Source organism: Janthinobacterium sp. BJB426, from assembly GCF_002735705.1.
Taxonomy (GTDB): domain Bacteria; phylum Pseudomonadota; class Gammaproteobacteria; order Burkholderiales; family Burkholderiaceae_D; genus Janthinobacterium.
The window spans coordinates 517331-575001 of record NZ_PDZL01000002.1 but is presented as its reverse complement, the minus strand read 5'-3'; the positions used below and the strand labels follow the sequence as shown (position 1 = coordinate 575001).

Sequence of the window (57671 nt, the reverse complement as noted above, 5' to 3'; positions counted from 1 at the left end):
GGTGCGGCGAATATCGCCATCACGGCAAATACTGGGGATGTCGTGACGACCAAGGCCGTGATTTCCGCCAGCAACGTGCTGGCCATCACGGCCAACGCGAATAACGCCCAGTCACTGGTCAACAGCCAGGGCCAGCTGGTCGCGGGGCAGCTGCAGCTGAACGTGGCCAATCTGAACAACGCTAGCGGCGAGATCGTGCAGACGGACACCGGCGACACCGTCATCACCACAGGCAAGCTGGACAACACTGCCGGGCGCATCGCTGCCAACAGCCATAATCTTGCTTTGAACGCGACGGTGCTGACGAACGTCAATGGCAAGCTGGAACACGCCGGTGCCGGCATCCTGGCGATTAACGCAGGGCAATTCAACAACCAGTTCGGCAAGATCATAGGCAATGGCAAAGTCAATATCACGGCAGCCACCCTGGATCACCGCAATGCGACGACGGTGGCGAATCAGCTGACCATCAACGCCGGCAGCCTGGACAATCGTGCCGGCAGCCTGGCGCAGACGGGCACCGGACTGATGACGGTGAGCGCCACCGGCCAGCTGGACAACACGGGTGGCAAGATCGAGGGTAACGGCGATGCGCTGGTCAAAGCCCAGGTATTGCTGAACAACACGGGCCGCATCGTGGCGGCGCAGGATGTCGCGTTGAACCTGGGCAGCCTGGACAACACGGAAGGCACGGTAGCCGCGGGGCGTCATCTGGCGTTGACCGGTGGCGATATCGACAATACCAAAGGCCAGTTGCAGGCCGTGGCGGGCGATGCGACCTTGAACGTTGGCAAGCTGAACAACAACGCGGGCAACGTGTTTGCCAGCGGAAACCTGAACACGACGCTCGATACCCTGAACAACACCGGTAGCTTGTATGCGGCCGGCAACCAGACCTTGACCGTCAGCGGCGCCATTGTGAACACGGGTGTCATCGCGGCGCAGGGCAACAACAGCATCACGGCGAAGTCCATCGATAGCAGCGCAAGCAGCTTGATCGGCGCGGGCATGCAGTCCGATGGCAAGCTGGGCACGGCTGGCGACTTGACGATCGGCACTACACAAACGCTGGCTGCGCATGGCCAGAATCTGGCGGCGGGCAGCGCCAATCTCACCGGCGCCAATGTGGATCTGTCTGGCAGCCAGACCGGCGCCGCCAACATCGGCCTGACGGCAACCCAGGGCGATGTCAGCACGAATAAAGCGGTGGTGACGACGCCGGGCACATTGAATGTGACGACCACCACGACCCTGCATAACACGGACGGTACCTTGCAGGCGGGGCAACTCGACCTGCATGCGGCAAACCTGGACAACGCCAAAGGTACTGTCTTGCAGACAGGCACGGGCGACACGACCATCGTCACCGACAATCTGGACAACACGGCCGGGCGCATCGCGGTCAACAGCAGAAATCTGAGCATCGATGCCACCAAGGTCACGAACCAGGATGGCAAGATCGAGCATGCGGGAACGGGGATCCTGAATCTGCAAGCTGGCGTGCTGGACAACAGCAAGGGCCTTATCACGTCCGCCGCCTCGGCGGAGATCGTCAGCAAGGCGGCGCTGAACAATACGGATGGCGTGCTGGCGGCGGCCGCCGACTTGCACATCGGCGGCGTCACTCTCGACAACACACGCGGTGTATTGCAGGCGGATAATTTGGGTCTGGATGCGGCGACCTTGCAGAATCAGCAGGGGACAGTAAGCGCCGGCAAGGACCTGACGGCGCGCATCAGCGCAGACTTGAACAACGCGGGTCTGCTGTATGCGGGCCGCAATCAGCAACTGACGGTCGGCGGTTTGTTGAACAACAGCGGTTCGATTGCTTCCGTCAACAACACTCATATTACGGCTGGCAAAGTGACCAGCAGCGGCTTGCTGGGCGCCGGCGTGAAAGCGGACGGCAGCTTGGGCACGGCGGGCGATCTGACGATTAATGCCGATGGCGTGTTGCAAGCGAGCGGCCAGAACCTGGCGGCGGGCGGCGCCGTGCTGAAAGGAGATTCCATTGATTTGTCGGGCAGCCAGACGGGGGCTGCCAACATCGCCATCACCGCACGCAGCGGCGACGTACTGACGAACAAAGCCGTCATCTCGGCCAGCAATCTGCTGGCAATCACGGCCAATACGAATAATGGACAATCCCTGGTGAACAGCCAGGGCCAGCTGGTGGCCGGTCAGCTGCAGCTGAATGTCGCCAACCTGAACAACGCCAGCGGCGAGATCGTGCAGACGGGCACTGGCGACACCGTCATCGCCACAGGTAAACTCGACAACACGGCCGGCCGCATCGCCGTCAACAGCGCTAACCTGGCCCTGAATGCGACAGTCTTGACGAACGTCAATGGCAAGCTGGAACACGCGGGCGCCGGCATCTTGGCCATCAACGCGGGCCAGTTCAACAACCAGTTCGGCAAGATCACGGGCAATGGCAAGCTGGACATTACGGCAGCCACACTGGATCACCGCAATGCGACGACGGTGGCGAATCAGCTGACCATCAACGCCGGCAGCCTGGACAACCGTGCCGGCAGCCTGGCGCAGACGGGTAGCGGCCTGATGACGGTGAGCGCTACGGGCCAGCTGGACAATATGGACGGCAAGATCGAAGGTAATGGCGATGCGCTGGTCAAAGCCCAGGTATTGCTGAACAGCACAGGCCGCATCGTGGCGGCGCAGGACGCCACATTGAACTTGGGCAGCCTGGACAACACGGAAGGCACGGTGGCGGCAGGCCGCAATCTGGCATTGACCAGTGGCGATATCGACAATACCAAGGGCCAATTGCAGGCCGTGGCCGGCAACGCCACCCTGAACGTGGCGAACTTGAACAATACCGCTGGTAGCGTGTTTGCCGGCGGTAACCTGAACACCGCACTCGATACCTTGAGCAATACGGGCAGCCTGTATGCGGCCGGGAATCAAGCCCTGACCGCAACAGGCGTCATTGTGAACACGGGTGTCATCGCGGCGCAGGGCAACACCAGCATCACGGCAAAGACGCTCGACAGCAGCGCAAGCAGCTTGCTCGGTGCTGGCATGCAGGCTGATGGCAAGCTGGGTACGGCTGGCGACCTGACGATCAGCACTACACGAACGCTGGCTGCGCATGGCCAAAACCTGGCGGCAGGCAATGCCAAACTGACTGGCGGCACGCTCGATATCGGCGGCAGCCAGACCAGCGCGGCGAACATCGGCCTGACGGCAACAACGGGTGACGTCACCACGAACAAGGCGGTGGTCACGACGCCAGGCGCGCTCAACATCACGACGAACTCCACCTTGCACAACACGGAAGGCACGGTGCAGGCGGGCCAGCTGGATCTACATTTAGGCAATCTCGACAACGCCAAGGGTACGGTGTTGCAGACGGGCACGGGCGATACCAGCATCGTCACCGGCAATCTGGACAACACGGCCGGCCGCATTGCTGTCAACAGCACAAACTTGAACATCGATGCCGTCAGCGTCACCAACAAGGACGGCAAGATCGAACACGCGGGCACGGGCATCTTGAATCTGCAAGCAGGCGTGCTGGATAACAGCAAGGGCCGCATCACGTCCGCTGCATCGGCGAGCATTACCAGCAAGGGAGCGCTGAACAATACCGATGGCGTGATGGCAGCGACTGCCGATTTGCATGTGGGCGGCGTGAATATCGACAACACGCGCGGTGTATTGCAGGCGGACAATTTGCATCTGGATGCTGTGACCTTGCTGAACCAGCAGGGCACGGTGAGTGCCGGCACGGACCTGACGGCGAAAGTGACCGCTGACCTGAACAACGCGGGTCTGCTGTATGCGGGCCGCAACCAGCAACTGACGGTGGGCGGCCTGTTGAATAACACGGGATCGATTGCTTCCGTCAACAACACCCATATTACGGCTGGCAAAGTGACCAGCAGCGGCCTGCTGGGTGCTGGCGTGAAAGCGGACGGCAGCCTGGGTACGGCGGGCGATCTGACGATTAATGCCGATGGCGTGTTGCAAGCGAGCGGACAGAACCTGGCAGCAGGCAGTGCTCAGTTGACAGGTGCATCGGTCGATGTGTCGGGTAGCCAGACGGGCGCGGCAAACATCGCCATCACGGCAAATACTGGCGATGTACTGACGAATAAAGCCGTCATCTCGGCCAGCAATGTGCTGGCCATTACCGCCAACGCGAACAACGCCCAGTCACTGGTGAACAACCAGGGCCAGCTGGTGGCTGGTCAGTTGCAACTGAACGTGGCGAACCTGAACAACGCCAGCGGCGAAATCGTGCAGACGGGCACCGGCGACACCGTCATCACCACCGGCAAGTTGGACAACACGGCAGGCCGCATCGCCGTCAACAGCGCTAACCTGGCCTTGAACGCGACCGTGTTGACGAACGTCAATGGCAAGCTGGAACACGCGGGTGCCGGCATCCTGGCGATTAATGCAGCGCAATTCAACAACCAGCACGGCAAGATCACGGGCAATGGCAAGCTGGACATCACGGCAGCCACCCTGGACCACCGCAATGCAACGACGGTGGCCAATCAGCTGACCGTCAATGCCGGCAGCCTGGACAATCGTGCCGGCAGCCTGGCACAGACAGGTACCAGACTGATGACGGTGGCGGCTACCGGCCAGCTGGACAACACGGGCGGCAAGATCGAGAGCAATGGCGACGCACTGGTAAAAGCCGCAACCTTGCTGAACAGCACAGGCCGCATCGTGGCGGCGCAGGATGCCGCATTGAACTTCGGTAGCCTGGACAACACGGATGGTACGGTGGCAGCAGGACGTCATCTGGCATTGACCGGTGGCGATATCGACAATACCAAGGGCCAATTGCAGGCCGTGGCCGGCAACGCCACCCTGAACGTGGCGAACTTGAACAATACCGCTGGTAGCGTGTTTGCCGGCGGTAACCTGAACGCGACACTGGCCAGTCTGAACAACACGGGCAGCTTGTATACGGCCGGCAACCAGACCCTGACCGCCAGCGGCGCTATCGTGAACACGGGCGTGATCGCGGCGCAGGGCAATACCAGCGTCACGGCAAAGACGCTCGACAGCAGCGCAAGCAGCCTGCTTGGTGCCGGCATGCGGGCCGATGGCAGCCTGGGCACGGCTGGCGACCTGACGGTGAACACGATGCAAGCGTTGGGTGCGCATGGTCAAAACTTGGCGGCAGGCAGTGTCAAGCTGAGCGGCGCCACGCTCGATATCGGCGGCAGCCAGACGAGCGCCAGCAACATCGGCCTTACGGCAATACAGGGTGATGTCATGACCAGCAAGGCGATCGTCGCGACAACGGGTACATTGAACGTCACGACAAACGCCACCTTGCACAACACGGAAGGCAGCTTGCAGGCGGGCCAGCTCGACCTGCACGTAGGCAATCTGGACAACGCAAAAGGCACGGTGTTACAGACCGGCGCGGGCGATACCGTTATCCGGACGGGTAATCTGGACAATACTGGCGGGCGCATTGCCGTCAATAGCAGCAATCTGACCCTCGCAGCGAACGCACTCACGAACGCCGCTGGCAAGATCGAGCATGCGGGAGCGGGAACGCTGGCAATCACGACGCCAGCCTTCACTGGTGCCAGCGGGACGATTACGGGCAATGGCCTGGTCGATATCGTTGCCGGCACGTTCAACCACAGCATGGCGACCACCTCGGCCCAGCAATTGCGTATCGCGGCCGATGCGATGAGCAATCAGGGCGGCAAATTGCAGTCGACAACGGCGCTCACGGTGCAGGTGGCGCAGGAATTGGACAATCGCAGTGGCGTCATCGCAGCAAATGGTGTGCTGCAAATGACGACAGGCAGTCTGGAGAATGCAAAGGGCAATATTAGCGCACAAGGCGATGTCACAATATCGTCGCAGGGTGCACTGAACAACAAGGAAGGCACGATCGTTGGCAAGGAGAATGTGCAGGTACATGCCTTGGCCTTGGACAATATGCAGGGTGTAGTGCAAGCCGTGCGTGGTGCTCTGAGTGTGAAGGCTGCCAGCCTGGTCAATGCCACCGGCGAACTCAGTGCCGCCACCAATCTGACTTTGGCAGTCACCGGAGACATGCTGAACAGCGGCTTGCTGTATGCCGGCGCCCAGCAGTCGCTGGACGTAGCCGGCAGCTTGGTCAATACCGGTTCCATCGCTGCGCTGGGCAATACCAGTGTGACGGCGGGCAGCGTGTCCGGCAGTGGCTTGCTGGCGGCTGGCTTGACGACGAGTGGCGCGCTGGCACAGGTGGGCGACTTGACTGTGCGCAGCAATGGTGTTCTGCAGGCAGGCGGCAAGAATCTCGCGGCCGGCACTGTTGCGCTCAGTGGGGCATCGCTGGACCTGGCAGGTAGCCAGACCAGTGGCGGCAGTATTACCTTGAATGCTGGCAGCGGCAATATCACGACCGCCAATGCGGTGCTCGCTACGGCTGGTCTGCTGAGTATTACGGCCAGCGCGCAGAATGGCCAGGTGCTGCTCAATCAACATGGCCAGTTAAGCGCCGGGCAGCTTGATGTCAAGGTGGCTAACCTCAATAATACCGGCGGCAGCATCATCCAGACAGGGAGTGGCGATAGCGCCATCAACCTGGCTGGCGCGGGCCAGCTGGACAATACGGCCGGCCGTATCGCGGTCAACAGCCGCAATCTCCAGTTGGCGGCCGGCACACTGACCAATGTGGACGGCAAGATCGAGCACGCGGGTAGCGGCACCCTGGGCATCAGCGTGGCTAACCTGTATGGGCAACGCGGCCAGATTACGGGTAACGGCGCGCTCGACGTGCGCGCCACCTATATCGATCATCGTAACGCCAGCGCCATGGCGCAGCAACTGAGCGTTACCACCTCCATACTGGACAATCGCCAGGGTGAATTATTGCAGTTGGGCAAGGGCAACACATCGCTCACGGCCAGCGCCAGTCTCGACAACGCTGGCGGCCGGATTGAAAGCAATGGTGGCCTGGCGCTGCAAACGGCAGACTTGCGCAATCAGAGCGGTCGCGTGCTGTCTGGCGGCGTGCTGGACATAACCGCTAGTGCGAAACTCGACAACAGCGGCGGCACATTGGCTGGCGCTACCGGACTGGTCCTGACCGCAGGCGATGTCACCAACGCACGCGGTACCTTGCAGGCGGTTACCGGCGATGCCAGGTTGCAAGTGAAAGACCTGGACAATAACGGCGGCAGCGTCCTTGCCGGCGGACAATTGGTCACGCAGGCAGCCAATGTCAGCAATAGCGGCAGCATGTACGGCGCATCGCAAGTGCTGAATGCCACGGGACTGGTGAGCAACAGCGGTACGATTGCCGCGCTTGCCAATACCAGCATCACGGCCGCCAGCCTCGACAGCGGGGCGGGCGGCCTGCTGGCGGCGGGCATGCAGGCGGACGGCAAGCTGGCAGGCACAGGGAGTCTGCTGGTCACGACGGCGCAGCAATTGCGCGCAGCCGGGCAGAATCTGGCGGCAGGCAACATGAGCATGACGGGCAGCGGCGTCGATCTTGTTGGCAGCGTGAATAGCGCGGCGAACATTGCGTTGACGGCGACGCAGGGTAATGTCAGCACGGCCGGCGCCAGCATCGGCACGGTCGGTACGCTGAATGTGAACGCGCAAGCCGGCAATGGCCAGACGTGGGATAACAGCCGTGGCGATATCGTGGCCGGCCAACTGGTGGTGCAGACAGCTAACCTGAACAATAACAAGGGCAGCATCGTGCAGAGCGGCAGCGGCGATACGGCCATTGTCATGAGTACGCCAAATGGCGCACTCGACAATACCGATGGCCGGATTGCCGTCAATAGCGCCAACCTCACCCTGGGCGCTGGCACATTGAGCAACGCCGGGGGACGGATCGAACACGCAGGTCTGGGGCAATTGGCCGTCATTGCCGACGCCTTGAACGGGCAGGGCGGTCAAATCACCGCCAATGGCAGCCTGAAGATCACCGCTGGCAGTATCGATTTTCGCAAGGCCAGTACGCAGGCGGGGCAGTTGACTATCGATAGCGGCAGCCTGGATAACCGCCAGGGCGAGTTGGTGCAGCTGGGGCAGGGCGCCAGCAATATCCGCATCGCGCAAGTGCTGGACAATCAAGGTGGCCTGATCGCAAGCAATGGCAATACCACCGTCAGCGCGCAGGTCATCAACAACCAGGGTGGTACGGTACAGGCGGCGGGCAGCGCCACACTGGAACTGAGCGCCGGCACTTCTTTGAGTAATGATAACGGCGGTAAGATCGCAGCGGGAGGCAACGCGACGCTCCAGGCCGGCAGTATGTCGAACCGCGGCGGCAACCTGACGACGGGCGGAAACCTTGCACTGACGCTGAACCAGGCGCTGGATAATAAGGACGGCCTGGTGGCCGCGAATGGCAATCTCGGCATCCAGGCTGCCAGTATCGATAATACAGGCGGCAAACTGGCCAGCGTCACGGGCAATCTGCGCGCGACCACGGGCCAGTTGCGCAACGACAGCGGGCAAATCCAGGCCGGCGCGGACGTTGTTTTGCAAAGCACCAGCCTTGGCAATACGCTGGCTTCCGGTTATGCCTCTGCAGGCAGCATCGTGGGCCGCAACGTCAGCATCGATACGGCGGGACAGGGCTTGAACAATGGCCAGGGAACCATCGCCGCCACGCAAGTACTGAATCTGCAAACTGGAGAGCTGAGCAATCGTGGCGGTTTGCTGCAAGCAGGCAACGCGATCGTCATCAACACCCATGGCCAGGCGCTCGATAACCGCGATGCCGCAGCGTATGCGGCTAGCCATGCCGGCAGCAATGGCGGCATCAGCAGCGGCGGGACGCTGACGCTGGCGACTGGCGCCTGGAACAACGCGGCTGGTTTCCTGGGCGCGGCGGGGCAGGTAGGCGGCAGCAGCGGTTATATCAATAATCTGGGCGGAAAAATTGTCTCCAGCGGCGGCCTGGAACTGGCCATCGGCGGGCTGGCCAATCAGGGCGGCCAAGTGCAAGTGGTGGGCAATCTGGGCTTGCAGGCGGGGGCCGGCACGATCGACAACACGTCCGGCCTGATACGTGGCGGCGCCGTCGTCACGCTGGGTGCTGGCGCCATCGTCAACCAGGCAACGCAGGGGGCTGACAAGGGAATCGAAGGCCGCGACGTCAACCTGTCCGCAGGCACGATCAATAATAGCCAGGGTGGATTGCGTGCAGACAATAACCTGAGCATCAGCAGCAACGGCAGCGTGAACAATACATCCGGGCTGATCAGCGCGAACAATGCCGTCAGTGTCAAGGACGAGGGCGCGAGCCGCGGCCTGAGCATCAGTAATGGCGGCGGCACCATCATTGGCGGCGAACTGGCGGCGATCAAGGCTGCAGGCCTGAGCGGTAGTGGCAACGTGATGTCCAGGGGGGATCTGAGCCTGGATCTGAGCGGCAATCATGTTGTCGAAGCGGGGGCGCAGGTGATTGCCAACCGCAATGCTAGCCTCAGCGTGGGTGGCAGCCTTGTCAACGCGGGCAAGGTGCAGGCAGGCCAGATACTGGCGCTCAATGCCTACAGTCTCGACAACACCAGCAGCGGCGACATCAATGCCGGCACCACCAGGGTGAATGTCGGAGCGATCCTGACTAACCGCGGCGTGATCGATGGCGTGAATACGCAGATTGATGCGGGCACGCTCACCAATATCGGCAGCGGGCGCATCTATGGCACCGCGCTCAGCATCGGGGCGGGCACGTTGAACAATGCTGTCGAGGGCGGCGTGGCGGCGACGATAGCGTCGCGCGGCAGCCTCGATATCGGTGCCACTACCATCAACAACAGGGAACATGCGCTGATCTTCAGCTCAGGGGACATGGCGATCGGCGGCAGTCTCGATGGCAACCGCTACGCTACAGGTGCTGTAGCCAGCCTGACCAATGCCAGCGCCACCATCCAGGCCATGGGCAACCTGGCGCTGAGGGCTGGCGAAATTACCTTGTTGAACAATCACTTTGCCGTCGAGTTTACTTCAACGGGCAAGTCGGAAAATGTCCGAGAGTATCATGCGAGGGATGGCAAAATCTATGCCGACAATGCACCGGGGGTCTCAACGACGTTAGGCGCCGATGGAAACCGCAGGCTGGATACGCCCGATAACAACGGTGGATATGACTTCAGTGAATATAGTGTTCGGCGCACGACAAGCACCAGTCGGGTGACGGAGACTGATCCTGCTGTCATTAGCGCAGGTGGTAACCTGACCGTGGATGCGTACAAAATCCGCAATGAAAACAGCCGCTTTGTCGCAGGGCAGGCGCTGAAGGTCAAGGGTGTCATTGAGGAAAATATTTCTACGGGTAACCAGACCCTGATTACCGAAAAAGGAACGCACACGATATACATGTACCTCGACATGGAAGTGCCGGAGAAGGTTCGGGACTTTGAGGTCCAGCACCTTGTATTGGAGGTCGATGGTACGAGAACTGTTAACGGACCGGACACGCCGTCCTCGGGCGGCGCGCCCTCCAACGGTGTTGGGGCGCGCGCGAATGTCTCCTCTGCCGGCGCAAGCAGTGGCGCCGGCACCGCCAATGTCACTGTCTGGCTCAACACGGTAGGCAATACAGCGGGTTCCGTTGCCGGCGTGGCCGCCAGTACGGGGCAGGGTGTGGCAAATGCCGGGGCGGCCAGTGCGCCAGGCGATAGCCAACTGGGCAATATCGGCGGCACGGGCGGGGTCGCTTCGGTGGCGGGTCAGACGGTGTCTGCGGCCGACGGCAGCGGCGCCGATATTCGTATGTCCTCTATCCTGCGCTCCAACGTCGCTACCGGCAACAACGTAGCCAGTGCGGGCGTGGCCAGCGGTAGCGGCGGCTTGCAATCCAGCGACCGGGCCGGACAGGCAGGCCAGGCCGGCAGCATTTCCGCCGTAGCCGCGGCAGGTGTGGGCGCGGCAGTTGGTGAGGGTAATGCCAGCGCCATTCGCGATCCGAATCAGTTGGCAATCGGCTCGCAGGGCGGGCCAAGCAGTGTAAATGGCGGGGTAGGCTTGCACGGCAGCGACCGCACTGGCAGCGCGGGCCAGGCTGGCACTGTGGGAACGGTAGCTGGGAGCAACGTGAAAGTGACGGGCGCGCCAAGCTTGGGCGGTGTCGATACGGCGGGCCTGGCTGCGGGCACCGTAGCTGGCCCGGCCGGCGTTGCTGGGGCTAAAGGACTCAGTGGCAGTGATCGGACCGGCAATGCCGGTCTGGCGGCGCAGCCTGGCGCGGTGGCGGGTAGTGCCTTGTCCAAGGTCGATGGCGCGGCAGGCGCCACGCAGGCGGCTGTGGGGATGGGCACGCAAGCTGCCATCGGCACGGCGGCTGGCGCTGCTGGCAAGGTCGCGGCAGGGCCTGGCGCAGGCCAGGCGCGCTCGCCGCTGATCCGGCAAGTGGCGCTGGCCAATCCGGGTGGAAAGGCGGAAGTCGTCAGGACCGGGGCCAAACCCCTGCAACTGCCGAATGCGAGCCTGTTCAAGATCAGTCCTTCTGCGTCGGCCAAGTATCTGGTTGAGACCGATCCTCGCTTTGCCGAGTACCGCACCTGGACGGGTTCGGACTACATGAGCAGCAAAATGCAACTGGATCCCGCCGTCACGCAAAAGCGGCTGGGCGATGGCTTCTATGAGCAGCAACTGGTACGCGAACAGGTCGCCGACCTGACGGGCCACCGTTTTACTGGCGACTATAGCAACGACGAAGAGCAATTCCGCGGCCTGATGGACGCTGGCGTCAGCTATGCCCAGCAGCATGGCCTGCGTCCCGGCGTGGCATTGACGGCAGAGCAGATGGCGGCATTGACCAGCGACATCGTCTGGCTGGTCGAGCGCGAAGTCACGCTGGCCGACGGCAGCACGCAAAAGGCGCTGGTGCCGCAAGTGTATGTGCGTCTGCGCGCCGATGACATCGACGGCACCGGTGCCTTGTTGGCCGGCAAAAATGTCGATATCAATATCACCGGCGACCTGACCAACAGCGGCACCATTGCCGGGCGTGACGTGGTGTTGCTCAATGCGGAGAACGTCAATAACCTCGGTGGTCGCATCGATGGCGATGCGGTTGCCATCGCCGCCCGCAATGACCTCAACAACATCAGCGGGACTATTTCCGCGAACAGTACGCTGCAAGCCAGCGCCGGACGGGACATCAATATCGCCACTGGCACGCTCGATGGCGGACACGTGATCGACCGCGTGGCGGGCCTTTATGTCAGTGGCGGCGCAAGCGGTAGCGGCAACATGATTGTTGCTGCAGGGCGCGATCTCAGCATCACGGGCGCAATCGTCAGCAATGCCGCGCCTGGTGGAGCGACGAGCCTTTCGGCCGGGCGCGACTTGAGTATTGGTTCGGTCGTCGCAAAAGCCACGAACGCTGTGGGGTCGGATTTTGCCAAGGAGCTGGTCAGCGACGTGCAAAGCGACAAAGTGGCATTGATGGCAGGAAACGATATCAATATCCGCGCGAGTGGCGTCGTTGCCGAAACGCAGCTGCTGGCAAGCGCGGGCCGCGACATCAACCTCGTGACGACGACCGCCAGTGATTCGAGTGTGCGTTTGCGGGACGGAAAAACCATCAGTGACAGCAGCACGGTAGTCGACAAAGTAGCTGGGCTGTATGTCACCGGCACTGGTGAAGGTAATACGCTGATTGCTCAAGCGGGGAGGGATATGACACTCACCGCTGGCGTCATCGCCAATGCCGGCGCGAATGGTCAGACCAGCCTGATTGCGGGCAATAACCTGGCCCTCAATACCGTCACCGTCGCCTCGACGCACGACGAAGTGCGCAACGCGGACAATTACCGCAAAGAAAGCAAGACAGGCGAAGTGGGCAGCCAGATCATGGGGGCTGGCAATGTCAATTTGCAGGTGGGCCATGATCTGACGGCGCGCGCGGCGGATGTGCAGGCGGGCGGGGCGCTGGGATTGGTGGCGGGCCATGATATCAGCCTGGTCAATGGCGTGGCTACCGACAGCCTGGATGTGGCAAGCAAGGTCAAGAAAAGCGGTACCTTCTCCAGTAAAACCACGACCACGCGCGATCTCGTGCAGACCAGCACGGCGCTGGGGACTTCATTGACGGGCAATACCGTCGATATCGTCGCCGGGCATGATCTGAAGGTGGCGGGTTCATCGGTACTTGCGCACGAAGCAGCCAACTTAATTGCGAAAAACGATATCAGCATCGAGTCCGTCGGGCTGGACGGGAAGGAGATTCACTCCAAGCAAGTCAAGAAGAGCGGCACCTTTGGGCTGAGCAAGTCGCTGACCAGCCAGGCCGACGATGGCCGCACCGTTACCCAGGCTGGCAGCGCCGTCAGTGGCGGCAGTGTGACGATGGTGGGCGGACGCGACGTCGCTATCAAGGGCAGTACGGTGGTAGCCGATGGCAACATTGACTTGACCGCCTTGCGCAACCTGAGCATCGTCAGTGCCGAGAACGACAAGGACACGACGTCTAGCAGCTACAGCAAGAAGTCCGGCTTTATCGGCAGCTTCACCCAGCCAGCCTTCGGCACGGTAAAAACCACCAGCGATGGCAAGAACACGGGTGTGGTGCAAGTCGGTAGTCAGATTGCCAGCTTGGGCGGCAATGTGTCGCTGCGCGCGGGCGAGACGTATACGCAGACGGCCAGCGAAGTGCTGGCGACCGGCGCGGGTGCGAATGGCGGCTTGCCCGGCGATATCAGCATCGTGGGCAAGAATGTGCTGATCAAGGAGGCGTACAACAGCAATGCCAGCGAGCAGCACACGACCTTCAGCAAGGTGGCCCTTGGCGGCACGGTCAACGTGCCGATTGTCGATGCCGTAAAAAGCATCGGCAGCCTGGCGAAGGCCGCCGAACAGACAAAGGACTCGCGCATGCAGGCCCTGGCGGCCGTAACTTTGGCATCGAAGGCCACGGATCTGGCTGGCATGGCTTCGAAGGGATTGACCAACACTGCTGGCATCAAGATCAGCGTCAGCCTGGGCAGCAGCAAGAGCGAAAGCGAAATGCATCAGAGCAGCAGCACGGTGGTTGGCAGCGCTGTCAATGCGGCAGGCAACGTCAGCATTGTTGCGACCGGGGCGGGGGCGGGCAGCGACTTGACGGTGGCCGGTAGCAAGATTGGCGCGGGCGGCAATCTTACCTTGTTTGCCGACGACAAGATCAACTTGCTTGCGGCGCAAAATACGGCAACGCAAACGAGCAAGAACAGCAGCAGCGGTTCCAGCATCGGCATCGGCTATACCTTTGGCGGGGCGCAGAACGGTTTCAGCCTCGATATTGCCGCAAACCAAGCGCGCGGCAAGGCCGATGGCACGGACAATTACTACACCAACACCTATGTGACGGCAGGCAAGACGGCGACCGTCATCAGTGGTGGCGATACGACCTTGCAAGGCGCGATCCTGGCGGCAGACACGGTCAAGGGCGCCATCGGCGGCAACCTGAACATTATCAGCTTGCAGGATACGAGTACCTACGCCAGCAAGAGCAGCAGTGCGGGCTTCAACATGAGCTTGTGCATTCCTCCGTTCTGCTATGGCGCCAGCAGCGTCGGCGGAAGTGTCTCGAAGAGCAAGGCCAGCGGCGATTTTGCCAGCGTCACCGAGCAAAGCGGCATCAAGGCGGGCGACGGTGGCTTCCAGATCAACGTCACCGGCAATACCGATCTGCAGGCGGGCGTGATTGCCAGCAGCGGCAAGGCGATTGCCGATGGCAAGAACTCGCTGATCACGGGTACTTTGACGACGAGTGAGCTGCAGAACAAGGATGAGCATTCGGCGAGCGGGTTCAGTTTGAGCGGGTCGGCTAGTGCGAAAGTGGGTACGCAGAATGAGGCAATCACTACAGCCGATACAGCCGCAGCGAATGCAAAATCGGGCAGTAGCGGTTCAACGGGCTTTGGTAGTACATCGGGTAGTCAAAGTAGTACCACGACCTCCGGTATTAGTGGCGGCACCATAGTGATTGCTGATGTGGAGAAGCAGCAGGCGCTGAATGGCAAGACGGCAGCGGAGATGTTGGCTGGACTTAATCGCGATGTCAGCAGCGAAAAGGACAGTAGCGGTGCGTTAAAAAAAGGATGGGACGCAAAAGCGATCGAGAAGGAAGTTCAGGCGCAGGTGGCCATTACCGAGGCATTCAGCGTGGCTGCTGCGTCCGAGATCGGCAAGTATGCAGATAAGAAACTGGAAGAGGCCGCCAAGTTGCGGGAACAGGCGGCCAAGCCAATGGCGCCGGAGCAGCGCGATGCGCTGTTGCGCCAAGCCGCGGAAATTACCCGTGAGTGGAGCGAAGGCGGTACGGCGCGTGTACTCGCTTCCACCGCCGCGGGTGCCCTGGGTGGCGGGTTGCTTGGTGCGTCCGCTTCCGCTGCGGGCAGCAAGGTATCTGGTGTTCTTTATCATGCGGATATCCCTGAATCTATGCAGGGATTGTCGCAGGAGCAGCAGGCCAGGATGCAACAAATGGGGGAGGAGGCCGGTTTCAACGGCCTGACGTCCCAGGAGTCATGGCAAAAGTTAAAGCTGGTGTCCGACTTGCGCTTCGATCCGGAGTCGCAAAATCTACCTCAGGCGGAAGTGAATCGCCGCATCGGCGATTACCTGGGACTGCTGGGGGCGTCAGCTGAGCAGATTACCGATATACAAAAGACGTTTGCGGATGCTGGTATTTCTGCAGTCAACACGCCGCGCACTCCCCGTGTGGAGCAAACTCTTTTGGGGGCGGTGGCGTCACCAGGCGACGTGGGGGAATATGATTATTCGCCAGACAATGCTCAGCCGAATGTTTTTCTGGGGACCAAGGTCATTGATAAGGGAACGCAGGGCGTCGGCGAGGTGGTCACCAAATTTGGGAAGTTGATTGATAGTAATATCGGTGCAAAGTATACCCTTGAAGCGCTTGATTTTGCGTCTGGGGCGATCATTTATGGTGTCAATAAAATACCAGCAGTGGAGAACTTGAAAAATCAGGCCACGGATCTGGTTAGCTCTTTCTTCGGTGAAGGTTTCAAAGACGCGGGATACAGCCAGTCGGGGATCGATAACGGTGCAGTTGGCGGTACTTCGATTTCGATGGTTGGGCTGGGCGGATTCGCTGGCATGATAAAAAATGCCGGGAGGATAGCTAAAATTTTCCCCAATGCCCATGTAAATTTGAAAGATGGCGCCCCAGATGTTCCAGCGCCACATAAGGGAGCTAGCGAAAAGCCACATGAGAATAAAGTGGTCAATGAAAAGACTGAGAATCAGAATCCGAATCCGAATAATTCGGAAAATCCCAATAAGAATCTGGAGATTGATGCCAAGCCGGTCAAGGAAATAGAATCAGGAAAAAAAGGTGAGTGGAACAAGGAATTGAATAAACCTCAGCCAAATACTGTTTATGTAGTGGATTCAAATCATACCTATCGTACGGATGAATTTTCACGCGTTGTCCATGTCGAGGGTGAACTTACCCTGAACAAGCATGATAGGAATGGATATCAGCAGTGCAAGGCAGGCAAGTGTGGCGTTGCTGGTGATGAAGGTGGGCATCTGATTGGCGCACAATTCGATGGTGCGGGGGAGAAAATTAACCTTGTGCCAATGAACTCGAGTTTGAATCAAGGTCAATGGAAAGCCATGGAGCAGACATGGGCTGCTGCGTTAAAAGATGGAAAGAAAGTAAGTGTTGATATTCGACCTACGTATGTGGGTGCTGACGTTAGACCCACAGCATTTGTGGTAGAATATAATGTCGGTAATAAGGTGTTTAAGCGCGTTTTTGAGAATAATGCAAAGGGGTAATAAATGGAGTCGAAGGATGTTGAAATATCTAAGGAGATGGGGCAATGTTTGTATAGCATTGCTCCAGAGGATGCAAAAATAATTTTGATGATTGCTGCCCTTTCTCCTGAAGGCGATGTCAGTCAGTTTGAGTTTTATTCGAACAACGGAGTTAAGGAGAGCGAGTTTTCCATCGGTGATTCGGATACAATGAAACTCCATTACTTGGCTACCGCACATCAGAAATTCATGGTTGCTAATAATCAGCCTGCATGGACACGTTGCGAATTTACGGTAAATGTTGAAGCCAGTAAATTTTCTATGGAGCTGGGTTATGAAGAGAATGCATTTAGAGATGGTTCGTTGCGATAATCGATAGGTGACTTTTCATCGGTATGGTGAGGTTTCGTCGAAATGGCGAAGCCTCATTCCGTCCGTGAAATTGTTACTGATCCTGAGTGCCGCAACACCGGGGCACCTCAAGCCGCCGTACTCAGGCTGTCTGCCCCAAGCTGGCCAGGCGGCCCAGGGTTTCCTGCGCATTCATGCTCTTGGCCAGTGAAACGGCAGTCATGCCGCGGCTGTCCACGGCATCGATGCGGGCGCCGTGTTGCAGCAGCAGGTCGAGGATGGCCAGGCGGTTGAACATGGCGGCCATCATCAAGGGGGTCTTGCCATCCGGGCTGGCGCCTTCCACCTTGGCGCCGTGCTGGAGCAGCAGTTCGGCGATGTCCAGATAACCCTTGTAGGCCACGCCGGCCAGCGGTGTCTGGCCCTGGTCGTTGGGGACGTTGGCGTCGGCGCCCGCTGCGAGCAGCAGGCGTGACGTTTCAAGGTGGCCATGGTAGCTGGCCAGCATGATCAGGCTGTCGCCTTTTTCGTTGCGAAAGTTCACTGGCACGCCCTGAGCCACCATGGCGCCCAGTTGCTGCGTATCGCCTTCGCGCACCAGGGCGAACAGGCCCTGGATGAATTCCAGCGTTTCCGCATCCATCGTTACCGGGAGTTTTCGTACATCGGTGTTCATCGTTTTCTTTCTGCGAACGTTAAATGGATATTGAAGTATTGGCCGGGAAGTGTCAATTGTACGAGTTCCGCTCATCATGAGAGGCAAATGCGGCAGGTGCTTTGCTTGTAAATTTCCATTATTAAACTATATTGGAAAATGATGTGATTTTTATATCGCGTCAGTTATTCCGATTCGGAAATTTAATACTTCCAGAAATTCCAAAGGAGGGACGGGGCATGAGTGCGATGTTAGAAAAGAAATCCTTGGATAAGCCGGACGAAGTTCGCCCATTCAAGGACGGAGCCGGCCGGATGGCTGTCTTTACGCTTGGCGAACAGACCATGGGGCGCGGCGAATTTGAGCCTGGCTGGCGTTGGAGTTTGCACGTAAAACCGATTGCAGGAACCGATTCGTGCCAGGCAGCGCATACCGGCATGGTCCTTGAGGGACGGATGGTGGTACGGATGAATGATGGCGCCGAAATGGAATATGGTCCGGGTGACGTCTTCTATATGCCACCGGGGCACGACGCCTGGGTGGTTGGAAACCAGCGTTGTGTCCTGTTCGATGTAACAGGCGTCGCAAGGTATGCCAAACCGCAATAAGCGGGGCCAATGTATGCGCGAGACAGTCGCCTACACGCCCGCCGTCAGCGCCTTTTGCCGCGCGGCCAGCGCCGCGCCGATGAAGAGGGCGATGGCCGAGGCAATCAAGCCCCGTTCCAGGCCTGCGGGGCCGTCGGCGATCCAGCCGACGACGATGGGGCCGACGATCTGGCCCAGCGCAAACACCGTCGTGTAGGCGCTGATGCCTGCCGTCCAGGATTGCTGCGGCAGGTTATGCCGTACCAGGGCCGTGGTCGACGCCACCACCGACAGGAATACGGCGCCGAAGACCAGGCCGGAGAAGAACACGACGGGTACAAAGCTCGTCAGTGCGGGCAGGATGGTCACTGCGCCCAGCACGCCATTCAATATCGCCAGCGATTCGCCGCCCTTGTAGCGGTCCAGCATGCGCGCCCAGATGCGCGACGACGCTACCACCGCCAGCCCCAATAAGGTGTAGAACACGGTGATCAAGGTGGCGCTCATGCCTTGCTGCTTGAGCAGGGCGATCACGAAGGTCATGTAGCCGATATAGCCGACGCCAAACATGAAATAGCCTGCCAGACTGGGCAAGAAATCGCGCCAGGCGAAAGGCCGCGGCGTGTCGAGGGTACGCGGCGCTTCGCCGATCACTTTCGCCGGCAAGGCCATGATGGCGGTGGCGAGCAGGCAGGCGATGCCCAGTGCCAGCCAGGGCCACTGCCACGCATGCGCGGCGCCGTGCTCCTGGGCGGACGCCAATGCGGCCGGCACCAGCAGGGCAGACAAAGCAATGCCGAAACCCGTGCCACCGTAATACAGCCCGATGTAGAAGCCGGCGCGCTGGCTGTGCATGGAACCGAGCCGCGCCGCCAGCACGCCGCCGGCGATGAACATGAAGGCGCTGGCTACGCCCGCGCACACGCGCTGCAGGAACAGGGTGGCCGTGTCGCTGACGAGGCCCGACATCAGCATGAAGATGCTGGCCAGCACGGAACCGATGATCAGCAGGCGCCACACGCCCAGGCGGCGCATCAGGGCGGGCGTGGCCAGGGCGCCGAGAAAATAGCCGAGTGCATTGAAGGTGTTCATGGCCCCGGCCAGCAGGTAGGACCAGCCCAGGTCGGCGCGCATGGGCGGCAGCAGCAAGCCGTAGGAAAAGCGCGACAGGCCGAGGGCGACGGCGGCACCCAGCGAGAGCGCCAGCGCCGTGGCCAGCGGATGGGCCGGGGAATGATCGTGTGTCGGCATGGCCTTGGGACCCGTTTATGTGAACAGCGTGGCGTTGGCGCCGGGGCAGGCCGGCGGGCGAGGTCTGTGAGTGACAGTGGCATAGGGCGCTGACGACACGCTTTTTTACTATCAAGTTAATGAATTGGCGCTGGGAAGTCAAGCAGGGCCGCACCTGTGTATGGCGGGCAATAGTGCAATCCTTGCCATCGTTACTTTTGGAGAGAATTGTGAGACATGCAATACCATATAATTGCAATTAGGAAATTAACTTGCTTAAAATCAATTTTGCAGGTGGCTCCTGATCCTCCATATCATAAGGGCACTATGAACAAGAATAAACCCGGCGCGTTGTTGATTGCAGCGCTGATTGGCGCGGCGTTGGCTGGCTGCGCTTCCGAATCCTCGCAAGCTTTGGCTGTCCCTACGGTTGCCAGCGCAGCCCGTCCCTACGTTGGTCCACGCACGCTGATCGCTGTCGGCAAGTTCGACAATCGCTCGAATTTCATGCGCGGCATCTTTTCCGATGGCGTCGACCGCCTGGGCAGCCAGTCGAAAACGATCCTGATTGCGCACCTGCAGACGTCCAACCGTTTCAACGTGCTCGACCGCGACAACATGGCAGAACTCAAGCAGGAAGCCGAGTTCAAGAAGCAGGGCCAGAATATCAAGGGCGCCGATTTCGTCGTCACGGGTGACGTGACCGAATTCGGCCGCAAGGAAGTGGGCGACAAGCAATTGTTCGGCATCATGGGCCGCGGCAAGACGCAAGTGGCCTATGCCAAGGTTACCTTGAACGTCGTCAATATCGCCACCTCGGAAGTCGTGTACTCGGCTGGCGGCGCCGGCGAATACAGCCTGTCGAACCGTGAAGTGCTGGGTTTTGGCGGCACCGCCAGTTATGACGCCACCCTGAACGGCAAAGTCCTGGACCTGGCCATGCGCGAAGCGGTCGAGCGCCTGGTGGCTGGCGTCGAAGCGGGCGCATTGCGCAAACAATAAGGTATCCCATGAAAACAATGATGAACAAGGGCGCAGCCCTGCTGGCGCTGCTCGCCTGTGCCGCCCTGACCGGTTGCGCCACGCAATCGAAGACCCTGTACCAGTGGGAAGGCTACCAGCCGCAAGTGTATGAATACCTGAAGGGTGAAAGCCCGGAGCAGCAGATCGCCGCCATGGAAAAAGACTTGCAAGTGATCGGTGCCAAGGGCAATCACGCGCCGCCGGGCTACCACGCCCACCTGGGCATGCTGTACTCGATCGCGGGCAAGCCGGAGCAGGTCGCGGCGCAGTTCGAAGACGAGAAAAAACTGTTCCCGGAATCGACGCCGTACATGGATTTCCTGTTGGGTAAATTGAAAAAAGGCGAGAAATTATGATGTCGCGCATGTTGAAAATGGCCCTGTGCCTGGGTCCTGCCATCTTCATGGTCGGTTGCGCCACCAAACAGGCGGCATACGACTACACCGCCTTCAAGGCAGCCAAGCCCCGCTCGATCGTGGTCTTGCCGCCGCTGAACAATTCTCCGGAAGTCAATGCCGGCAACAGCGTCTATGCCCAAGTAACCTATCCGCTGGCCGAAGCGGGCTATTATGTGCTGCCGGTGGCCGTGGTCGGTGAAACGTTCAAGCAGAACGGCTTGACGAACGCCGCCGATATCCACGGCGTCGATGCGAAAAAGCTCAACGAGATCTTTGGCGCCGATGCGGGCCTGTACGTGACGATCTCCAAGTACGGCACGACGTACGCCGTGATCGACAGCGTGACGGTGGTATCGGTCGATGCCAAGCTGGTCGACCTGAAGACGGGCGCTTTGCTGTGGCAGGGCGCGGCCAGTGCGTCGAGCAACGAAGGCAATAACAGCGGTGGCGGCGGCCTGATCGGCGTGCTGGTGACGGCGGCCGTCAAGCAGATCATCAACACCAGCACCGACGCCAGCCATCCGCTGGCTGGTACGGCGAATGCGCGCATGCTGTCGGCCGGCGTGCCGAATGGCCTGTTGTACGGCCCACGTTCGGAACGCTACCTGGCGCAGTAATGGTATTACCAGGCCCGGCGCTTTGCCGGGCCTGTCGCAATGTCAACGACCGGCCTGTCGTGAGCATGCCCAATGTCGAATACCAGCCCAGTCTCTACTTCATGGTGGCCATGCGGCCGATGGTGGGGCAGACCCATGGCCTGGAGAATTTCCCGGACATGACGCAGTATGCGCGTCCGGTCACTGTCGCCACGGTGGACGTGACCCTGAGTCGCCAGCAGGGCCTGTGGCGCTTCGATTTCAGCGCCAGCTAGAGCGCGCCGACCTGCACCGGCCTGCGCCGGCGCCAGAACGGCGCCGACGGCCAGCGCGTTTCTTGGCCGTAGCAGTACGCCAGGTGGCGTGCGTATGCGGCGCCGATGGCCGACAATTCCCTATGGTAGTGTTGGTAGGCTTGCAGCTCACCCTGCAGCGTGCGGTCGGCGGCCTCGGCGGCGGCCAGGCCCGTGTACAGGGCGTTGAAGATGCCTTGCGACGACAGCGGATCGAAGCTCAGGGCGGCGTCGCCGACGGCGAACCAGCCTGGGCCGGCGCCGGTGTCCAGGGTGGCCGTATGGGCAGGCGTGGCCAGGGTTGGTGTATCGGCCATGTAGCCTTGTTGTTCCAGCAATTCCCGCGTGGCCGGCAAGCGCCGCGCCGCCGCTTCCAGCCAGCCGGTATTTCGCAAGGCGTTGCTGTCGAGCAAATCTGCATCCGTGTGCAGGGCCAGCACGCGGCGCTGGCCGGGCAGGGGGGCGCTGTACCACCAGCCGTATTCGCAAGCCTCGATGTGGGCAAAACCCCGCGCCGAGGGTGTGCGCTCATGTCCATATTGCCATACTGAAACTAACCGGTCGCTGCGCTGGCGCCGCGCCCCGATTCCGCGGGCCAGCCGGGCGCTGCGGCCCGTGGCGTCGATGACGATGCGCGCCGCCGCGTCGCAGGGGCCGCGCGATGTTTCCAGCCGTACTTTCCAGCCGCCATCTTCCGGCGTGATGCCGGCGACCTTGGCCGAAGCCAGCAACGCGGCGCCGCGCCGGCGCGCCTCGTCGCGCAGCCACAGGTCGAAGCTGCCGCGCGCCAGGTGCCAGCCGTGCCCGTCGGGATCGCTGAGAAAATGGTGTTCCGTCCAGGCGCCGTTCCACCAGGCGCGGTTGCCGTGGTAGGGCGCATGGCCCTGCCGCAGGAAGGCGTCAAGCAAGCCCATGTCCTGCAGCAGGCGCGCGGCGGCCGGCGGCAGCGATTCGCCGATGCGCGCCAGCGGCGCGGCCAGCCGGTCTACCAGCAAGACCCGGTGCCGCCCTGCCAGGTTCAGGGCGGCCGTGGCGCCGGCCGGACCGGCGCCGACGATGAGCACGTCGGCCTGCAGCACGGTCACAAGCGGTGCCGCTGCAGATGGCGCGCTTTTTCCGTGCCTTCCAGGTCGACGTCGACGAACTCGTCCGGAATTCCTGCCGCGGCGCGCAGCTGGTGCTTGCCGGCTATCGGCTGCGGCAGGTTTTCCACCTGCAGGAAGGCGGGGAAACCGGTCATATCCGTGGGGCCGGGACGCACCTCGACCACGCCCACTTGCGCCAGGTCGGCGATCATGTTGTTGATCTGCTCTTCATAGCTGATGTTACCCAGCGGACGTATCCACGCGGCACGCCGGGCGAAGGCGGCCAGACGGTCGTCGATGGGAATTTCGCGGTTCATCACCGTGTCGTAGGCAAGCTTGCTCATCACCTGGTTCGGCACGCGCGCGGGCCAGAACGTGGGCACGTAGGGATCGTAATCGGACTGGTAGCCGGAGCGGCAGCTGGCCGTGTCCGTCTGCCATGGCACGGCCATCCAGCGCGTCACGCCGCCGGCGATCTGCGCCGAGCAGGGGCTGCCGATATTGTCCGGCGTCAAGACGGCGCCATAGTCGGGCTCCACCCAGCCCGGTGGCCGGTGCGCCAGGCGGAACGGTGCGCTGTACATGCTGGCCTGCCGCATGGGCCAGGTCATTTCGCAGCCGGGGTGGAAGGCGTCGGCCAGGCAGAATTCCATGGCCGCGCGCAGCAGGGTGTCCGGTTGCAGGGCCACGTCCACGTCGGCCAGGCTTTGCGGCGGCACCTTGCCGGGCGCGTAGTCGTCCGTGAATTCGCCGGCCGCCCATTGCTTGAGGAAGCGCAATTGCAGATTGCTCAGGGCGCAGTTCTGGCGCGGCGTGTCTGCCGGCGGGATGGCCATCGCGTCGCCATACAGCCACGGCCACGGCGATGGCGCCCAGGCGTCGCGCTCGAACTGGCGGAACTGGTTATAGATGACGTTGCGCCATTCCTTGCGGTTTTCGGACGGGCTGGCCAGGCGCGCCATCCACTCGTCGCGGCTGAACGGCGTGCTGCCATCCCAGCCAAAGGCGGCCGCGAAGCCGGCGTTGACCCATTGCAGGTTGGACAGGCGTTCGAAAATGGGGCGGATATCGTCCTGGAACGAGGGAACGGCCGGCGCGGCAATTTTGCCTTCGGAAACAAACAAGTCGCGCATCAAGTCCCACATGGTGCGCACCGACTTTTGCTGCGGCGCATAGTCGGGCGGCGCGACGACCACCCAGGCCATGTCGACGGGCAAAGCCTGGCCTTGGTAGTGGACCTTGGCGCAGACGGGGCCGTCGGCCGTGTCGTCGTACCAGCCTTCATTGTTGGCAAAGGTGATGGCGCGCGCGCCATTCCACGAAGCGGACTTGCCATGGCCGCCCAGCACGATCAGCCGGCCCATGGCGTCCGTGCGCAATTCGCCCAGGTAGACGGGCGTGCCCAGGAAGCTGCCGCTGTCGAAGGCGACGGCCGGCTGTTCGCTGCCGCTGATCTTGCGCTCGCCCGGCGTGATGGACAGTTGCGCGCGGTCGGTGACGGCCATGTTGCGCAGGAACGAGGGCTGGGTGACATGCGCCTCGGGAATATCGAGCGCGATCTGGAACTGGTACCACGCCGCCTTGGTATTGGCCAGGGTGACGGACCATTCGATGTCGGCATTGCCGGCGTTCAATTCGGCCACCGCCACGCCAGCGGCATTCAGGCCGTAGATGCGAAAGCCGGCCGCCTGGCGTTTGATGGCCCCGGATGCATCGCGGTAATACCCGGCCGGCCGCGCCGCCGGTTCCGGCACCTCCGGTCCCAGAAAGTACTCGCTGGGGCTGTTGCCCACGCGGGCAATGCCGATGGGCGGATAAATCGCCGCCTTGACGATGACGGTATCTTGGGTGGAGCTGGACATGGCAGGCCTTTCCAGGTGCGTGGAGGGAAGGAAAATATACCGCATAAAAAACGCGCCAAATGCGCACATAGTCACGCTAGCGTGAATTCCGGCGCCAGATCGGGCAATGCAGTTGCTGCGCAGATTGACTTGTTGCCGGCATGCAGGTATCTTGGGCTGGCATTGCCTGTTTGTTAATATGTGAAATAGTATATTCATCCGATATTTTTCTATGCAACCTTTAAGGAATGATATGAAAATCAAGGCTATTTTCTGTGTTGGCGCGGTATCCCTGCTGGCCATTCTGCCCGTATCGCAAGCGGCCCAGCCTGGCGAGGCGCTCGCTGCGGCGGTACCGCCTGCGAAAGGCGTGGCGCTGTTTCCGCAAGAAGGGAATATTCCACCGTTCCGCGGATCGAAGTAAGGCCACTGCGGCAGCCCATGCGGCGCGGCGCCGGTCAAGGTAAGATGGTGGCTTTTTCAAGACCTTGAGAGGCCCCGGGTGCGCGTATTGCTGGTGGAAGACGATCCGATGATCGGGGAAAGCCTGGTCGAAGGCTTGCGCGGCGAGTGCTATGCCGTCGACTGGGTGCGCGATGGCCACGATGCGGAGCTGGCGCTGGCCGGCTTCGCTTACGACCTGATGCTGCTCGATCTGGGCTTGCCCGGCAAGGAGGGCATGGACGTGCTGCGCGCCATGCGCGCGCGCGGCGCCGAGTTGCCCGTGCTGATCATCACGGCGCGCGACGGCACGCCGGCCCGCGTGGAAGGGCTCGACAGCGGCGCCGACGATTACCTGGTCAAGCCCTTCGACCTCGACGAGCTGCTGGCGCGCATCCGCGCGTTGCTGCGGCGCCGGGTCAGCCGTTCGCGCTCCGTCATCGAGCATGGCGCGCTGATCCTCGACCTGGCCAGTCACGACGTCACGTTCGAAGGGGAGCTGATCAAGCTGCCGCCGCGCGAGTTTTCCGTGCTGCGCGCCTTGCTCGACCATCCGGGCAAGGTGGTGTCGAAGCGCCAGCTGAGCGAAAAGCTGTACGGCTGGGATTGCGAAGTGGAAAGTAATACTGTCGACGTGTACGTGTACCAGTTGCGCAAGAAGCTCGGCGCGGACAGCATCCAGACCGTGCGCGGCGTGGGCTACAAGATGCGGCTGGCACCATGCTGACCATCCGCCGCCAGTTGCTGCTCGGTTTGCTGGCCGCCACCTTGCTGTGCGTGCTGGGCGCCGGCATTTCGCTGTTCCGCTCGCTGCTGGAAGAAACCAATGAACTGGCCGACTTGCAGCTGCGCCAGCTGGCCGTGGTCATGCCCGACGAGTTCGAGCCGCAGGCGGGTCTGGCCGCCGCGCAAGACCCGGAAGAAGCGTTCGTGCTGCAGGCCTGGGACGAGGATGGCCAGCCCTTGCCCGTCCTGCAGGGCCAGCCGGCACTGCCGCGCTATGCGCTGGCCGGCTTTGCCGATGTCGTGCTGCACGGCGAAGACTGGCGCCTGTACGGCGAGACGCGGCGCGGCCGCTACGTGCAGGTGGCGCAGGCGCAGGCCGTGCGCGACCAGCTGGCCTGGCAGATGACCATGCGCGCCGGCGCGCCGCTGCTGGTGTTCGCGCTGATCCTGGCGCTGCTGATCGTCGCCGTCGTGGGGCGCGCGCTGGCGCCGCTGCACCGGCTGGCCGAATCCGTGGCGGGCCGTTCGCCGGACGCCCTGACGCCGCTGGCGGCCGACGACATGCCGCCCGAATTGCGGCCCGTGGCGCTGGCGCTGAATAGCCTGATGGGGCAGTTCGAGGCGGCGCTGACGGCGCAGCGCACCTTTGTTGCCGATGCCGCGCATGAATTGCGCTCGCCGCTGACGGCGCTGAAATTGCAGCTGCAGGTGGCCGAGCGGGCCGGCAGCGAGGAAGAACGCCGCGTGGCCCTGGCGCGGCTGCACGAACGGCTGGACCGCAGCACGCACCTCGTGCGTCAATTGCTCAGCCTGGCGCGCCATGAAACGGCGTTGACTTCCAGCCAGCTGCACACGGTGGACCTGGGACAGTTGCTGGAAGCGGCCGTGGCCGACCACAGCGCGCTGGCCGACAGCCGCGCGATCGACCTGGGCGTGGTGGAAACGTTGCCGGCCAAGGTATTGGTGCAGGCTGATCCTGACGGCTTGCAAGTGTTGCTGAATAACCTGATCGATAACGCCTTGCGCTACACGCAGCAGGGCGGCCGGGTCGACTTGCAGGCGGCGGTGGAAGAGGGCCGGCCCCTGCTGCGCGTGTCCGACAACGGCCCCGGCGTGCCGCGCCAGCACCATGCGCGCCTGTTCGACCGCTTCTTCCGTCCCGACGGCAACGACGCCTGGGGCTGCGGCCTGGGCCTGTCCATCGTGCGCCACATCGCCGAGCACCACCAGGCCGATATCGCGCTGGCCGATGGGGAAGAGGGACGGGGCCTGGAGGTGACGGTGCGCTTCCCGCAGCCAGCCTGAAAGCAAAAAAAGCGGATGCCGGCGAGGGCATCCGCTTTTCAGTCACGGGAGAGGCGCTGAAAACGCTTACGCCAGCTCGGTGATGAATTGCTCGCGCGCAGGGCGCACTTTTTTCAGGTCCACCAGCCAGTCGCCTGCGTCGGCGCGGTAACCGAGCGGCAGCATGACGACGGAACGCAGGCCTTTTTCGCGCAGGTTCAGGATTTCGTCGACCTTGGCCGGATCAAAGCCTTCCATCGGCGTCGAATCGACTTTTTCCTGCGCCGCAGCGATCAGGGCCGTGCCCACGCCGATGTAGGCCTGGCGCGCCGCGTGCTGGTAGTTGGTTTCCGCATCGCGCTGCGGATATGTGGCCAGGATTTGCTGGCGGTACGCTTCCCAGCCTTCATTCTTGAAGCCGCGCACGGTGTTGACCAGGTCAAAGCGCGCGTTGATGCGTTCTGCCGTGTAATTGTCCCAGGCGGCAAACACCAGCAAATGCGAGGCATCCGTCACTTGCGACTGGTTCCACGCGTGCGGCTTGATCTGCTCGCGCAGGGCCGGATTCGTCACGACGAAGACTTCGTAAGGATGCAGTCCGCTGGAACTGGCCGTCAGGCGCACGGCTTCCAGGATGCGCTCGACCTTCTCTTGCGGCACCGTTTTCGTCGGGTCCATCTTCTTGGTGGCGTAGCGCCATTGCAGTGTTTCGAGCAGTGCGGACATGTAAATCCCTTTCATAATGAATAGTTCAGATTGGAAATGATAGCGGATTCGGGCATTTCAAGTGCGCTGGACAAAAAAGTACCGGTATAGCGCACTCATGCACGGTTGTCTACAGGCCAACCATGGCAAGTTCAATCTCCGGGTAGCGCGCGCCCTGCACGCTGGCGGGCGCGATGGCGGCGCCGATGGCGGCCAGCTCGCTGTCGCTGAGTTTGACCTGCGCGGCGGCCACGTTCTCTTCCAGGTGCGCCAGGCTGCGGGCGCCGGGAATCGGCACGATGTCATCGCCTTGGGCCAGCAACCAGGCAAGGGCCAGCTGGGCCGCCGTGGCGCCGCGCGCCGCCGCCAGGCGCTGCAGTTCGGCCACCAGCTTCGCGTTGGCCGCCATCGCGGGCGGCTGGAAGCGGGGCAGACTGTGGCGGTAGTCGTCGGGCGCCAGTGCGGCGCTGGACGCGAGCTGGCCCGTCAGGAAGCCCCGGCCCAGCGGGCTGTAGGGCACGAAGCCGACGCCGAGGGCGCGGCAGGCGGGCAGCACCTCGGCTTCCACGTCGCGGCTCCACAGCGAATACTCGGATTGCACGGCTGCAATCGGGTGCACGGCATGGGCGCGGCGCAGGGTGGCGGCCGACACTTCCGACAGCCCCAGGTGGCGCACCTTGCCCGCCCGCACCAGCTCCGCCATGGCGCCGACCACGTCTTCGATGGGCACGGCGGGGTCCACGCGGTGCTGGTACAGCAAGTCGATGCACTCGATGCCGAGCCGGGACAGCGATGCTTCCACCGCCTGGCGAATATGCTCGGGGCGGCTGTCCACGCCCGCCATGCGTTCCACGCCCTGGCCGTGGGGCAATATCTTGAAGCCGAACTTGGTGGCGATGTGGACCTTGCCGCGCAATGGCTTCAGGGCGCGGCCCACCAGTTCCTCATTGACGTAGGGGCCGTAGACTTCCGCCGTATCGATCAGGGTCACGCCCAGTTCCACCGCGCGGTGCAGCACGCGCAGCGAGGTGGCCTCGTCCGCGCCGCCATAGGCAAAGCTCATGCCCATGCAGCCCAGGCCGATGGGGGCGACGCGCAAGCCGGAGTGGCCCAGTGTTCTGTGTTCCATTTTTCACTCCTCTTCAAAAAAGATGCAAGGAGTATGGATGAAGCAACAGCGTGCGATAAGATAGCTTATGCTGCATGTATTACTGAATTTTTCTCATGAATAATGGCTGACCTCAACGAATTGACGGCCTTTGCCGCCGTCGCCCGCCTGCGCAGCTTTCGCAAGGCGGCCCTGGAACGGGGCGTCTCCGCTTCCGCCCTCAGCCATGCGCTGCGCGCGCTGGAAGAGCGCCTGGGCGTGCGCCTGCTGAACCGCACCACGCGCAGCGTCACGCCGACCGAGGCGGGCCAGCAGCTCCTGGCGCGGCTGGCGCCGGCCATGCGCGAAATCAATGATGCCTTGCAGGATTTGAGCGCCTTGCAGGATGTGCCCGCAGGCAAGCTGCGCCTGAACGTGCCCCGTCCGGCGGCGCGGCTGCTGCTCGCGCCCATGCTGGCCAGCTTCGTTGCCCGTTATCCGCGCGTGCAGGTGGAACTGATCACCGATGACGGCATGATCGATATCGTGCGCGACGGTTTTGACGCGGGCATCCGCTTCGGCGAGCAGGTGGCGGCCGACATGATCGCCGTGCCTGTGGGCGCGCCGCAACCGTTCGTCGTGGTGGCGTCGCCCGCCTACCTGGCGGCGCATGGGCTACCGGCCACGCCGCGCGCGCTGCTGGAACACGCCTGCATAGGCCGGCGTTTCCCCAGCGGGCGCCAGTATGCGTGGGAGTTCGAGCAGGACGGGGAGGGTGTCAGCATTGCCGTCGGCGGTCCGCTGGTGTTCGACGACGATGAATTGATGCTGCGCGCGGCCCGCGATGGCGCGGGACTGGCGTATGTGTACGAGGCTGATGCGCGCGCCGATATCGCGGCCGGGCGCCTGGTGTGCGTGCTGCAGCGCTGCCTGCCGCCGCCGCCCCGTTACTTCCTGTACTACCCGAGCCGGCGGCAGATGCCGCCTGTGCTGCGCGCCTTTGTCGACATGCTGCGCGCGCCGGTGATATAGTCAGCCGGCGGGCGGCGGCGCGGCATGCTCGACCGGCCACTTGATGGTGAACAGGCTGCCGCCCGCCTTGCCACGCGTGCAGACGGCGCTGCCGCCGTGGGCGCGCGCGATGGCCTCGACCACGGCCAGTCCCAGGCCGCTGCCCGCGTTCAGGTCGACCCTGGCGCTGTCGCCGCGGCGGAACGCCTCGAACACGTGCGGCGCCAAATCCTCCGCAATGCCGGGACCCGCATCCTCGACGCTCAGGTAGTACTGGCCGGCCTGCACGCGGGTGCGCACGCGCAGCAGGCCCGGATGCGCATAGCGGCGCGCGTTGTCGAGCAGGGCCAGCACGATTTGCCGGATGCGCGCCGCGTCGCAGCAGACGGGATGGTCCGACAGGTGCAGTTGCAGGGTAAAACCGGCCGCTTCCATCTCTTGCGCCAGCAGGCGGCGCACTTCGCCGATTTCCAGGGTCAGGTCCGTCCACGCCATGCGTAGCTGCATGTGACCGCTGTCGGCCAGGCTCAGGGTGCGCAAATCCTCGATCAGCCGTCCCAGGTCCTCGACTTGTGCCAGCAGGCTGGAAAACGGCACTTCCTCGGGCTTGAAGACGCCATCGACGACGCCTTGCAAGGTGCCGCGCAGGATGGTCACGGGCGTGCGCAGTTCGTGCGCGATGGCCGCATTCCACGTTTCGCTTTCCTTGGCGCCCCGCTGCAGGCGCTCGGCCATGCTGTTGAAATCGTCGACCAGCATGGCCGTCTCGCCCAGGCTGCGGTCGCCCGCGAAGGCGCGCGCGGACAGGTCGCCATGCGCCACGCGGCGCACGCTGTCCATCACGGAATTGATCGGTTTGAGGATGCGCGAAGCGAGCTTGAGGGCGAAAAAGGCGGCCAGGCCCAAGCCAAAGATGGTGATGGCGAAAATCCACAGCCATTCGACGGTGCTGGGCGACCAGTCGTCCGGCTCGGACAGCATGCCGGGATCGATCTTGAAGGCGATGGCAAAGAAGGTCCAGGAACCGATCCAGATGATCAGGATGCTGCTGACCATCAGCACGGACATCGACAGGATGATTTGCCGGTTCAAGCCTGTGAAGCGCATCAGAGGTCGCTTTCCAGGCGGTAGCCCACGCCGCGCAGGCTGGCCGGCATGTTCAGCACGCCTGCTTCTTCCAGCTTCTTGCGCAGCTTGCTGACGTGGCTGTCCACCGTGCGTTCCATCGAATTGCTCTCGGGCATGCACGACTCCAGCAATTCCAGGCGGCTGCAGACGCGGCGCGGCGTGCGCGCCAGGTGGGCCAGCAGGCGAAATTCCGTCAGCGTCAGGCTGAGCGCCACGGCCATGCCATCGCGCAGCACGCTGGCCACATAGGTTTCCTGGTCGATGTCGATGGGGCCGCAGCGCAGGCGCTGGCCGCCCACTGGATGGTGGCGCACGCGCGAGCGGCGCAGCACGGCGGCCACGCGGGCCACCACTTCGGCCGGATTGAAAGGCTTGATGATGTAGTCGTCGGCGCCCACGCGCAGGGCGGCCAGCTTGTCGGCATCCTGGTCGCGGGCTGTGAGCATGATGACGGGCGTTTCGCCGCGCCGGCGCACTTCCGCCAGCACGCCCCAGCCATCGACACGCGGCATTTGCACGTCGAGCAGCAGCAGGTCCGGCGCCAGCGCCAGGTGCTGCTGCAGCGCTTCCTGGCCATCGTGCGCGAAGGCCGTGCGGTAGCCGTCGCGCTCGAGGTACCCGGCGAGAATGCGGGCGATTTGCGGTTCATCTTCGGCGATCAGGACGAGGGCGGAAGGGGGCGTGGTGGCAAGGAAGGAGGGCTGGCTGGCGCTGTGATGATAGTTCATCCAAATAGTCTAGCATTCTTCGCTGTCTCCATCGAATCTCCACATTTCTTTGACGGAACATCCATCTTGGCCTTCTATGCTCTTGTTATCTGTCGACCGGACCGCCGGTTGGGATCTGCCATAGAGAAAGACCATGCATCCGAGCCATTTCACCAAGAAAAACATGTTGATCGCCGCGGCACTGCTCAGCCTTGCCGCCTGTTCCAAACCCGCGCCGGAAGAAGGCGCCGCGCCGCCCGCCGCCGTGACGGTGCTCAAGCTGCAAGCGGCGCCCGTCGTCCTCAGCGACGAATTGCCGGGCAGGGTGGCCGCCTTCCGCACGGCCGACATCCGCCCGCAGGTGGGCGGCATCGTGCTGCGCCGCCAGTTCGAGCAGGGCGCCGACGTGCAGGCGGGACAGAAGCTGTTCCAGCTCAACCCGGCGCCATTCCAGGCGGACGTCGATTCCGCCGCCGCCGCCCTGCAGCATGCGGTGGCCACGGCGAACCGCGCCAGCAGCCAGGCCGACAGGTTAAAACCGCTGGTGGAAGCGGACGCCATCAGCCGCCAGGCGTATGACGACGCCGTGGCCCAGCGCGAGCAAGCCGTGGCCACCGTGGCGCAAGCGCGGGCCAGCCTGGCGCGGCGCCGCCTGGACCTGGCCTTTGCCAGCATCGAGGCGCCCATTGCCGGGCGCATCGGCTCCGAACTGGTGACGGAAGGCGCGCTCGTGGGCCTGGCCGATGCCACGCCGATGGCGCGCATCCAGCAGATCGACAAGGTGTACGTCGACGTGCGCCAGCCGGCCGCCGCGCTGGCCGCGCTGCAATCCGCTGGGACCGGTGGCGCGGACAAGCTGCCCGTGACCATTTTGGGCGCCGATGGCCAGCCGCATCCCGTCACGGGCCGCATCCTGTTCTCGGGCATCAGCGTCGATGCAGGCACGGGCGACGCCGTCGTCCGCGTGCTGGTCGACAATCCGCAGCGCCAGTTGTTGCCGGGCATGTTCGTGCGCGCCCGCATCGCCCGCGCCGTGCAGGCAAATGGCGTGCTGTTGCCGCAGCAAGCCGTCTTGCACAGCAGCAGCGGCCAGGCGCAGGCCTGGGTGCTCGATGGCACGAACAAAGCCAGCCTGAAACCCATCACGGTGGGCGACGTGGTCGAGCACCAGTACGTGGTCAACGGCGGCTTGAAGGCTGGCGAAACCGTCGTCATCGAAGGCCAGGAACGCTTGCAGCCTGGCGCCACCGCCGCGCCGCAGCCGTGGAAGCCGGCCATCGTGGCAACGGCGGCCGCCGCCAAGGCGCGTTGATGCACCATATGAATACAATGAAAGCCTAACGACATGCCTCAATTTTTCATCAACCGCCCCGTCTTTGCGTGGGTGGTGGCGGTCTTCATCGTCCTGTTCGGACTGATCGCCATACCGCAATTGCCGATTGCGCGCTTCCCTTCGGTGGCGCCGCCCAGCGTCAGCATCAGCGCCAACTACCCTGGCGCCACGCCGCAAACCATGAACGATTCCGTGGTGGGCTTGATCGAGCGCGAACTGTCGGGTGTCAAGCACCTGCTGTATTTCGAGTCGTCCACCGACACGTCGGGGTCGGCCTCGATCACCGTCACCTTCCAGCCGGGAACGAATCCGGAAATGGCGCAGGTGGACGTGCAAAACCGCCTGAAAGCCATCGAACCGCGTCTGCCGCAGGCCGTGCGGCAAAATGGCTTGACGGTGGAATCGGCGTCGTCCGGCTTCCTGATGATCGTCAGCCTGATTTCCGAGAATGGCCAGCACGATGAAGTGGCGCTGGGCGATTACCTGGCGCGCAACGTGACGGAAGAGCTGCGTCGCATTCCCGGCGTAGGCAAGGTGCAGCTGTTCGGCTCCGAGCGGGCCATGCGCATCTGGGTCGATCCGGCCAAGCTGGTGTCGTACAACATCGCCATGGGCGAGCTGACGGCCGCCATCGCGCAGCAAAATGCACAGATCGCGCCGGGCCGCCTGGGCGATTCGCCCGCCGTGCACGGCCAGCGCGTGACCATTCCGCTGACGGTGCAGGGCCAGTTGCAAACGCCGGCCGAATTTGCCGCCATCGTGCTGCGCGCGAATGCGGATGGCTCGAAAGTGACCATCGGCGACGTGGCGAAAGTGTCGCTGGGCGCGCAAAGCTTCAATTTCAGCATCCGCGAAAACGGGCAAGCCGCGTCGGGCGCCGCCATCATGCTGTCGCCGGGCGCCAACGCCGTGCAGACGGCCAGCGCCGTGCGTGCGCGCATGGCCGAACTGGCGCACACCATGCCGGCCGGGATCAAGTACTCGGTACCGTTCGACACGGCACCGTTCGTGAAAATCTCGATTGAAAAGGTCATCGTCACGCTGTTGGAGGCGATGGTGCTGGTGTTCCTCGTCATGTATCTGTTCCTGCAAAAGATACGCTACACCCTGATTCCCGCCATCGTCGCGCCGATTGCCCTGATGGGCACCTTCACGGTGATGCTGCTGGCCGGCTATTCCGTCAACGTGCTGACCATGTTTGGCATGGTGCTGGCCATCGGCATCATCGTCGACGACGCCATCGTGGTGGTGGAAGCCGTCGAGCGGCTGATGGCGACGGAGGGCTTGTCGCCGAAGGAAGCGACATCGAAAGCCATGCGCGAAATCACCGGTGCGGTCGTGGGCATCACGCTGGTGCTGACGGCCGTGTTCATCCCGATGGCCCTGGCCAGCGGCTCCGTGGGCGCCATCTACCGCCAGTTCACGCTGGCCATGGCCGTGTCCATCCTGTTCTCGGCCTTTTTGGCCTTGAGCCTGACGCCGGCCTTGTGCGCCACCATGTTGAAACCGATCGGCCCGCACGACCACGATAAAAAAGGCTTCTTCCTGTGGTTCGACCGCCAGTTTGACCGTATGACGGCGCGCTACGAAAAAGGCGTGGTGGCGATGCTGAAACGCGCGGGCCGCTCGATGGTGCTGTATGGAGCCATCGTCGCGGCGCTGGGCGTGGCTTTCATGCAGCTGCCGTCGGCCTTCTTGCCGGAAGAAGACCAGGGCTACTTCATCACCTCGATCCAGCTGCCGTCCGACGCCACCATGGAGCGCACGCTCGATGTCGTCAAACTGTACGAGCAGCACGTGGCCACGCGGCCCGGCATCGAAGTGAACCAGTCTATTCTCGGTTTCAGCTTTTCCGGCGCGGGACCGAACGCGGGCCTGGCGTTCACCATGCTGAAGGACTGGAAACAGCGCAACGGCGCCACGGCGCAGGAAGAAGTGGCGCTGGCGCAGGAAGCCATGTCGCAGGCGAAGGAGGGCGTGATCATGAGCCTGATGCCGCCCGCCATCGATGAACTGGGCAACTCGTCCGGCTTTTCCATGCGCCTGCAAGACCGCGCCAACCAGGGTATCGCTGCCATGCAGGCGGCGCAGAACCAGTTGCTGGGCCTGGCCGCGCAAAGCAGCAAGGTGGCGGGCGTGTATCCGGACGGCTTGCCGCCCGGCGCCAGCGTGCGCCTCGATATCGACCGCACCAAGGCGGAAGCGCTGGGCGTGTCGTTTACGGCCATTGCCGACATGCTGACGGCAGCCATGGGTTCGACCTATGTCAACGATTTCCCGAACGCCGGCCGCATGCAGCAGGTGATCATCCAGGCCGATGCGCCGTCGCGCATGCAGCTGAACGATGTGCTGGCCTTGCGCATCCGCAATAACGCGGGCGGCATGGTGGCCCTGGGTGAACTGGTGCGCCCCGTGTGGAGCGAGTCACCGCTGCAGCTGGTGCGCTACCAGGGTTATCCGGCGGCGCGCATTTCGGGCAGCGCGGCACCGGGCGTATCGAGCGGCGACGCCATGCTGGAGATGGAACGCCTCGTGAAGCAATTGCCGACCGGCTTCGCGCTGGCGTGGACGGGCCAGTCGCTGCAAGAGAAGGAATCGGCGTCGCAAGCGCCCATGCTGATGGCGCTGTCGATGCTGGTGGTCTTCCTTGTACTGGCGGCCCTGTATGAAAGCTGGTCGATTCCCGTCTCCGTGATGCTGGTCGTGCCTTTGGGCTTGCTGGGCGCCGTGCTGGCCGTGATGTTGCGCGGCATGCCGAACGATGTGTTCTTCAAGGTGGGCATGATCACGATCATCGGCCTGTCGGCGAAGAACGCGATCCTGATCGTCGAGTATGCGCGCCAGCTGCAGGCGCAAGGCAAGGGCTTGGTCGAGGCGACGGTGGAAGCGGCTAGATTGCGCTTGCGTCCGATTTTGATGACGTCACTGGCGTTTGCGCTGGGCGTGGTGCCGCTGATGCTGGCCACGGGTGCCAGCGCCGAGACGCAGCACGCGATCGGCACGGGCGTGTTCGGCGGCATGATTACCGCCACCGTGCTGGCCGTGTTTTTCGTGCCCGTGTTCTTTGTCGTGGTGCTGGGCGCCGTCGACAAGATGGACCGCTATTTTAATAAACGCAGTCATCACACCGCCATCAAGGCGGTGGAAGGGGAGTTGTAATGCGCTGGTTTTATCTGTTACCGATCGCCGGCTTGTTATCGGCGTGTTCATTGACGCCGCCGCTGGTCAAGCCGGCGGCGCCGATACCGGCCAGTTATGGCGAGGCCGCAGTGCCAGCCACGGCCGACACTGCGGCGGACCTGGGCTGGCGCCAGATGCTGCTCGATGCGCGCCTGCAGCGCCTGGTCGGCATCGCGCTGGAAAACAATCGCGACTTGCGCGTGGCGTCCCTCAACGTGGAAGCCGTGCGGGCCCAGTACCAGATCCAGGATGCGGGCCGCTATCCGGCCATCGGCGCGAATGCGGGTGGCGTGCGCCAGCGCGGCGCCGATGCGGTGACGCAAAATCAGTTCACTGCGGGCATCGCCATGAGCGCGTTCGAGATCGACCTGTTCGGCCGCCTGCGCTCGCTGTCGGATGCCGCCTTTGCCCGTTACCTGGCCACGCAGCAGGGTCAGCGCGCCGCGCACATGGCCCTGATCGGCGCCGTGGCCGATGCTTACCTGGAGCAGCGCCTGGCCGAGGAACAGCTGGCGCTGGCGCGGCAAACCCTGCTTGACTGGCGTCAGGCCCTGGTCCTGACGCAGCGCCTGCATGGCGCGCAGCAGGGCAGTGGCCTTGACGTGGCGCAAGCCGAAGGGCAGGCGGCCACGGCGGAAGCGGACGTGCAGGCGCGCGAGCGGGCCGGTGCCCTGGCGCGCAACAACCTGGAATTGTTGCTGGGCGCGCCGCTGCCAACGGACTTGCCGGCAGGCCGGCCGCTCGATGGCCAGCCCGTGCTGACGCAGCTGCCGCCCGGCCTGCCGTCGGACTTGCTGGCGCGCCGCCCCGATATCCTGCAGGCCGAATATGCGCTGGTCGCGGCGAATGCGGAAATCGGCGCCGCCCGCGCCGCCTTCTTCCCGCGTCTGTCGCTGACGGCGTCGCTGGGCTTTGCCAGCCCGGAACTCAGTGACTTGTTCCGCGGCAGCGCGCGCAGCTGGTCGTTTGCGCCGCAAGTAACGCAACCGCTGTTCCAGGGCGGCCAGCTGCGCGCGGAATTGCAGCTGTCGCGCCTGCGCAAGGACGTGGCCGTGCTGCAATACGAACAGGCGATCCAGGCAGCGTTTCGCGACGTGCGCGACGGCCTGGCCGGCAGCGCCACGTATGCGCAGCAGATCGCCGCGCAAGAACGCGTGGTGGTGGCGGCGCAGCAGCGCCAGCGCCTGTCGCAGCTACGCTACGACGCGGGCCAGGACAGCCGCCTGGAATTGCTCGACGCGCAGCGCCAGTCGTACGCGGCGCAGCAAACCCTGCTCGACGCGCGGCGCGACCAGTTCAAGTCGGCCGTGGCCCTGTACAAGGCGCTGGGGGGAGGGCTGGAAGAGTAGGGCTTAGCGGCGCCTTGCCGGCGGCGCCAGTGCCAGCGACCACGGTTCCCGTCCCGGACGCAGGGCATACGCGACCAGTGTGCCGTCGCCGCTGGAATCGGCCAGCACGGCCGCCACGCCGTGGACCGGATCGCCGGACAGGGCACGCAGGTCGAAGTTTGGCACGCCCAGGCGGCTCCACCTTGGCTGGGCGCCCGAGTCCAGCATGCACAGCTGCCCCTCGCCATAGGCGACGAAACCATCGTGGAAATTGCCCGTCACCATCTCGATGGCCAGCGGTGGCGGCGGCAGCGCCGTCCAGGCGTCGCCGCCGCGTGACAGTTTTGCTGCCGCAGCCTCACCCACCGCTAGCATGCCATGCTGCCAGTCGCCGGCGATCAGGGTGGCCTTGCCGCGCAATGGCGGGGGCAGGGCGGCGCAGCGCTCCCATGCATTCCACTCACCATTGCCATTGGCCGACCTGTCCAGCCGGTACAGGCCGTGGCCATCGGCGGCCAGCAGCAGGTAGCCGTGATGGTGGTCGCCGGCCAGGCCGGCCATGCCGGTGCCGGCAGGCGGCCCCGCGACGTCTTTCCAGCGCGCCTCCGGCTGGCCCAGGGCGGCGAGAAAACGGATGGCCGTGCCATGCACCAGCGTGGTGTAGCCCGCGCCATCGCCCAGCAGGCAGGCGAACGCCGTGTCGCCAGGCACGAAGCCAGGGGCCTTGGTGCAGTCCAGCCAGTACAAGTTCCGCTCGACCTGGGCCAGGCTGCGCAGCGTGCCATCGTCGCCCAGCAGGACGATGCCCTTGGCGGGACTGCCGGCGATGCGGATGTATTTGCTCATGAGGGTATCCTTATGGCGTATCGGTTTGCTGACGGTCTACTGTGCCAGACGCCTGTACTGCCGTGGCGGGCAGGCGCAGCTCATCTTTATCATGCCGTAAAAGCGCTGATCGGGCGGTTGCGCGCCAGGCTCCAGCCCGTCGTGTTCTGGGCTGCGGGCTGGCCGTCCGCACGCTGCACGCTGTGGCTCCAGAGGATTTCCGTAAAGTTCAGCTTGAACTGTTCGGTCGGCATGTCATCGGGATGGGTTTGCAGCTGGATTTCGCTGATCAGGGCATCGCGCAGCGAGATGGTGATGATGTTGACCGTCTTGTCGCCCGAGTTGCGGGCGATGGACAGCTTGGTAGGCTGGGCGGCACCCCTGCCCAGTGGCTCGGCGCGCAGGCACAGTTCATACAGCTTGACGGACGTCTGGTCGACATATTTGACGCAGGTAAATTCCGTGATCACGGGCCGCCCGGACGTGCGCGCCGCATTGCTGACGTCGGTCGTCACTTGCTGCTTCATGCCTTGATGTAAGGACATCAGCTCGATGCACTGGCCCATGCCCTGAAACGCGGCGGCGTCGCTCCAGGCGGTGTCGATAAGACTTCCGCCATTGCTACCGTCCGTCGCCTTGCCGAATACGAGTTCCCCGTTGCCGGGTTCCAGCAGGATCAAATCCATGAAGATGTTCCCTTGCAGTCAATGTGTACGGGCTTTTTGCGCTACAGACGGATATGGCGCGGACGTGGCACTTGCCAGCCTGCCTCGGCGTAGATGTCGACAAAACAGATTTTCAGCTGCGCCATGCCTTGCGAGACGAAGAATACGCGGGCCGTGGCCTCTTGCCGGTCGCGGGTGATGTACCACACGGCGTCGCCCCGTGCCAGGCCCCGGCTGCTGACGCGGTGCACCAGCAAATCGGCATTGTCGCGCGGCACGATGGCCACCCGCACGTCGGCTTCTCCCATGGTCTCTGATTGAAATATGCGCGCCACTCTCTGTTTCCACTTGTCGTCGTGCCTGCGACTATACACTGAAAAAGTTGCATAAACACAAGCATCAATGGCGCCGAAATAAATTTTTGCATGGCTGCATCCAAACGCGCGCATGGCGAGTAGTACAGGGGTGCGCTCGCCGCAAGGGCGGCACGAGCGGCACTTCCACTCACTCTTACAGGGGCCACGATCATGCCGATATTACCGACCTTGCCATTTGCCAAGCTGCTGCTCGTTTCCGCCGTCGCCATGACCTTGTCTGCCTGCGGCGGCGGCAGCGACCATGCCGATGTTGTCGTTCCGCCAGCGCCACCCGTGGCGGTGGCGGGCGATGTCTTCGTGCTCGCCGCCAGTAATAAACTGCTGTCGTTCGACCGCGCCACGCCAGCCACCATCCGCACCACGGCCACCGTGACGGGTTTGCAAACTGGCGAAAACCTGCTGGGCATCGATTTCCGTCCCGCCGATGGCGAGCTGTATGGCGTTGGCAGCACGGGGCGCATCTACACCCTGAATGGCGTGACGGGCGCCGCCACCGTGAAGGTCACCCTGGCAGCCGATGCGGCCGACGCGACGGCGCCCTACACGGCGCTGGCCGGCACGGAGTTCGGCGTCGATTTCAACCCAGTCGCCGACCGCCTGCGCATCGTCAGCAACACGGGCCAGAGCCTGCGCATCAATGTCGACACGGGGGCCACCACGACGGACGGCAATATCAATGGCGGTGCAGTCAATGCCGCCGTCACGGCGGCCGCCTACAGCAACAGCTTCGCCGGCACGGCCAGCACCACCTTGTTCGTCATCGATGCGGCCAACGCCACCCTGTACACGCAAAATCCGCCCAACAACGGCACCCTGGCCAATGCCGTGCCGCTGGGCGTGGCGGCCACCGGCGTCGCCGGTTTCGATATCGATGCGCGCACGAATACGGGCTACGCCGTCATGACGGTGGCCGGCGCGCGCAACCTGTACACCCTGAACCTGGCGGCCAGCACGGCACCGGCGACCCTGGTGGCGGCCATCGGCGTGACGGAAGAATTGCGCGGCATCGCCTTGAAGGCGCCGGGCGCCCCCATCGCCTACGGCCTGACGGACGACAATCGCATCGTCAGCTTCAAGACGGCTACCCCGAACACGCTGGACGCCAACGTGGCCGTCACGGGCCTGGCGGCGGGCGAGCGCCTGCTGGGCTTTGATATCCGTCCGAAAGACGGCTTGCTGTACGGGATATCGTCAACGGGGCGCATCGTTACCATCGCCCCGGACACGGGTGTGGCCACCGTCAAGGCGACGCTGGCGGCCGATGCGGCGGACGCCACCGCGCCCTACACGGCCATCGCCGGCACGGCCTTCGGCGTCGACTTCAATCCCGTCGCCGACCGCCTGCGCGTGATCGGCAACACGGGGCAAAGCCTGCGCATCAATGTCGACACGGGCGCCACCACCACCGATGGTGCCGTCAACCGCGCCGGTGCAACGCCGGCTGTCACGGCGGCGGCCTACAGCAACAGCTTTGCGGGCACGGCGGCCACCATGTTGTTCGATATCGATACGGCCAGCGCTGCGCTCGCCCTGCAAAATCCGCCGAATGACGGTACTCTCGTCAATGTGGGGCTGCTCGGGTTGGCCGTGGCGGGCGACGTCGGCTTCGATATCGCGGGTGGCGCGAATGGCCTGGCCCTGGCGGCCTTGCGCACGTCGGCCACGGGACCGAGCTCGCTGTACCGCATCGACCTGGCGACGGGTGCGGCCGTGCTGAGCGGCGGCGCGGCCACGCCGGCCGCGTCCCTCGTCGGCAACGGGTCGGTGGGACTGGTCGATATTGCCATCGCGCTCAAGTAAGGAAATACGCCGCAGCTTTGCTTTGATTCAATAATTCCAGTATTATAGAATTATTGTTGATTTTCAATGGCTGCGGCGCATGGTGCCCGCGATGCCGCAACGAACGGGACCTCATGCTCACCGCTTTCTTCATCTTTCTCGCCACATTAGTCCTCGTCATCTGGCAGCCGCGCGGCCTGGGCATCGGCTGGAGCGCCGTCATCGGCGCCTGTGTCGCCTTGCTGGCCGGCGTGATCCACTGGGGCGACATTCCCGTCGTCTGGCATATCGTGTGGAACGCCACCGGCACGTTCATCGCCGTGATCATCATCAGCCTGCTGCTGGACGCGGCCGGTTTCTTCGAATGGGCCGCCTTGCACGTGGCGCGCTGGGGCGGCGGCAGCGGCAGAAAACTGTTCGTGCTGCTGGTCCTGCTGGGCGCGCTCGTGTCCGCCGTGTTCGCCAATGACGGCGCCGCGCTGATCCTGACGCCCATCGTCATCGCCATGCTGCGGGCCCTGAAATTTTCCGCCAGGGCCACCCTGGCCTACGTGATGGCCGCCGGCTTTATTGCCGACACGGCCAGCCTGCCGCTGGTAGTGTCGAACCTGGTGAATATCGTCTCGGCCGATTTCTTCAAGATCGGCTTTGCCGAGTACGCTTCCGTGATGGCGCCCGTCAATGTCGTCGCCGTGCTGGCGACCCTGGCGGCCTTGCTGCTCTTTTTCCACCAGGATATTCCTCGCGACTATGACGTGGCGCAGCTGAAACGCCCGGACGCCGCCATCCGCGACCTCGGTACCTTCCGCGCCGGCTGGCTGGTGCTGGCGCTGCTGCTGGTGGGATTTTTCTCGCAAGAAAGCCTGGGCGTCCCCATCAGCCTGATCGCCGCCGTCGGCGCCGCGCTGCTGCTGGGCGTGGCCGGCAAGGGCCACGTGATTTCCACGCGCCACGTGCTGCGCCATGCGCCGTGGCATATCGTCGTCTTTTCGCTGGGCATGTACCTGGTCGTGTACGGCTTGCGCAATGCGGGCCTGACGGCGTACCTGACGGGCATGCTGAACCACTTTGCGCAGTACGGCGTGTGGGGCGCGGCCATGGGCACGGGCGTGCTGACGGCGTTATTGTCGTCCGTGATGAACAACCTGCCGACGGTGCTGGTGGGCGCGCTGGCCATCGACCCGACGACGGCGCAGGGGGCCGTGCGCGAAGCGATGATTTACGCGAACGTCATCGGCAGCGACCTGGGCCCGAAGATCACGCCCATCGGCAGCCTGGCCACCTTGCTGTGGCTGCACGTGCTCGACAGCAAGAATATCCATATTTCCTGGGGCTACTATTTCCGCGTCGGCATCGTGCTGACCGTGCCCGTGCTCTTGGTGACCCTGGCTGCATTGGCGCTGCGCCTGGGGTGATGGCAGAGCGGGGGATAGTTTACTAGACGACCGGTCAGATTTTTTGCTATACTGGCTGCATGAGCAAAAAATCCTCCGCTGACATGCGCCAGCACCTGATCGACATCGCCAATGCCCTGATGGCCGAGAAGGGCTATACGGCCGTGGGCCTGGCCGAGCTGGTGGCGGCCGCTGGCGTGCCGAAAGGCTCGTTCTACTATTACTTCAAGTCGAAGGAAGAGTTTGGCCAAGCCTTGCTCGATGACTATTTCACCACCTATCTGCAGACGGTCGACGCCTTGCTGACGGGACCAGGCACGGCGCGCGAGCGCCTGCTGGCCTATTTTGACTACTGGCGCGCCACCCAGGCCAGCAGCGCGCCGGAAGGCAAATGCCTGGTGGTCAAGCTGGGCGCCGAAGTGTGCGACCTGTCCGTGGACATGGGCGCCGTGCTGCAGCAGGGCACGGGCGCCATCCTGGAGCGCCTGACGCAGTGCGTGGAAGCGGGCCACTTCGACGGTTCCGTGGCGGCGGCGACGGCGGCGCGCGTGCTGGCCGAATCCCTGTATCAGTTGTGGCTGGGCGCTTCTCTGATGGTCAAGGTGGCCAGGAACGGCGGACCGTTCGACGCCGCCATGTCGACCACGCAACGGCTGCTGTCCTAGCCGTTTTTTTTAACCATTAAATAGACGACCGGTCAGTTATTTTGACCTCTCGCACAATATGAAAGCAGTACGATGACCGAACAGCATGAAAGCGATCTATTTTCTCCCGTCGACCTGGGTGCGCTGGCGCTGGCCAACCGCATCGTCATGGCGCCGCTCACACGCAGCCGCATGGGCGACGATGGCGTGCCGAACGCCTTGCACGCCGAGTATTACGCCCAGCGCGCCAGCGCCGGTCTGATCATCAGCGAAGCGACGAATATTTCGGCCCAGGCGCGCGGCTACGCCATGACACCCGGAATCTGGACGGACGAGCAGGTGGCTGGCTGGAAGCTGGTCACCGATGCCGTGCATGCGGCCGGCGGCAAGATCGTCTGCCAGCTGTGGCATGTGGGGCGGTTTTCGCATGCGAGCCTGCAGCCCGATGGCGCCGCGCCCGTCGCCCCTTCCGCCATCCGGGCCGAGGGCAGCACCTATACCGCCAGCGGCATGCAGGCCGTGTCCATGCCACGCGCACTGGAAACGGGGGAAATCGCCGGCATCGTCGCGCAATATGCGCATGCGGCCGCATGCGCACTGCGCGCCGGTTTCGATGGCGTCGAAGTGCATTCGGCCAACAGCTACCTGCTCGACCAGTTCCTGCGCGATTCGACCAACCAGCGCACGGACTCTTATGGCGGCAGCATCGCAAACCGCGCGCGGCTGACCCTGGAAGTGACGCAAGCCGTGGTGAACGTCTGGGGCGGGGCGCGGGTCGGCATCCGCCTGTCCCCCGTCACGCCCGACGCGGGCAATACGCCCGTCGACAGCGACGTGATGGCCACTTATGGCTATCTGATCGAACAGTTGAACGGCCATGGACTGGCGTACCTGCACTTCGTCGAGGGCGCCACGGCCACCTCGCGCGCTGTGCCGACAGGCGTCGACCTCGATGCGTTGCGGGCGCTGTTCGACGGTCCGTACATCGGCAACAACCACTATGACTTGCCGCTGGCGCAGGCGCGTCGCGCGCAAGGCAAGGTTGATGCGGTGGCGTTTGGCCGTCCCTTTATCGCCAACCCGGACCTCGTGGCCCGCCTGCGCCATGGCGTGGCGCTGACCGTGGCGCCGCGCGAGGCGTATTACGGCGGTGGCGCCAGCGGCTACACCGACTGGCCCGCAAACCTGTACTGATTTCTCTTGATTTTCTTTTTTACTCACCCAAGGAGCGCAACATGAACAACACCACTTATGTGCAGGATTACCAGGCGATTGTCGCCGTGCTGAATCAATACAATGCGGGCGGCGCGCAGGCCGACAGCAGCATCATGCGCCCGGCTTTCAGCGGCCAGGCCACCATTTTCGGCGTCGATGGCGACGATAAGCTGACGGGCGGGCCCATCGAGGGCCTGTTCGAGATCATCGACAGCGCCTTCCGGCCATCGCCGCAGGCAAGGGCGGCCATCGTGCGCGTCGACATCGTGGGCACGGCGGCCAGCGCGCGCGTCGATACGGACGATATCTCGGGTTTCCGCTTTACCGACTTTTTCAACCTGTTGAAGGTGCAGGGCGAGTGGACCATCGTCAGCAAGATTTATCACACGCACGCGGGCGCCTGATGCACTGGCTGGGCGCCCGATGCTGTATCGTGTGGCGTCCAGCATGCGGAGAGAATGAATGAAACTGATACTGACAGGCGCCACGGGCCTGGTGGGCCGCGAAGTACTGCGCCTGGCCCTGGCCGACGCGCGCGTCACGGCCATCGTCGCGCCCGTGCGCAAGCCCATGCCGGCGCATCCGAAGCTGGAAGCGCCGCTCGTCGACTTCGACCGCTTGCCGGCGGAGGCGCCCTGGTGGCAGGCGGACGCCGTCATCTGCACCCTGGGCACGACCATGAAGGCGGCGGGCACGCGACAGGCGTTCCGACGGGTTGACCATGACTATCCGCTGGTCGTGGCGCGCCTGGCGCTGGCGGCCGGCACGCGCACGTATGCGCTCAATTCCGCGGCCGGCGCCGACGCCGCTTCGCGCTTCTTTTATAACCGCGTCAAGGGCGAGCTGGAGCGCGACCTGGAAGCGCTGGGTTTTTACTCGCTCACGCACGTGCGACCCGGTCTGATTGGCGGCGAACGCGACGTGGCGCGGGCGGGCGAGGGCGCCGCCTTGCGCCTGCTGCGCGTGCTCGCTCCCGTGCTGCCGCGCCGCTGGCGCATCAATCCCGCGCCGCGCATCGCCAGCGCCTTGCTGGAAGCGGCGCTGGCCGCCGCGCCGGGCGTGCATGTGGTGACGTCGGAGCAGCTGCTGTGAGCGCATGCCCGTATCATTTATCTTCCCGTTTTTGAAAGGATCACAATGCAGACAGTACGCCCTTACCAGGCCGGCGACCGCGACGCCTGCCTGGCCCTTTTCGACGGCAATACGCCGCGTTTTTTCGACCCGTCCGAGCGTGCGGGCTTTGCCGCCTGGCTGGAAGCATCGACGCATCCGTATCTGGTCATCGAACGCGACGGAGACATCGTCGCCTGCGGCGGCCATGCCATTGAGGCGGGCGGCACCGTCGCCAGCCTGTGCTGGGGCATGGTGGCGCAGGATCTGCATGGGCAGGGACTGGGCCGCGCGCTGACGCAGGCGCGCCTGGACGCCATCCGTGCCATGCCGGGAGTCGCCAGCGTGAGCATGAATACCAGCCAGCACACGCAGCGTTTTTATGCGCGCTTCGGTTTTGAGGCAGTCAAGGTGACGCCGGATGGCTTCGGGCCAGGCATCGACCAGTGGGACATGATGTTGCAACTGCCCGTGTAACAACTGCCGGCTGGCATGGCGTCATGCTTCGGCCAAATACTGATTGAGATGGTAACGTTAGTCGCTTACTATCGTTGGGTGTTTCAACTAGGAAAGATGCCCATGCGCCCGTCACTCTCGTTTGACCTCCCATTGCAGACCGCCGCCAGGCACGGAGGGCAGCATGGCTGATGACAGCCTGCCGCCATCCCCGCTCGTCATCGTGGCCAGCAGCGGCACCGGCGGCGACATGCAACCGTTTATCGCGCTGGCGCAGGGCTTGCAGCAACGGGGCCGGCGCGTGCTGCTGCTGGTGCCGGGCTGGCAGGAAGCGGCCGCGCAGGCGTCAAGGCTGCCGTATCAAATCTTTGGCAGCGTAGAAGAGGGGCAGGCCATGCTGGGCGACCCAGGCCTGTGGGATGAGCGCAAGGGTTGGGGTGTGGTGTGGAATGGCCTCGTGCCGCACCTGGGCGCCGTGCGCGACGTCGTGCAAGGCTTGCCGGCCGGCGAGCCGTGCGTGGTGCTGTGCCACCCGATCCTCGTGCCGATGGCGGCCCTGGCGCGCTCCGTGCGCCCTGACTTGCGCATCGTCGCGGCGTATCTGGCGCCATCGAACCTGTGCAGCAGCCATGACTTCCTGGCGGCCGGCTCCTTGCGGATTCCCGCCTGGGTGCCGCTGGCCTGGCGCCAGGCGCTGTGGCGGCTGATCCACCGCAGCATGGTCGACCCGGTGCTGCTGCCGGGCCTGAATGGCGCGCGCGCGCAGCATGGGCTGCCGCCGGAAGCGCATTTTTTTGCGCACATGCTGGCCGCGCCGGATGCCTCGCTGGGGCTGTTCCCCGCCTGGTTCGCCGCGCCGCAGGCGGACTGGCCGCCGCACTTCGTGCAAGCCGATTTCACCGGCGCCGCCATGCATGGCGCTGCGGCGCTGCCGCCGGAGCTGGAACGTTTTCTGGACGAGGGCGAGCCGCCCATCGTGTTTACGCCCGGTACCGGCCACCAGCACGCGCAACGCTATTTCAGCATCGCGCTGGACGTCTTGCGGCGGCTGGGGCGGCGCGGCCTGTTCCTCACGCCCCACGCGGCGCAAGTGCCGCAACACTTGCCGCCGACCGTGATGTGGCAGGCGCACGTGCCGTTTGCGGCGCTGTTGCCGCGCGTGGCGGCCGTGGTGCACCACGGCGGCATCGGCACCAGCGCGGACGCCTTCCGCGCGGGCGTCCCGCAACTGATCGTGCCATTCGCGTACGACCAGTTCGATAACGGCTGGCGCGCCAAACGGCTCGGTGTAGGGGATGTCTTGCTGGCCAAACGCCTGTCGGCGGGGCGCATGCGGCGGCAACTGGCGCGCCTGCTGGCCGCGCCCGAGGTTCAGTTGGCGTGCGCCGACGTGGCCCGCAGGATGGGGCAGGGACTCGAATCAGCGCGCCTGCTCGATCACGTCGAGGCGGCGCTTATCGGGACTGGGGCGCACCGTCGTCGAGGGTGATGACACGGTCGTTTGCGCCGGGCACGCAGCCGTCGGCGATCGGTTCCCAGCCCCGGTGCACGACCACCTGCTTGCCGTCGTGGCAGATTTCCACGCGTTCGCTGGCGGGCAGGCGCTGGCGCGCGAACGCTTCCAGGCTGGCCGGCAGGCTCACTGCCAGCTGCATCGTGCCGATGGCTTCCGGCGGGTGGTCATCCATGTGCACGAGAGGCACGAAGATCGAGCCCAGCATCAGCCAGCGCGCGCCGACGTCGACGGGGGCGGGCGCATACGGCGCGGCGCGCAGCCAGTCCTGGGCGCGGGCGCGCAAGTCGCTGCCGGCGGCCAGCTCGCCCCAGGCTGCGGCCAGCATTTCCACCACCCACTGATTGCAGTTCTGGTATTTCAAATTGAAGGCGTACGCGTTGGCGCTGTAGCGGCCCGCCAGCAACTGCTGCACGCGCACGGGGTCGAGCAGGGCGCGGCGCAGGGGTGGCACGGTTTCTGCAGGCAGTTTCACGAGGGAGATGTAGCCAAGTGACGGATTTTCCGTGCCCATGGCGAAACCGGCCGTGCCCTGGTCGAAGATGCGTGGGCGGCCTTCGTCGCAGGCGTAGTACAGCTGGCGCGCGGACCAGCCGCTGTCATTGTCGTGGCGCCAGGCCAGCGCCGCGTGCGAGTAGCGGATGCCGAAGCGGGCCAGGTCCAGGCCGGAGCGGCTGATGAGGGCCACGCTGCCTTCGCTGGCGGCCAGTTCCTCGCGCACGACGGCGGCAAAGCGCAACAGGCGGTCCTGTTCCGTGGCCGTGAGTTCCTGCGCGCGGTCGCAAAAGCGCGATGAGGCGAGCGAGGTGCCCGCCTGGGCCGCGCCAGCCAGGACGAGCGCGGCGCAGCCGGCCAGCAGCGGCGCCAGTTTGCGCAAAATCAAAGGCTGACGGGACGCGTGGCCATTTCGCCGTACCAGTCGTCGGCCAGCACGAGGAAGAAGGCGGCGCGCGTGTCGTTGCGCGAGAATTCGATGCCATAGGCGCGGTTTTGCGCATGCACCACGTCACCCTGCGCCAGCTGCTGCTTGTCGAGTGCCGCTTGCGGCAAGTCCAGCACCAGCGGCGTTGCCGTGGCGTCGGCCTGCATGGTCAAACGCCTCATGCCGTCGCGGCCTGGCAGGGCTGCCACGTCGATGATGCGGTAGGGGCCATTGGCCACCTTGTTGTCGCGCGAGGAGCTGTTGCTCGAACCGTTGAGCGAATCGGAAATGCTGCCGCTCGACTGGGAGCCGGCGCTGGAGGCCGAGGAAACGAAACTGTCGGCGTTGGCGTTGCACGCCACGGTCAGAGCTGCGGCCAGGCCGAGCATGCGTAAGGAGATAGTCAAGGCAGTTTTCCAGTGGACGTCAATGAAAGCGCGCCGGGTCTGTCCCGGCCTGCGCCATCATAGCAGATCGCTTATCAGCTGAGCAGTACCTCGATCAGGCCCTTCGCTTCGGCCGACGGCTGCGTGCGCAGCGCCTGCAGCACGGGATCATTTTCCAGATACGCTTGCAGCGGCGCGCTGACGGTGACGCTGGCCTGCGGCAGCGGTGTCGGCACGGGTGCCAGCGCCTTGGCCAGCAGCAGGGTGTCGCGCAAGCCCTCGGGCGGCAGCATGATGGTCGAACCGGGCAAGGCGTTGACGGCATCAGCTACCGGCAGCGGCACGCCCAGCTGGCGCATCAGCGCGCGGCCGATCACTTCCAGCGTGGATGCCATCTGCGTTTCCAGCTCGGCGTACAGGCCCGGCGTCTTGTCGGCCTGGGCCAGCAAATAAAAACCGGCCACTTCATGCACGATGCCGGCGAACAGGGCCGTGTCGGCATCAGTGTGCGTGACGGCGCCCGCCAGCCCATGCGCCAGGGCCGCCACGTGCACGGTGTGCGCCCACAGCTGGGTGGCGCGGGCGCGCAAGGCTTCGTCGCGGATGCCCGCGTTCAGCTGGCGGATGACGGCCGCCGTGGCCAGCGCATACAGGTTGCGGTGGCCCAGCCGTTCGACTGCGGCGCGCACGCTGGTGAGGGCGGGCGCCTGGCCGGGCGCGAACAGGGCCGAATTGGCCAGCGCCACGGCGCGCGCCGACAAGGTCGGTTCGCACAGCAGCAGCCGGCTGATGTCGGCCGAGTGGCAATCCGGATTCGCCAGTTCCTTTTGCAGGAGCAGGGCCGTATTGATGCTGGTGGGAAAAGCCAGGGTTTCCGTTTCGGCGCTGGCCAGAAGTTGCGCCAGACTGCTGAGCGTGTTGACGTGCATGGATAGGGGAGCGAGAAGTAGCAATGCCCCATCTTATCAGGCAATCCGGCCTGCATGGCGCCCGACAGCCTTTCCTGTGAAATAGGCCGCGCCTCGACCGCGCCTCGACCTATTCATCAGTCCAGCTTATAGACCCTAGTGGGTTTATGGCGCTAATCAGCACGGGCCAGCGCTGTTAAGCTTGTATGGCCAGGACAGGCGACGCCGGCTGCCCGGCGGCACGTGAGACCAATCATACCGGCAAGAAAGGAAACCAGACATGCATCGATACGCCGCGGCACTCTTGCCGCTCTGCCTGCCCGCCGGGGCCGCGTCCGCCGAAGCGGGCGCCGCTGCTGCTGCCGCGCCAGCGGCAGTCACTGTCACGCGCGCCGCCGCCATGCCCGCCAGCATCGGCGACGCCGCCTATTTCACGGGCACGGTCGAAGTCGGCGCCAGGTTCCAGCGCCTGGCTCCGGCCCGCGTGGGCGGCGGCCTCGTCACCTTCGCGCCCGGCGCCCGCACGGCCTGGCATACGCATCCGCTGGGCCAGACCCTGATCGTCACGCAAGGCCATGGCTGGGTGCAGCATTGGCAGGGGCCGCTGCAGGCGCTGGCCGTGGGCGACGTGGCGTGGATACCGCCCGGCGTCAAGCACTGGCACGGCGCCACGGCCACGTCTGCCATGCAGCATGTTGCCATTGCGGAGGCGCAAGATGGCACGGCCGTCAACTGGCTGGAGCACGTGGCGGATGACAGCTACCCCAGGTAGTCAGGACTGTTCGCCGTGCGCCAGTATCTCCAGGAAAGCCGCCACCAGGCGGCTTTTTTCATCGGCGCGCGTCACGGCCACCACGGTGGTGCTGGTGGCGATATCGTCCACGGGCAGGAAGACCACGTCGGTGCGGTTGTTTTCCGCGATCGAGCGGGCTACCAGGGTGGCGCCCAGGCCGGCGGCCACCAGTGACAGGGCCGTGTAGATTTCCACGGCGGAATACGCCACGGCCGGCTCGGCGCCCGCCGCCTTCAGCGCGGCGACGATCTGCTGGCCAAACGGGCTGATCGGGTCTTTCGGATACAGGATGAAGGGGATGTCCGCCAGCTCGGCCGCGCGCAGCGACTTGCGGCCCGCCAGCCGATGGTGCAGGGGCAGGGCGGCCACCAGCGGGTCGTCCAGCGTGACCGCGTGGCACAGGTCGGGCGGCGCTTCGCAGGGGCCGATGAAGCGCGACAGGCCGATATCGATGCGCCCCTGGCGCAGCTGCGCCGGCTGGTATTCGGACAGCGCCTCGACCAGGTCCAGCTGCACTTGCGGATAGACGGCGCGAAATTGCCGGATGGCCCGTGGCAGCACGGAAAACGTGGCCGAGCGGGTAAATGCGATGCCCAGCCAGCCATGGCTGCCCGTTGCCAGGCCCTTGGCCTCGTCGTCCAGGCGCGCCGCCTGCAGCAGCAGTTCCTTGGCGCGCGGGTAGAAAAACCGGCCCAGCGGCGTCGGCTCCATGGGCCGGCGCGAACGGTCGAACAGCTCACCGCCCAGGTGGGCTTCCAGCTGCCCCAGCTGCATGCTGATGGCCGTCGGCGCCACGTGCAGGCGCTCGGCCGCGTGCGCGGCGCTGCCCGCTTCCACCACCTCGCAAAAATACCGCAACTGTCTTAAGTTCATTTTTATTGATCCAAGAGTCAATAATCGATGTTTGATATTGAAAACACTTTATATGAAACTGGGTTCCACGACAACAATATCTGGAGACGTTTCATGGAAGACAGTGTATTCACGCAGGCGCGCGGCCTGAGCAGTGCGGAAGTGTCGGACGCGCTCGATTATTTCGGCTTGCCAGGAAGCGTGCCTGGCCTCGTCCCCGTGGCCGGGCCGCGGCGCCTGTTCGGTCCCGCCTTTACCGTGCGCTTCGCGCCCGTCGACAGCCAGTCGCCGGGCACGGTGGGCGATTACCTCGACGATATTCCTGCGGGCGCCATCGCCGTGCTCGATAACGCTGGCCGCAGCGATTGCACGGTCTGGGGCGGCATCATGAGCCAGCTGGCGGCGCAGCGGGGCGTGGCCGGCACCGTCATCGGCGGCGTGTGCCGCGACACGGCGGAAGCGGACGCCGCCGGTTACCCCCTGTTTGCGCTGGGGCGCTTCATGCGCACCGGCAAGGATCGGGTGCAGGTGGACGCCGTTGGCGCGCCCGTCAGCCTGGCCGGCGTGCGCGTGGCGCCCGGCGACCTCGTCGTGGCCGATCAGGATGGTGTCGTCATCGTGCCGGCGGGCCGGGCGCACGCCGTTTTTGAACGCGCCCTGGCCATGCAGGCGGTGGAATTGCGCATCGTCGCCGCCGCGCTGGACGGCGTGTCGCTGCGCGACGCGCGGCGCCAGTTCGGCTATCACACCTTGCAGCGCAAGCCTGCGGCTGCCTGAATTTCCCCTCTCTTTACCTCTCAGAAAGCACACCATGGACCAGCATGTTTCCATTGCAACCCTGCACGCCCTGCGCCAGCTGGGCGCGGCCACCATCTATGAAGCGCAGGGCGCGAAAGGCGCGCTCGACAGCGGCATCAAGCCGATTGCGCCCGGCATGCGCCTGGCCGGCCCGGCCCTGACCGTGGATACGCGCCCGGCCGACAACCTGATGCTGCACTACGCCATGTTGAAAGCCCAGCCCGGCGACGTGCTGGTGGTCGACGCCAAGGGTTTCCTGGAAGCGGGCGTGTGGGGCGACGTCTTCACCGAGCAGGCGCAGCGGATCGGCCTGGCCGGCCTGGTGATCCACGGCGCCGTGCGCGACGCGGCCGCCATGACCGAGGCGGGCTTTCCCGTCTTCAGCCGGGGTTTGTCGATCAAGGGCACGGGCAAGCACCAGCCGGGGCGCCTCAACGTGACCGTCACCATTGGCGACGTCAGCATCGATCCCGGCGACATCATCGTCGGCGACCAGGATGGCGTGGTGGTGGTGCGGCGCCACGAGGTGGATGCGGTGCTGCAGAAAAGCCGCCAGCGCGAAGAGAAGGAAGCGCGCTTCCGCCAGCAGATCCGAGACGGCGCCACGACCGTCGACCTGCTGGGGCTGGAAGAGACCTTGCGCCGGCTGGCACTGCACTGACCTCTGTGCCCACCACTAAAAAAAATCAGGAGACACCCTCATGCATACCACCATTACCGCCCCGGCTGCGGCGCCCGCCGCACCGCTGGCCGTCCGCCGTCCCACGCGCTACCGCTGGGTCGTCGCGGCCCTGTTTTTCATCGTCTACACGATTGCCGCCGCCGACCGCGCCAATTTGGGCGTGGTCTTGCCGTTTTTGCGCAAGGAATTTGAAATGAGCAATACCGATGCGGGCGGCCTCGTCAGCCTGTTCCTCGTCGCCTATGCGCTGGCGCAACTGCCTTCCGCCTGGCTGCTGTCGAAGTTCGGCGTGCGCAAGGTGTTTACCATTTCCATGGTGCTCACGTCGATCGCCACGGGACTGACGGGGCTGGTGGGTTCCCTGCTGTCATTGAAACTGTGCCGCCTCGGCCTGGGCCTGGCCGAAGGGCCGTTGCCGATCGGCGTGACGACCACCATCAATCACTGGTTCCCGTCGCGCGAGAAGGGCACGGCGTCGGGACTGTTCTTGTCGGCCGTCAAGTTTGGCCCCGTCATCACGCCGATCCTGGGCGCGGCCATCATTGCCGTCTGGGGCTGGCGCGAAGTGTTCATCTGGTTTTCCGTGCCCGGCGTGATCCTGGCCATTTTCTGGTATTTCCTGGTCACCAACAAGCCGATGGAGAGCCGTTTCGTCAATGGGGAAGAACTGGCCGTCATCGAAGAAAAGGCGCCGGATGGCAGCAGCACCGGTACGGCGGCCACGTCGCGGCCCATGCCCTGGCTCGACAAACTGATCCGCGTCCGCCAGGTGCCCACCGTCAGCACCAGCCGTGGCGTGTTTGCGTCGTGGAATATTCTCGGCTGCGCGCTCGGCTATTGCTGCCAGCTGGGCATTTCCAGCGTGCTGCTGGCCTGGATTCCCACGTACTTGCTGACGGTAAAACAGTTTTCCATCATGAACATGGGCATGGTGGCGGCCGCGCCGTGGGTGGGCGCCGTCTTCGGCAATATCCTGGGCGGCTTGCTGGCTGACCGCGTGCTCGACAAGCGCAGGAAACCCGGCATGCTCATTTCCGCCCTGTCGACGGCCGTGATGATGTACTTGCTGATCCATGCGCCGGCCGACCCGCTCCAATACGGCGCGCTGCTGTTCCTCACGGGCGTGCTGTTGAGCATTGGTTTCTCCGCCTACATGGTGTATCCGATGCAGTTCGTGTCGAAGGAAAAATTCCCTGTCGCCAATGCCGTCGTCAACATGGGCGGCCAGCTGGGCGGCGCGGCCACGCCGTGGATCGTCGGCATGCTGCTCGACCACTACGGCTGGGATTATGTGTTCGGCTTCATGGCGGCCATTTCCTGCCTGACCTTCCTGGTGGTACTGACCATCGCCGAACCGCTCAAGTTGCGGCCGTCAGGGCAGCAGTAAGGAATGCTGGCTGGCCGTATGGAAATCGCGCCAGACGCGGTTGATGGTGCTGTCTTCGCGCGCCGCGTACAGGCCGCAGTGCGGGTACAGGCCATCGACGGCCGCGCGGCACGTGGCCACCAGGTCCAGCGAACTGTCTTGCACGGCTTGCATGGCGTCCGCGCCGAGCGCCGCGCCGGCCGCCACCTGCGCCCAGCTGTCGTCCAGCACGGCGTAAAAGCGGGCGCGGGCGACGGTGAACGCGTCTTTCTTGCCTTGCAGCATGGCGACCACTGCCGGCACGTCCAGCAGCGGCAAGCCTTCGCGCGCATGGCGGCGGTGGCGCATGCATTCTTCGGCCAATTCCAGGAAATGCGCGGCCATGCCGGCCACGTTGGCGGCCAGGGTTACGTAGGCCAGCGAGAAGAACGGGTAGCGGTACAGCGGGCCGTCGGCCGTCGCGGTGTCAGGACTGATCGCAAAGCCATGGTCCTTGCCGAGCCACTGGCCATCGATGCGGTAGCTGTGCGAGGCGCTGGCGCGCATGCCGATGCTGTTCCAGGACGGCACCAGCTGCACCAGCGCGGCGGGCACGAGGAAGGCGCGGATGCGCGGTTTTCCATCCGCATCGAGCAGGGGCTGGCCATCGCGCTGCAGCCGGGCGTTCAGGGTGAAGTGCGTGGCCATGGGCGCGCCGCTGGCGTAATCCCAGCTGCCCGTGATGCGGTAGCCGTCGCCTTCTTCCTCCGCGTAACCGGTGGCCGCGCCGCTGCCGCCCAGGCAGACGCGCGGCGTGCCGATGATGGCGCGTGCCATGTCGGGCGCCAAAAAGCCCGCGAACCAGCCGGCCCCCGCGCACAGGGTCAGCACCCAGCCCATGCTGCCGTCGACGGCGGCCACGGCTTCTTCCAGGCGCACCACTTGCGGCAAGGGCCGCTCGGCGCCCCCCGCGCTGCGCGGCGCCAGCATCGTCAGCCAGCCGCGCCGGTGCAGCAAGGCTTGCTGGGCCGGATGCAAAAAGCGGGCGGCGTCGGCCGCCTGGGCGTGGCGCGCGATACGGCGTGCGTCGCGCTCGGAAAGGGTGGCAAGGGCAGCGTACGGCATGGGTAACATCCGGCAATGGCGAAGGCGGGCATTTTCGCATAGCGGGGCGTGTACCGGGTAGTTCGCGGCCTGTGCATCGCAATTGGTGAAAATGACGACAGCGGATGGCCGGTGCCGGCCATAAGCAGGTACAGTCGCATGGTCCCTTCCATGCAGCACTTATCCTGAAAGCGCAAAACCATGTCCCGTCTTCCCGACCCGCACTTCGCCGAGAAAGTCCGCACCAGTTTTGCGCTGCAGAACGCCATGACCTTGATCCAGGCGAGCCTGCCCGTGGTGGCGCATGGCAGCACGGAAATCCACGTGCCGCACTGGCGCGGCATCGAGCAGCAGCATGGCTTCGTGCATGGCGGCGTGGTGGGCATGATCGCGGACTCGGCCGCCGGTTACGCGGCCATGACCATGGTGGCCGATGGCGCGTCCGTGCTGACGGTGGAATACAAGATGAATCTGCTGGCGCCCGCCGATGGTGAAAAACTGATCGCGCGCGGCAAGGTGGTGCGCCCGGGCCGCACCCTGATCGTTACGCAGGCCGAAGTGTTCGCCGTGCGCGACGGCAAGGAAACCCTGTGCGCGCTGATGCAGCAAACCATCATGGTGATGCACGGCAAGTCGGAAAAGACGTGAGCCGTGCACCGCACAACGGCGCTCAATCCGCCTTGACCAAGCCTTCCGCTGCCAATGCCGTCTTGACGCTGTCGCGCAGGGCAATTCGGCCCAGGAAAGCTTGCAGATTTTCCAGCGCGGACAAATCCACGCCCAGGCCTGGCGCCCAGCCCGTGATGACGAACAGGTAGGCGTCGGCGACCGTGAAGGTGTTGCCCGTGAGGCAGGCCTGGCCTTCCAGGCGGCTGTTCACCCATTTGTATTTCTTGCCCAATTGCTCAATGAACAAGGCCTTGGTGGTAGCGTCGATGCGGGGATCGAACAGGGGACTGAACGATTTATGCAGCTCGGACGTGATGTAGTTCTGCCATTCCAGCACCTTGTAGCGGGCAAAATTGCCCACCGGCGGCAATAAATCCTGTCTGCCGGCCTGTTCGGCGATGTACTGGGCGATGACGGGGCCTTCGCTCAAGGTCGTGCCATCATCGAGTGCCAGCAGCGGCACCTGGCCTTTGGGGTTGAGTTCGTAGTAATTGCCGCCTTCCAGCGTCTTGTGCTGGCCCAGGTCGACCTTGACCAGGGTGAACGGCGTGCCCGTTTCGCGCAGGATGATGTGTGGCGCCTGCGAGCAGGCGCCCGGCGAGTAAAAGAGTTTCATGGCGATCCTTGAACAGGTGGGAAAGAAGCCACTATAGTCCCGCGCCGCCGCACGGTAAACGCGTGTTCGCGCAATTCACACTTTCTGCCCGGTGAATGATTGCGCTGGCTCAAACCTGGGAATAGCGCAAGGTGTCGAGCAGCAAGGTAAACGCGGGCGACGGGTGGCGCCGGCTCGGGTAATACAGCTTGTAGCCCGCATACGTGGGGCACCAGTCATCGAGCACGCGGATCAAACGGCCATCGGCCACGTAAGGCTGCACCACATCTTCCGCCATGCAGGCCACGCCCAGGCCATCGAGCGCCGAATGCAATCGCATGGCCATGTTGTTGTAGATCATTTGCCCTTCGACCCGCACTTTCAGCTCCTGCCCATCCTTGGCAAACTCCCAGGCAAACAGGCCGCCCAGGGTGGGCAGGCGCATGTTGATGCAGTTGTGCGCCATCAAGTCCTGCGGCGTGGCGGGCGGCGCATGGCGGGCGAAGTAGGCGGGCGACGCGACGATGGCCATGCGGAAATCCGGGCCGATGGGCATGGCGATCATGTCCTTGGCCACTTGCTCGCCCAGGCGCACGCCCGCGTCGCAGCGCGCGGCCACGATATCGGTCATGCCGTTGTCGACGACGACTTCGATGTTGATGTCGGGATAGTTCGGCAGCAAGCGGGCGATGGCCGGCTGCAATACTGTCAGCGCCGAGTGTTCTCCCGCGCTGATGCGAATGTTGCCGGCCGGCTTGTCGCGCCGCTCGCTGAGCAGGGCCAGCTCCGCCTCGATTTCGTCGAAACGGGGCGCCACCGTGCGCAGCAGCTGTTCGCCCGCTTCCGTGGGCGAGACGCTGCGCGTGGTGCGCACCAGCAGGCGCAAGTCGAGCCGCTCTTCCAGCGCGCGCACCGT

The 57671-nt window shown here is 63.9% G+C and carries 45 protein-coding genes (2 of these 45 running past the window's edge); 27 read left to right on the top strand and 18 right to left on the bottom strand.

Annotated features, from left to right (window positions below; translation table 11 throughout):
• A protein-coding gene (locus CSQ93_RS05400; RefSeq protein ID WP_099377096.1) for a two-partner secretion domain-containing protein crosses the window boundary here: on the top strand, window positions 1–16755 show its 3' portion. Its footprint begins 3660 nt before the window's first position; only the last 16755 of its 20415 coding nucleotides appear in the window; the start codon falls outside the window, past its left edge; its stop codon occupies window positions 16753–16755.
• A 3-nt stretch (window positions 16756–16758) separates the two neighbouring features.
• Entirely contained in the window at window positions 16759–17106 is a 348-nt protein-coding gene (locus CSQ93_RS05395; RefSeq protein ID WP_099377095.1) for a hypothetical protein, read from the top strand.
• Window positions 17107–17227: 121 nt separating this feature from the next.
• On the opposite strand, the gene CSQ93_RS05390 is transcribed toward CSQ93_RS05395, so the two are convergent.
• Window positions 17228–17761 carry an ankyrin repeat domain-containing protein gene (locus tag CSQ93_RS05390; protein WP_099377094.1) on the bottom strand — a complete coding sequence of 178 codons (534 nt, stop codon included), beginning with the start codon at window positions 17759–17761 and terminating at the stop codon, window positions 17228–17230.
• 218 nt (window positions 17762–17979) lie between these two features.
• Between CSQ93_RS05390 and CSQ93_RS05385 the strand changes: the two genes are divergently transcribed.
• Window positions 17980–18348, top strand: a complete 369-nt coding sequence (locus tag CSQ93_RS05385) for a cupin domain-containing protein (protein WP_077403412.1) — start codon at window positions 17980–17982, stop codon at window positions 18346–18348.
• 30 nt (window positions 18349–18378) lie between these two features.
• On the opposite strand, the gene CSQ93_RS05380 is transcribed toward CSQ93_RS05385, so the two are convergent.
• Window positions 18379–19578: a YbfB/YjiJ family MFS transporter gene (locus tag CSQ93_RS05380; RefSeq protein WP_099377093.1), complete on the bottom strand. Its 1200-nt coding sequence runs from the start codon at window positions 19576–19578 to the stop codon at window positions 18379–18381.
• A gap of 306 nt (window positions 19579–19884) precedes the next feature.
• Here CSQ93_RS05380 and CSQ93_RS05375 point away from each other — a divergent pair, with 306 nt between their 5' ends.
• The 4 genes from CSQ93_RS05375 to CSQ93_RS05360 are packed head-to-tail and all read left to right on the top strand — an operon-like array spanning window position 19885 to window position 21849.
• Window positions 19885–20559 (top strand): CsgG/HfaB family protein, encoded by a 675-nt coding sequence (locus CSQ93_RS05375; RefSeq protein ID WP_071077629.1) that lies wholly within the window; start codon window positions 19885–19887, stop codon window positions 20557–20559.
• A gap of 8 nt (window positions 20560–20567) precedes the next feature.
• Window positions 20568–20936 (top strand): DUF4810 domain-containing protein, encoded by a 369-nt coding sequence (locus tag CSQ93_RS05370; RefSeq protein ID WP_225240994.1) that lies wholly within the window; start codon window positions 20568–20570, stop codon window positions 20934–20936.
• The gene (locus CSQ93_RS05365; RefSeq protein ID WP_099377092.1) at window positions 20933–21595 is read left to right on the top strand and encodes a DUF799 domain-containing protein; all 663 of its coding nucleotides are present in this window, start codon (window positions 20933–20935) and stop codon (window positions 21593–21595) included. Before CSQ93_RS05370 ends, CSQ93_RS05365 begins: the two co-directional genes overlap by 4 nt.
• A gap of 59 nt (window positions 21596–21654) precedes the next feature.
• Window positions 21655–21849 carry a hypothetical protein gene (locus CSQ93_RS05360; RefSeq protein WP_158301127.1) on the top strand — a complete coding sequence of 65 codons (195 nt, stop codon included), beginning with the start codon at window positions 21655–21657 and terminating at the stop codon, window positions 21847–21849.
• Here CSQ93_RS05360 and CSQ93_RS05355 read toward each other — a convergent pair.
• Both CSQ93_RS05355 and CSQ93_RS05350 read right to left on the bottom strand, forming a co-directional pair.
• On the bottom strand, window positions 21846–22952 hold the full coding sequence (locus tag CSQ93_RS05355) for a tryptophan 7-halogenase (protein WP_099377090.1): 1107 nt from the start codon (window positions 22950–22952) through the stop codon (window positions 21846–21848). The genes CSQ93_RS05360 and CSQ93_RS05355 overlap by 4 nt on opposite strands.
• Window positions 22949–24814: a LodA/GoxA family CTQ-dependent oxidase gene (locus tag CSQ93_RS05350; protein ID WP_099377089.1), complete on the bottom strand. Its 1866-nt coding sequence runs from the start codon at window positions 24812–24814 to the stop codon at window positions 22949–22951. Before CSQ93_RS05350 ends, CSQ93_RS05355 begins: the two co-directional genes overlap by 4 nt.
• Before the next feature lie 232 nt (window positions 24815–25046).
• On the opposite strand from CSQ93_RS05350, the gene CSQ93_RS28725 reads away from it, so the two are divergent.
• The 3 genes from CSQ93_RS28725 (at window position 25047) to CSQ93_RS05340 (ending at window position 27265) form a co-directional block, all read left to right on the top strand.
• The gene (locus CSQ93_RS28725; protein ID WP_158301126.1) at window positions 25047–25217 is read left to right on the top strand and encodes a hypothetical protein; all 171 of its coding nucleotides are present in this window, start codon (window positions 25047–25049) and stop codon (window positions 25215–25217) included.
• A gap of 78 nt (window positions 25218–25295) precedes the next feature.
• A complete protein-coding gene (locus CSQ93_RS05345; protein WP_099377088.1) occupies window positions 25296–25961 on the top strand; it encodes a response regulator transcription factor in 666 nt (221 codons plus the stop codon).
• The gene (locus tag CSQ93_RS05340; protein ID WP_099377087.1) at window positions 25955–27265 is read left to right on the top strand and encodes an ATP-binding protein; all 1311 of its coding nucleotides are present in this window, start codon (window positions 25955–25957) and stop codon (window positions 27263–27265) included. The genes CSQ93_RS05345 and CSQ93_RS05340 overlap by 7 nt, the downstream gene beginning before the upstream one ends.
• Window positions 27266–27331: 66 nt before the next feature.
• On the opposite strand, the gene CSQ93_RS05335 is transcribed toward CSQ93_RS05340, so the two are convergent.
• Entirely contained in the window at window positions 27332–27970 is a 639-nt protein-coding gene (locus CSQ93_RS05335; RefSeq protein WP_099377086.1) for an NAD(P)H-dependent oxidoreductase, read from the bottom strand.
• Between the two features lie 109 nt (window positions 27971–28079).
• Window positions 28080–29078: an aldo/keto reductase gene (locus CSQ93_RS05330; RefSeq protein ID WP_099377085.1), complete on the bottom strand. Its 999-nt coding sequence runs from the start codon at window positions 29076–29078 to the stop codon at window positions 28080–28082.
• A 102-nt stretch (window positions 29079–29180) separates the two neighbouring features.
• Here CSQ93_RS05330 and CSQ93_RS05325 point away from each other — a divergent pair, with 102 nt between their 5' ends.
• Window positions 29181–30068: a LysR family transcriptional regulator gene (locus CSQ93_RS05325; RefSeq protein ID WP_099377084.1), complete on the top strand. Its 888-nt coding sequence runs from the start codon at window positions 29181–29183 to the stop codon at window positions 30066–30068.
• Here CSQ93_RS05325 and CSQ93_RS05320 read toward each other — a convergent pair whose 3' ends face one another.
• Both CSQ93_RS05320 and CSQ93_RS05315 read right to left on the bottom strand, forming a co-directional pair.
• The gene (locus CSQ93_RS05320; protein ID WP_099377083.1) at window positions 30069–31154 is read right to left on the bottom strand and encodes an ATP-binding protein; all 1086 of its coding nucleotides are present in this window, start codon (window positions 31152–31154) and stop codon (window positions 30069–30071) included.
• Window positions 31154–31903 (bottom strand): response regulator, encoded by a 750-nt coding sequence (locus CSQ93_RS05315; protein ID WP_099377082.1) that lies wholly within the window; start codon window positions 31901–31903, stop codon window positions 31154–31156. The genes CSQ93_RS05320 and CSQ93_RS05315 overlap by 1 nt, the downstream gene beginning before the upstream one ends.
• A 133-nt stretch (window positions 31904–32036) precedes the next feature.
• Between CSQ93_RS05315 and CSQ93_RS05310 the strand changes: the two genes are divergently transcribed.
• Genes CSQ93_RS05310 through CSQ93_RS05300 form a run of 3 tightly spaced genes read left to right on the top strand, consistent with a single transcriptional unit; the run spans window position 32037 to window position 37744 of the window.
• Window positions 32037–33194 (top strand): efflux RND transporter periplasmic adaptor subunit, encoded by a 1158-nt coding sequence (locus tag CSQ93_RS05310; protein WP_099377081.1) that lies wholly within the window; start codon window positions 32037–32039, stop codon window positions 33192–33194.
• A 33-nt stretch (window positions 33195–33227) separates the two neighbouring features.
• Window positions 33228–36374 (top strand): efflux RND transporter permease subunit, encoded by a 3147-nt coding sequence (locus CSQ93_RS05305; RefSeq protein WP_099377080.1) that lies wholly within the window; start codon window positions 33228–33230, stop codon window positions 36372–36374.
• On the top strand, window positions 36374–37744 hold the full coding sequence (locus CSQ93_RS05300) for an efflux transporter outer membrane subunit (protein WP_099377079.1): 1371 nt from the start codon (window positions 36374–36376) through the stop codon (window positions 37742–37744). The genes CSQ93_RS05305 and CSQ93_RS05300 overlap by 1 nt, the downstream gene beginning before the upstream one ends.
• A gap of 3 nt (window positions 37745–37747) precedes the next feature.
• Here the strand turns inward: CSQ93_RS05300 and CSQ93_RS05295 are convergent, their stop codons facing one another.
• The 3 genes from CSQ93_RS05295 to CSQ93_RS05285 form a co-directional block, all read right to left on the bottom strand.
• On the bottom strand, window positions 37748–38569 hold the full coding sequence (locus CSQ93_RS05295) for a hypothetical protein (protein ID WP_099377078.1): 822 nt from the start codon (window positions 38567–38569) through the stop codon (window positions 37748–37750).
• Window positions 38570–38658: 89 nt separating this feature from the next.
• Window positions 38659–39234, bottom strand: coding sequence for an Hcp family type VI secretion system effector (locus tag CSQ93_RS05290; RefSeq protein WP_099377077.1), 576 nt, complete (start codon window positions 39232–39234; stop codon window positions 38659–38661).
• 41 nt (window positions 39235–39275) lie between these two features.
• A complete protein-coding gene (locus tag CSQ93_RS05285) occupies window positions 39276–39548 on the bottom strand; it encodes a DUF6150 family protein (RefSeq protein WP_099377076.1) in 273 nt (90 codons plus the stop codon).
• Between the two features lie 192 nt (window positions 39549–39740).
• On the opposite strand from CSQ93_RS05285, the gene CSQ93_RS05280 reads away from it, so the two are divergent.
• The 8 genes from CSQ93_RS05280 to CSQ93_RS05245 all read left to right on the top strand — a co-directional run bounded on the left by CSQ93_RS05280 (window position 39741) and on the right by CSQ93_RS05245 (window position 47677).
• Entirely contained in the window at window positions 39741–41390 is a 1650-nt protein-coding gene (locus tag CSQ93_RS05280) for a DUF4394 domain-containing protein (protein WP_099377075.1), read from the top strand.
• 113 nt (window positions 41391–41503) lie between these two features.
• Complete coding sequence (locus CSQ93_RS05275; RefSeq protein ID WP_099377074.1) at window positions 41504–42784, top strand: arsenic transporter; 1281 nt, start codon at window positions 41504–41506, stop codon at window positions 42782–42784.
• A 59-nt stretch (window positions 42785–42843) separates the two neighbouring features.
• Window positions 42844–43428 (top strand): TetR/AcrR family transcriptional regulator, encoded by a 585-nt coding sequence (locus tag CSQ93_RS05270; protein ID WP_199534262.1) that lies wholly within the window; start codon window positions 42844–42846, stop codon window positions 43426–43428.
• A 72-nt stretch (window positions 43429–43500) separates the two neighbouring features.
• A complete protein-coding gene (locus tag CSQ93_RS05265; RefSeq protein ID WP_099377072.1) occupies window positions 43501–44601 on the top strand; it encodes an alkene reductase in 1101 nt (366 codons plus the stop codon).
• Window positions 44602–44642: 41 nt separating this feature from the next.
• Window positions 44643–45026: a nuclear transport factor 2 family protein gene (locus tag CSQ93_RS05260; RefSeq protein ID WP_099377071.1), complete on the top strand. Its 384-nt coding sequence runs from the start codon at window positions 44643–44645 to the stop codon at window positions 45024–45026.
• A 58-nt stretch (window positions 45027–45084) separates the two neighbouring features.
• Complete coding sequence (locus CSQ93_RS05255) at window positions 45085–45714, top strand: NAD(P)H-binding protein (RefSeq protein ID WP_099377070.1); 630 nt, start codon at window positions 45085–45087, stop codon at window positions 45712–45714.
• Window positions 45715–45759: 45 nt separating this feature from the next.
• Entirely contained in the window at window positions 45760–46209 is a 450-nt protein-coding gene (locus CSQ93_RS05250; protein WP_099377069.1) for a GNAT family N-acetyltransferase, read from the top strand.
• A gap of 163 nt (window positions 46210–46372) precedes the next feature.
• Window positions 46373–47677 (top strand): glycosyltransferase, encoded by a 1305-nt coding sequence (locus CSQ93_RS05245; protein WP_099377068.1) that lies wholly within the window; start codon window positions 46373–46375, stop codon window positions 47675–47677.
• Here CSQ93_RS05245 and CSQ93_RS05240 read toward each other — a convergent pair.
• From CSQ93_RS05240 to CSQ93_RS05230, 3 genes are all read right to left on the bottom strand, one after another.
• Window positions 47643–48584: a DUF2145 domain-containing protein gene (locus CSQ93_RS05240; RefSeq protein ID WP_099377067.1), complete on the bottom strand. Its 942-nt coding sequence runs from the start codon at window positions 48582–48584 to the stop codon at window positions 47643–47645. The genes CSQ93_RS05245 and CSQ93_RS05240 overlap by 35 nt on opposite strands.
• On the bottom strand, window positions 48581–49012 hold the full coding sequence (locus tag CSQ93_RS05235) for a hypothetical protein (protein ID WP_099377066.1): 432 nt from the start codon (window positions 49010–49012) through the stop codon (window positions 48581–48583). Before CSQ93_RS05235 ends, CSQ93_RS05240 begins: the two co-directional genes overlap by 4 nt.
• Window positions 49013–49104: 92 nt before the next feature.
• A complete protein-coding gene (locus CSQ93_RS05230) occupies window positions 49105–49938 on the bottom strand; it encodes an HDOD domain-containing protein (protein ID WP_233516049.1) in 834 nt (277 codons plus the stop codon).
• Between the two features lie 259 nt (window positions 49939–50197).
• Here CSQ93_RS05230 and CSQ93_RS05225 point away from each other — a divergent pair, with 259 nt between their 5' ends.
• Entirely contained in the window at window positions 50198–50689 is a 492-nt protein-coding gene (locus CSQ93_RS05225) for a (R)-mandelonitrile lyase (protein WP_099377065.1), read from the top strand.
• Here the strand turns inward: CSQ93_RS05225 and CSQ93_RS05220 are convergent, their stop codons facing one another.
• Window positions 50690–51583 (bottom strand): LysR family transcriptional regulator, encoded by an 894-nt coding sequence (locus CSQ93_RS05220; RefSeq protein WP_099377064.1) that lies wholly within the window; start codon window positions 51581–51583, stop codon window positions 50690–50692.
• Between the two features lie 93 nt (window positions 51584–51676).
• Here CSQ93_RS05220 and CSQ93_RS05215 point away from each other — a divergent pair, with 93 nt between their 5' ends.
• From CSQ93_RS05215 to CSQ93_RS05205, 3 genes are read left to right on the top strand one after another with little or no spacing between them, the layout of a single operon-like run.
• Complete coding sequence (locus CSQ93_RS05215) at window positions 51677–52339, top strand: RraA family protein (protein ID WP_099377063.1); 663 nt, start codon at window positions 51677–51679, stop codon at window positions 52337–52339.
• 34 nt (window positions 52340–52373) lie between these two features.
• Window positions 52374–53021 carry a 4-carboxy-4-hydroxy-2-oxoadipate aldolase/oxaloacetate decarboxylase gene (locus tag CSQ93_RS05210; RefSeq protein ID WP_099377062.1) on the top strand — a complete coding sequence of 216 codons (648 nt, stop codon included), beginning with the start codon at window positions 52374–52376 and terminating at the stop codon, window positions 53019–53021.
• 40 nt (window positions 53022–53061) lie between these two features.
• Window positions 53062–54429 carry an MFS transporter gene (locus CSQ93_RS05205; RefSeq protein WP_099377061.1) on the top strand — a complete coding sequence of 456 codons (1368 nt, stop codon included), beginning with the start codon at window positions 53062–53064 and terminating at the stop codon, window positions 54427–54429.
• Here the strand turns inward: CSQ93_RS05205 and CSQ93_RS05200 are convergent.
• The gene (locus CSQ93_RS05200) at window positions 54415–55512 is read right to left on the bottom strand and encodes an acyl-CoA dehydrogenase (protein WP_099377060.1); all 1098 of its coding nucleotides are present in this window, start codon (window positions 55510–55512) and stop codon (window positions 54415–54417) included. The genes CSQ93_RS05205 and CSQ93_RS05200 overlap by 15 nt on opposite strands.
• 180 nt (window positions 55513–55692) lie before the next feature.
• On the opposite strand from CSQ93_RS05200, the gene CSQ93_RS05195 reads away from it, so the two are divergent.
• Window positions 55693–56139, top strand: a complete 447-nt coding sequence (locus tag CSQ93_RS05195) for a PaaI family thioesterase (protein ID WP_099377059.1) — start codon at window positions 55693–55695, stop codon at window positions 56137–56139.
• Window positions 56140–56161: 22 nt separating this feature from the next.
• Here CSQ93_RS05195 and gstA read toward each other — a convergent pair whose 3' ends face one another.
• Complete coding sequence (gene gstA / locus CSQ93_RS05190; RefSeq protein WP_099377058.1) at window positions 56162–56776, bottom strand: glutathione transferase GstA; 615 nt, start codon at window positions 56774–56776, stop codon at window positions 56162–56164.
• 109 nt (window positions 56777–56885) lie between these two features.
• A protein-coding gene (locus tag CSQ93_RS05185; RefSeq protein WP_099377057.1) for a LysR family transcriptional regulator crosses the window boundary here: on the bottom strand, window positions 56886–57671 show its 3' portion. The gene runs 111 nt beyond the window's last position; the window shows 786 of its 897 coding nt (coding positions 112–897); the start codon falls outside the window, past its right edge — the gene reads right to left on this strand; its stop codon occupies window positions 56886–56888.

Excerpts from the sequence above, each read along its gene's own strand:
- CSQ93_RS05395 (WP_099377095.1), top strand. The coding sequence starts at position 16,759 with ATGGAGTCGAAGGATGTTGAAATATCTAAGGAGATGGGGCAATGTTTG.
- CSQ93_RS05390 (WP_099377094.1), bottom strand. The coding sequence starts at position 17,761 with ATGAACACCGATGTACGAAAACTCCCGGTAACGATGGATGCGGAAACG.
- CSQ93_RS05385 (WP_077403412.1), top strand. The coding sequence starts at position 17,980 with ATGAGTGCGATGTTAGAAAAGAAATCCTTGGATAAGCCGGACGAAGTT.
- CSQ93_RS05380 (WP_099377093.1), bottom strand. The coding sequence starts at position 19,578 with ATGCCGACACACGATCATTCCCCGGCCCATCCGCTGGCCACGGCGCTG.
- CSQ93_RS05375 (WP_071077629.1), top strand. The coding sequence starts at position 19,885 with ATGAACAAGAATAAACCCGGCGCGTTGTTGATTGCAGCGCTGATTGGC.
- CSQ93_RS05370 (WP_225240994.1), top strand. The coding sequence starts at position 20,568 with ATGAAAACAATGATGAACAAGGGCGCAGCCCTGCTGGCGCTGCTCGCC.
- CSQ93_RS05365 (WP_099377092.1), top strand. The coding sequence starts at position 20,933 with ATGATGTCGCGCATGTTGAAAATGGCCCTGTGCCTGGGTCCTGCCATC.
- CSQ93_RS05350 (WP_099377089.1), bottom strand. The coding sequence starts at position 24,814 with ATGTCCAGCTCCACCCAAGATACCGTCATCGTCAAGGCGGCGATTTAT.
- CSQ93_RS28725 (WP_158301126.1), top strand. The coding sequence starts at position 25,047 with ATGAAAATCAAGGCTATTTTCTGTGTTGGCGCGGTATCCCTGCTGGCC.
- CSQ93_RS05340 (WP_099377087.1), top strand. The coding sequence starts at position 25,955 with ATGCTGACCATCCGCCGCCAGTTGCTGCTCGGTTTGCTGGCCGCCACC.
- CSQ93_RS05335 (WP_099377086.1), bottom strand. The coding sequence starts at position 27,970 with ATGTCCGCACTGCTCGAAACACTGCAATGGCGCTACGCCACCAAGAAG.
- CSQ93_RS05330 (WP_099377085.1), bottom strand. The coding sequence starts at position 29,078 with ATGGAACACAGAACACTGGGCCACTCCGGCTTGCGCGTCGCCCCCATC.
- CSQ93_RS05325 (WP_099377084.1), top strand. The coding sequence starts at position 29,181 with ATGGCTGACCTCAACGAATTGACGGCCTTTGCCGCCGTCGCCCGCCTG.
- CSQ93_RS05320 (WP_099377083.1), bottom strand. The coding sequence starts at position 31,154 with ATGCGCTTCACAGGCTTGAACCGGCAAATCATCCTGTCGATGTCCGTG.
- CSQ93_RS05315 (WP_099377082.1), bottom strand. The coding sequence starts at position 31,903 with ATGAACTATCATCACAGCGCCAGCCAGCCCTCCTTCCTTGCCACCACG.
- CSQ93_RS05310 (WP_099377081.1), top strand. The coding sequence starts at position 32,037 with ATGCATCCGAGCCATTTCACCAAGAAAAACATGTTGATCGCCGCGGCA.
- CSQ93_RS05305 (WP_099377080.1), top strand. The coding sequence starts at position 33,228 with ATGCCTCAATTTTTCATCAACCGCCCCGTCTTTGCGTGGGTGGTGGCG.
- CSQ93_RS05300 (WP_099377079.1), top strand. The coding sequence starts at position 36,374 with ATGCGCTGGTTTTATCTGTTACCGATCGCCGGCTTGTTATCGGCGTGT.
- CSQ93_RS05295 (WP_099377078.1), bottom strand. The coding sequence starts at position 38,569 with ATGAGCAAATACATCCGCATCGCCGGCAGTCCCGCCAAGGGCATCGTC.
- CSQ93_RS05290 (WP_099377077.1), bottom strand. The coding sequence starts at position 39,234 with ATGGATTTGATCCTGCTGGAACCCGGCAACGGGGAACTCGTATTCGGC.
- CSQ93_RS05280 (WP_099377075.1), top strand. The coding sequence starts at position 39,741 with ATGCCGATATTACCGACCTTGCCATTTGCCAAGCTGCTGCTCGTTTCC.
- CSQ93_RS05275 (WP_099377074.1), top strand. The coding sequence starts at position 41,504 with ATGCTCACCGCTTTCTTCATCTTTCTCGCCACATTAGTCCTCGTCATC.
- CSQ93_RS05270 (WP_199534262.1), top strand. The coding sequence starts at position 42,844 with ATGAGCAAAAAATCCTCCGCTGACATGCGCCAGCACCTGATCGACATC.
- CSQ93_RS05265 (WP_099377072.1), top strand. The coding sequence starts at position 43,501 with ATGACCGAACAGCATGAAAGCGATCTATTTTCTCCCGTCGACCTGGGT.
- CSQ93_RS05260 (WP_099377071.1), top strand. The coding sequence starts at position 44,643 with ATGAACAACACCACTTATGTGCAGGATTACCAGGCGATTGTCGCCGTG.
- CSQ93_RS05255 (WP_099377070.1), top strand. The coding sequence starts at position 45,085 with ATGAAACTGATACTGACAGGCGCCACGGGCCTGGTGGGCCGCGAAGTA.
- CSQ93_RS05250 (WP_099377069.1), top strand. The coding sequence starts at position 45,760 with ATGCAGACAGTACGCCCTTACCAGGCCGGCGACCGCGACGCCTGCCTG.
- CSQ93_RS05245 (WP_099377068.1), top strand. The coding sequence starts at position 46,373 with ATGGCTGATGACAGCCTGCCGCCATCCCCGCTCGTCATCGTGGCCAGC.
- CSQ93_RS05235 (WP_099377066.1), bottom strand. The coding sequence starts at position 49,012 with ATGCTCGGCCTGGCCGCAGCTCTGACCGTGGCGTGCAACGCCAACGCC.
- CSQ93_RS05230 (WP_233516049.1), bottom strand. The coding sequence starts at position 49,938 with ATGCACGTCAACACGCTCAGCAGTCTGGCGCAACTTCTGGCCAGCGCC.
- CSQ93_RS05225 (WP_099377065.1), top strand. The coding sequence starts at position 50,198 with ATGCATCGATACGCCGCGGCACTCTTGCCGCTCTGCCTGCCCGCCGGG.
- CSQ93_RS05220 (WP_099377064.1), bottom strand. The coding sequence starts at position 51,583 with ATGAACTTAAGACAGTTGCGGTATTTTTGCGAGGTGGTGGAAGCGGGC.
- CSQ93_RS05215 (WP_099377063.1), top strand. The coding sequence starts at position 51,677 with ATGGAAGACAGTGTATTCACGCAGGCGCGCGGCCTGAGCAGTGCGGAA.
- CSQ93_RS05210 (WP_099377062.1), top strand. The coding sequence starts at position 52,374 with ATGGACCAGCATGTTTCCATTGCAACCCTGCACGCCCTGCGCCAGCTG.
- CSQ93_RS05205 (WP_099377061.1), top strand. The coding sequence starts at position 53,062 with ATGCATACCACCATTACCGCCCCGGCTGCGGCGCCCGCCGCACCGCTG.
- CSQ93_RS05200 (WP_099377060.1), bottom strand. The coding sequence starts at position 55,512 with ATGCCGTACGCTGCCCTTGCCACCCTTTCCGAGCGCGACGCACGCCGT.
- CSQ93_RS05195 (WP_099377059.1), top strand. The coding sequence starts at position 55,693 with ATGTCCCGTCTTCCCGACCCGCACTTCGCCGAGAAAGTCCGCACCAGT.
- gstA (WP_099377058.1), bottom strand. The coding sequence starts at position 56,776 with ATGAAACTCTTTTACTCGCCGGGCGCCTGCTCGCAGGCGCCACACATC.